Genomic DNA, 56892 nt, shown 5'->3' with positions numbered 1-56892 from the left:
GAACTCCCGCCAGAACGTGGCGTACCGCTCCGGCTCGGCGGTCATCATGTCCTTGACCGTCGACAGCACCTTCTTCGCCAGCCGCCGGTGCATCAGCTGGATCTGGCGGTCCTGCTGGAGGATCTCCCGCGACACGTTGAGCGACAGGTCCTGCGCGTCGACGACACCCTTGACGAAGCGCAGGTACGGCGGCATCAGCGCTTCGCAGTCGTCCATGATGAAGACGCGCTTCACATAGAGCTGGATGCCGCGCTGGTACCTCTGCATGAACAGGTCCTGGGGCGCGTGCGACGGGATGAAGAGCAGTGCCTGGTACTCGAAAGTGCCTTCCGCCTGAAGACGAATGGTCTCCAGAGGGGCACTCCAGTCATGGCTGATGTGCTTGTACAGCTCGTGGTACTCGTCGTCGGTGACCTCGTCGCGCGAACGCGCCCAGAGAGCCTTCATCGAGTTGAGCGTCTCGGGCTCGCGCGGGGCGTCGTCGGCCCCCTCCGCGCCGTCCGCACCCTCCGCGGCCTCGGGAGCCATCCGGACCGGCCAGGTGATGAAGTCCGAGTACCGCTTGACGATCTCCCTGATCTTCCACGGGGAGACGTAGTCGTGCAGCTGGTCGTCGGTGTCCTCCGGCTTGAGGTGGAGCGTGACGGAGGTTCCCTGGGGGGCGCTGTCGACGGTCTCGATCGTGTACGTGCCCTCGCCGGAAGACGTCCACCGGGTGCCCTGGCTCTCGCCCGCGCGCCGGGTCAGCAGCGTGACCTCGTCGGCCACCATGAAGCTGGAGTAGAACCCGACACCGAACTGACCGATCAGTCCGTCGGCCGCGGCGTTCTCCTCGGCCTCCTTGAGCTCCCGCAGGAACTTCGCGGTGCCCGAGTTCGCGATGGTCCCGATGAGCTGGACCACTTCATCGTGAGACATCCCGATGCCGTTGTCCCGCACGGTCAGCGTGCGGGCCTGCCGGTCGGTCTCGATGGCGATGTGGAGGTCGGACACATCGGCGCCGAGCGAGTCGTCGCGCAGCGCTTCGAGTCGCAACTTGTCGAGCGCGTCGGAGGCGTTGGAGACGAGTTCACGCAGGAACACGTCCTTGTTCGAGTAGATCGAGTGGATCATCATCTGCAGAAGCTGGCGCGCTTCCACCTGAAACTCGAACGTCTCAGTAGGCATAATCCGTGATTCCTTCTCAGGTCCGCGGTCTGGGATCCGGCCTGAGCACTTTAGATCAGCAGGTGATCACTCCGGGCCACTCCCCCGAAGCCCGCCAGTTCCGCGGCTCCTTGCGGGACCCGGTCAGGCCGGTGCCACCGCGTAGCCGTCGGCCGTCCAGCCTCCGTCGCTGACCATCACCTGGCCCGTGATGTTCGCGGACACCCCGGAGGACAGGAACAGCGCGAGGTGCGCGATGTCCTGCGGGCTGCCGAGGCGGCCGCGCGGGGTGCGGCGGCGCAGCGCCCCGGTGTCCAGCCGCCCGGCGTCGGAGAGTCGGGTCAGCAGCTCGGTCTCGACGTACCCCGGTGCGAGGGCGTTGACGCGGATGCCGTACGGGGCCCACTCGACGGCCAGGACCTTGGTGAGGGCGGCGACGGCCGCCTTGGTCGCGCAGTACGCCGCGCGCTCGGGTCCGGCGGTCACCCCGTACATCGACGAGGTGGTCAGGATGACACCGCCGTCGCCCTCGCGCATGATGCGGGCGGCGGCGCGTGCGCAGACGAAGACCCCGGTGAGGTTGACGTCCAACGCCGTGTTCCAGCGGTCCAGTTCGAGATCGAGGGACGGCGCGTTGGCGGACACTCCGGCGTTGGCGACCATGACGGACAGCTCTCCTGTCCGGGCGGTGAACCCGGTGAGTGCCGCCGTCACGGCGTCCTGGTCGCCGACCGGGGCCGCGGCCGTCGCGATCACCTGGCCGGGGTGGCGCGCCGACAGTGCGGGCCGCACCCGGTCCAGTTCGTCGCCGTCGATGTCGAGCAGCAGCACATGGCATCCGGCACGTGCGAAGGCGTCGGCCATCGCGAGTCCCAGGCCGCGGGCTGCGCCGGTGACGCATACGGAGCTGCCGCTCAGGTCGGGGTAGATCGCCGCTTCGGCAGTCATGTTCGGTTCCGTTCCGTTCTCACTTGCCGCGCCGTGCTCCGGGTCGTTCTCTGCTCCGGTGTGTCCGGGTGTGCTCAGATCATGTGCATGCCACCGTTCACATGGATGACCTCGCCCTGCACGAAGCTCGCCGCGGGTGAGCAGAGGAAGGCGACGACGGAGGCCACTTCCTCCGGCCTGCCCAGGCGGCCCAGGGGCGTGGTGGCGAGAGCGGTGTCGCCGCGGTCGGCGACGTAGTCGCGGGTCATGGGGGTCTCGATGATGCCGGGCGAGACCATGTTGATCCGTGCCCTGGAGCCGAGTTCCCAGGCGAGGCTGCGGGAGAAGGCGAGCAGCGCACCCTTGGTCGCCGCGTAGTGCGCGTGCCGGACGCTGCCGCGGTGACCGGCCATGGAGGTCAGATTGACGATGCTGCCGCCCTCGTTGAGGTGGGGCAGTACGGCACGGGTGAGGTAGAAGACACCGTTGAGGTTGACCGAGATGACGGTGTTCCACTGCTCGTCGGTCATGTCTGCGACGGCCTGCTCCGGATAGATCCCGGCGGCGGGTACGAGGAAGTCGACCGAGCCGAACGTCTCGACGGCGGCGGCGACGAAGGCGTTGTTGCTCTCCGGCGAGGCCGCGTCCAGGGTGCGGGTGATCACGGTGGCGCCCGTGGGGTCGAGCGTCGCTGCGAACTCCGCCAGCGCCCCGGCGTTCAGGTCACCGAGCACCAGGTTGGCGCCGGCCTCGTGGAACTGGCGGGCCACCTCTCGGGCGATGCCGCCGCCCGCGCCGGACAGGAGGAGTGTCCGGCCCTCGAAGGGGCGGGCGTCACTCCGCGGGCCCTGCTGCTTCTGTTGTGTGGTCGCTGTCATGGTCTTCCTCTGTGAACAGTTCGGGATGTTGGGCCAGTTCCAGCCGTGTGCGGCGGATGTGGCCGGTGAGAAAACGTTCGGCGTCGACGGTGTCGCCCCGCTTGATCGCATCGATGATCAGGCGGTGTTCGGCATGGATCAGTTCCCAGCCGGTGTCGCCGGCGAGCCGGGCGAAGGCTCGGCGGTAGTGCTGTGTGGTGTTCCAGAAGCGGTCGGCCATGGCGGTGATCTGGGCGACGCGGCATCCGGCGTAGGTGAGCAGGTGGAGACGGCCGTCGAGGGCCAGGAAGCGGTCCACGTCGGTGGTGAGCTCGATCTGCCGCGCGATCGTCTCCAGTTCGGCGACCTGCTCGGCGGACAGATGCGGGATGCTCTCGCTGAGGGCGAGCGGTTCCAGGCGCTCGCGGATCTTGTAGACGCCCTCGCACTCCGCCATGTCCATCCTGGAGACCCAGGCGCCGCTGTTGGACTTCACGACGGTCAGGCCCTCGGCCGCCAGTATCCGCAGGGCCTCGCGTACGGGCAGCCGGCTGGCGCCGAGCTGCGCGGCGACCTGCTCCTGCATGATCCGTGCGCCGGGGCGCAGTTCACCACTGAGGATGGCGGCACGCAGATGGTCCGCGACGCGTTGGCTGGCGACGGCGGCGCTGGGGCCGGGCGTGCCCGGTCCCGACGTGCTGGATCCGGACGGGCCCGATCCGGTGGCGGGCTTGCGCGACATGGTTCTCCCTGGTGCGGTGTGGCGGCGGCGTGTGCGGCGTGTTCAGACGGAAGGCTGCCACAGCAGTACCGGTGAGTCGGCCTCGTACCGCTTGCCGCCCGGGTAGGAGACCAGCTCCAGCTGCATCCCCCAGGGAGTGAGGAAGTAGACCCAGCGCTGCCCCTCGCTCGGGCCGGAGCTGGCAGTGGGTTCGCCCAGGATCCGTACGCCGTGCTGTCGCAGGTGTGCCACGGCGGCGTCGAGGTCGGTGACGTAGAAGGCGAGATGGTGGCCGCCGACGTCGCTGTTGCGCGGTGGTCGGGTCTGCTGTCCGGGGGCCTCGTACTCGAAGATCTCGAAGTTCGGACCGCCCGCGCAGCGGAAGAAGCGCAGCTCGCGCATCACGGCGCGCGGGTGGACGCCGAGGCGGTCGCTCATCCAGGTGCCGTCGGAGCGGAACGGGCCGAGCGAGTAGACGTGCTCGCAGCCGATCACCTCGACGAAGAACCGGGTCGCCTCTTCGAGGTCGGGAACGGTGAAGCCGATGTGCTCGACGCCGGCCAGTCCGGGAAGTCCCTGCCCCCGACCATCTGTGGAATGGATCCATCTATCCGCCATGCGTCTCACATTGCTCCGCCAAAGGCGCCGTAGTCAATGGACACTCTCGAAATCTGAACGTAACGTTCCAGTAACGAGGTATTGGCTATGGATCCATTCGCTGCGACAGTGCTCACCGAATCACACAGGAGAGTGCTCATGCCCACACACCGGAAACTGGCCCCCGCCTCACCCTGGACCGAGGTGACGGCGACCAAGAAGGACTGGCACGGCGCGGACCCCCGGCTGCTGACCTCGATGTTCACCCAGACCCTGCTGATCAGGACCTTCGAGGAGTACGTACTCGACCTCGCGGGCCAGGGACTGGTCCACGGCCCGGCGCACTCCAGCATCGGCCAGGAGGGCGGCGCCGTCGGCTCCGTGCTGCCGCTGACCGGCGCCGACTTCGTCGGCGGCTCGCACCGGGGGCACCACCAGTTCCTCGCCAAGGCACTGGGTTACGTCGCACCCGACGGCATCGACCTGCGCCGCCCCGTCGACGACGAGGTGCGCACCGTCCTGCAGCGCAGCCTGGCCGAGATCTGTGGCCTGGCCAGGGGCTTCTGCCGGGGGCGGGGCGGATCCATGCATCTGCAGTGGCGCGAGGCCGGGGCCATGGGCACCAACGCGATCGTCGGTGGCGGCGTGCCGCAGGCCGCCGGGTTCGCCTGGTCGGCGCGGCAGGCCGGCACCGATGCCGTCTCGGTGACCTACTTCGGGGACGGCGCGGTCAACATCGGCTCCGTGCTGGAGACGATGAACCTCGCCGCCGCCTGGAAGCTGCCGGTCTGCTTCTTCATCGAGAACAACAAGTACGCCGTCTCCACCCACGTGGACGAGGCGACGGCCGAGCCCCGGCTGTCGGCGCGCGGTCTGGGCTTCAACATCCCCAGCTGGCGCGTGGACGGCATGGACCCGCTGGCCACGTACCTCGCCATGAGCGAGGCAGTGGACCACATGCGCGCCGGTGGCGGGCCGACCGTCGTCGAGGCCGAGGTCTACCGCTTCTTCCATCAGAACGGCCCGTTCCCCGGCAGCGCGTTCGGCTATCGCACCAAGGACGAGGAGAAGGAGTGGCGGGCCCGCGACCCGCTGGCCCTCGTCTCGCGGCAGCTCGTCGAGAACGGCGTCCTGAGCGCCGACGAGATCGACGCATGCACGGCACGGGCCAAGGCGGTCATGGCGGCCATCGGCGACGAACTGCTGGAGCCCGACCCCGACGGCAAGCCGGGCACCCGCCGCATCAGGCCCGCCGAGTGGCCCGACCCGTCCTTCCGCGACGTCGGCGTGCGGGGCGACCTCAGCGAATTCGACGGCGTACGCCTCGCCGACACCGGGACCGGGCCGGAGGAGTTCCAAGGACGTCTGGAACAACGGAAGTTCATCGACGTGGTGGCCGAGGTGATGAGCCGGCGCATGGCCGAGGACCCGTCGGTCGTCGTCATGGGCGAGGACGTGCACCGGCTCAAGGGTGGCACCAACGGCGCCACCAAGGGCCTGGCCGAGGCCCACCCCGACCGCGTCCTGGGCACCCCGATCAGCGAGAACGCCTTCGCCGGACTCGCCGGCGGCATCGCGCTCGACGCCCGGTACAAGCCGGTGGTGGAATTCATGTACGCCGACTTCATGTGGGTCGCGGCGGACCAGATCTTCAACCAGATCGGCAAGGCCCGACACATGTTCGGCGGCGACGGACAGGGGTCCGGAGTGCCGCTCGTCCTGCGAAGCAAGGTCGCCATGGGCACCGGCTACGGCTCCCAGCACTCCATGGACCCGGCGGGGATCCTCGCCACGGCCCCCGGCTGGCGCATCGTCGCCCCGTCCACGCCCTTCGACTACGTGGGCCTGATGAACTCCGCGCTGACCTGCAAGGACCCGGTCGTCGTGCTGGAGCACACCGACCTGTACAACTCGGTCGGGCCCGGCCCGGTGGACGATTTCGACTACTGCCTGCCGGTGGGCAGGGCGGCCGTGCGCCGCACCGGGTCACGGATCACCGTCGTGTCGTACCTCGCGATGACCAACTACGTGCTGGAGGCCGTTGAGCAGCTGGGTCTGGACGCCGAGGTCATCGACCTGCGCTGGCTGGACCGCGCCAGCCTCGACTGGGACACCCTCGGCGAGAGCATCCGCAAGACCAACAACGTGCTCATCGCCGAACAGGGCCCCATCGGCACCTCCTACGGCGGCTGGCTGGCCGACGAGATCCAGCGCCGCTGGTTCGACTGGCTCGACAGGCCGGTCGAGCGCGTCGGGGCCGGCGAGTCCTCGCCCAGCATCAGCAAGGTGCTGGAGCGGGCGGCCATCGCGCGGACCGAAGAGGTCGTGGCCGCGCTCCAGCGGGTCACCGGGAACTGACCCTCCCCGTACGAGAGAACACCCAGGAGGGTTGATCATGGCAGAACTGTTCCGAATGCCCGCCGTGGCCGCCGATGCGGCAACGGCCGTGCTGTCCGCCTGGCAGGTGGCGGAGGGATCGTCGTTCACGAAGGACGACGCGCTGGTCTCCATCGAGACCGACAAGGCCGAGGTGGACGTCGCCGCCGAGCGGGACGGCGTGCTGCTCAAGGCGCTGTACGGGCCCGGCGTCGAGATCGAGGTCGGCGACCCGATCGCCGTGCTCGGCGCCGTCGGCGAGCAGACCGGTGACCTCGGCGCGCTGCTGGCCGAGCTCGGCGTCGGCGCGCCCGCCGCGGCCCCGCAGGCGGTGCGCCGGGACGTACCGGAGGAGCCGGTGGCACAGCCTGCGGCCGCCCCGGCGTCCGGTGGGCCGGATCGCGGCGGACGGGTCTTCAGCAGTCCGCTGGCCCGCAGACTGGCCCGGGAAGCGGGCCTCGGCATCGAGACCCTCACCGGAACCGGGCCCGGCGGACGCGTCGTCCGGCGTGACGTCGAGGCCGCGGTCGCGGCCCGGCGGACACAGGGGACGGAGCCGCCCGTGGCACCATCACCTGTGGCGGCCGCTCCCGTGCCGCGGGCCGACGCCGGCGATCACGACGACATCCCGCACACCCGGATGCGCCGGGCCATCGCCAGGCGCCTGACCGAGAGCAAGCAGCACACCCCGCACTTCTATCTGCGGGCGACCTGCGCCGTGGACGAGCTGCTCGCCCTGCGGCAGCGGATCAACGCCGTCAGCCCGGTCAGGATCTCGGTCAACGACCTGCTGATCAAGGCCGTCGCCACGGCGCACACCCAGGTGCCGGAGATGAACGCGGTGTGGCAGCCGGAATCCGTCCGCCGGTTCCGTTCCGTCGACGTCTCGGTCGCCATCGCCACTGACACGGGCCTGGTGACCCCGGTGCTGCGCGGGATCGAGAACCTGTCGGTGTCGGCGATCGCCACGCGGACCCGCGCGTTCGCGGAGCAGGCGCGCTCCGGTTCGCTGCGCCCCGCGGACCTCGAAGGCGGCTCGATCACCGTCTCGAACCTCGGCATGTACGGGGTCGAGGAGTTCGCCGCCATCATCAACCCGCCGCAGGCCGCGATCCTGGCCATCGGTGCCGCACGCGACGAGGCGGTGGTCCGCGACGGTGCGGTCACCGCGGCGAAGGTGCTCGGCGTGGTCCTGTCCGTGGACCACCGTCCGGTGGACGGTGCCGTGGCGGCGCGCTGGCTGGCGGCCTTCACCGAGGCCGTCCAGAACCCGGTCCGGCTCGTCGTCTGACCCCACCCCGGCGGCCGGGCGGCCCACGCACGCCGCCCGGCCCCGCCACTCCCAAGTCCTGTCGTCCGCATCCGACGGCTGCCAGAGCACCCCAAGAGGACACCGATGTCTTTGATCCGCGGTTCCCGCACGCCCAGTGCGGCCACACCACACGAAACCCCGCGCGATGCGCTCGGCGAGCTGGACCAGCGCAATCTGCGGCGGCTGATGCCGCTGCTGCTGGCCGCCTACATCATGTCGTTCCTGGACCGGACGAACATCGGTCTGGCCAAGGAACGCCTGGAGGTCGATCTCGGCATCTCCGCCGCGGCCTACGGGCTGGGCGCGGGACTGTTCTTCCTCACCTACGCGATCTCCGAAGTGCCCAGCAACCTGATCATGTACCGGGTCGGCGCCCGTTGGTGGATCACCCGGATCATGCTGACCTGGGGCGTCATCTCCGCCTGCATGGCCTTCGTGCAGGGCGAGAAGTCCTTCTACGCCATGCGACTGCTGCTCGGCGCCGCCGAGGCCGGGCTGCTGCCGGGCATCCTGCTCTACTTCACGTACTGGTTCCGCTCCGAGATCCGCGGCAGGGCCATCGGGCTGCTCCTGCTCGGCGCGTCCATCGCCAGCGTCGTCGGGAACCCGCTCGGCGGACTGCTCATGGAGATGGACGGGTTGGGCGGCTGGCACGGCTGGCAGTGGATGTTCGTCATCGAGGGGGTCCCCTGCCTCTTCCTGGCGTTCGCCATCTTCCGGTTCCTGCCCGACGGCCCGGCCGAGGCGCCCTGGCTGACGGCGGACGAGGCCAGGCTGGTCCAGGACGCGGTCACCCGCGAGCAGACCGAGGGTGCCGAGGCGGCCGGCAACGGCTCCGGTTCCGGTTCGCTGCTGACGGTGCTGCGGGACAAGCAGATGCTGCTGGCCATCTTCGCCAACTGGACGCACCAGGTCGCCCTGTACTCGGTCGTCTACTTCCTGCCCGGAATCATCGGCGGCTGGGGCGATCTCTCGCCGTTCACCATCGGTCTGCTGACCGGCCTGCCCTGGCTCACCGCGGCCGTCGGCGCCGTACTGGTCCCGCCCCGCGCGACCACACCCCGGCGCTCCCGCAACTTCGTGGTGGTCGGTCTGCTGATGATGTTCACCGGCCTCGTCGTCGCGGCCGTCGCCGGTCCCGTGATCGCCCTGCTCGGCTTCTGTTTCACCGGCCTGGCGTTCTTCGTCGTCCAGCCCCTGCTGTTCAACTTCCCCGCCACCCGGCTCTCGGGCAAGACCCTCGCCGGCGGTCTGGCACTGCTCAACACCATCGGCATCACCGGCGGCTTCGTCGGCCCCTACATCATGGGCTACGCCGAGGACGCCACCGGCAACCACCTGTCCGGCCTGTGGGTGTCCATCGTTCTGCTGGCCCTCGGAGCGCTGGCGGCCACGCGACTGCGTTTCTCCCCCAAGTCCAGGTCCTGACGCACGCCATGGCGTGGGCCCCACGGGGTCCACGCCATGGCGTGCGTCGTGGTACGAGGCCGGTCCGGACCGGTGCGCCTGAGCACCGCTGCCGACGCCGCGCCCCCGATTCGTTGGATACGGTATGTGTGACCGTTCACGCCGCACTTGCCTTCCAGAAGAGTTGCATCACAGCTTGAAACCCGATAGGCGGAGCATCAGCCGCGAGCCGCGAGCCGCGAGCCGCGAGCCGCGAGCCGCGAGCCGCGAGCCCGGGGGTAGCTTCTTGGGGTGGCCATGAGCTCTAGGCAGCCCCTCCGAGTTCCCGTCGGACCGGACGCTCTGCGATGGAGCACGTTTCGTCGGGAAAAGACTCTGGTCGTAGCCGCCCGCACCGTCACGTCGACCGCACGGGTCCTCGAATGTCTGCCCGCGCTGCTGCGCGGTGACAGCCGGGTGGCGGTCGTCTTCGCCCATGACCCCACGTCCGCCTTCAACGACGGGGTGCTCGACCTGCTCCACGATTCGGGGTGCCGGGTGATGGAGTGGGAGCAACTCGCCGATGCCGCCCCCGATCTCATCGTCTCCGCGAGCGAGAACATCGACGTACCGGAGGGGGACTGCCCCGTTCTGGTACTGCCCCATGGCATCGGTTTCCAGAAGCACGTGCCGGATTCGCGGGCACCGCGCAGCCGCCTGTCCGGTGTGGTGCCGGACCGGCTCCTGGAGTCCGGACGGGCCTGGCTCGCCATTTCGCACCCGGGCCAGGAAGATCAGTTGCTCGCCACACATCCGATGGCGACCGGCCGCACCCTGCTCGTCGGCGACCCCTGTTTCGACGAACTGCTCGTCAGCCTGGATCAGGCCGGAGCCTATCGGGCCGCCCTGGGCGTCCCGGACGGGCAACGACTCGTGGTGCTCAGTTCCACCTGGGGCCCCACGTCCCTGATCGGGCAGAACCCCGGCCTCCCGGCCCGGCTGCTCGCCGCGCTGCCGTACGACGAATTCCGGGTCGCCGCGATCATCCACCCCAACGTCTGGTCGGGGCACGGCGCGTGGCAGATCCGCACCACCCTGGCAGCCGCACTGGACGCGGGGCTGATCCTGATTCCCCCCGTCCACGCCTGGCGGCCGGCACTCGTGGCCGCGGACGCCGTCGTCGGTGACCACGGCTCGGTGACGCTGTACGGTGCGGCTCTGGGCAAGCCGGTGCTGCTCGCCTCGTTCGGGAGCGATGCCGTGCCGGGCACTGCCGCGGACAGTCTCGGACGGGCCGCGCCCCGGCTCGATCCGCTGGGCGACATGGTGCGGCAGATCAGGACCGCCGTCGGCGAGCACACCCCCGAGCGCTACCGAACGATCGGTGAGCAGGCCTTCGCCCGGCCGGGGCAGGCACTCGCCCAGCTGCGAACCGCGCTCTACCACCTGATGGGACTGCCCGAGCCGTCACCCGGTGTCCCACCCCGACTGATGCTGCCCGCACCGGAGGAGGCCGCGTCCGCGGTCTCCTCCTGGACCGTGGCGACCACGGCCTCCTTCGAGGACGAACGGCCGGTCGTCACCGTGCGGCGCCACCCCGCGGCGGTGTCCGGTGCGGAACACGAGACCCCGCAGGCTTTCACCCACCTGGCCTGTGACGACCACGAACGGGACCGCCGCCTGGTCGAGAGCGCGTCGGTACTGATCCGGCGACATGCCCTGCCGACGAGCGTCGCGGCGCTGCGCTGGATCGGGGAATCCCTGCGCCGCTGTCCCGGCTGCCGTCTCGCGGCTGTTGCCCTGGACGGGGGCGGCTGCTTGGTGGGGCTGCGCGACGGGCGGGTCGTCGAAGCGGCGGTCACCGGTCCCGCGGCCGATCCCGGTCTGCCGGCCGCGACCGTCTACACCCTCCTGCGCGCAGGAGCAGCGCTGGACGACGTCATGGTGACGCTGCGCACCGGTGAGCTGCGCGAGGAAGACGTCTCCCTCCGGCTGCGACCGCGGACCTCGGCCGACCCGTTCCGCTGAGGCGTTCCCGGCCCACGCTCCGGCCCTTACTCCGACCCGTGCTCCGGCCTGCCGATTCCTTCGATCCGGCGGCGAAGCGCCTCGGCCTGTGGGCTGCCGCCCGCCTCGTAGATTTCCAGGGCTCGCGTCAGATCGGCTCGTACCGCTTCCGGGCCGGCGGCCGAGCGCTCCTTGATCCCGGCCAGGGCCACCAGGGCCTGTGCCTCGTAGTGCGTCGCCCTCCGCTCCCGCAGGACCCGGGCGGCTTCATCCAGCTTGCGGATCGCCTCGTCGTGCTCGCCGAGGTGATCGTGGGCCAGACCCACGGCTGCCAGGACCCGCGCCGCCATCCGCAGATCATGTCGTGCGGTCAGCTCCGCATGCGCCCCTCGCAAAGTGATCAGAGCCTCGCCGTGGTCGCCTGCCGCGTCCTGGGCGCAGCCGAGGAAGTAGGCCGCGATGGCGGCGCCACGCCCCTCGTTCGCCGCGGTACTGAGCTCGAACGCACTCCGGTAGGCGTCCATGGCACGGGAGAGGTCGAAGTGTTCCCAGTACCGGCCCGAGAACTCCTGTACAGAGGCCCGCACCACGAGGTCTCCCGATACGGCGGCACAGGCCAGAGCGGTATCGAGCTCCCGACGCGCCGCCTCGTGCTCGCCCTGGTCCATCAGCGGACGTGACAGAAGGCTGCGCAGCCGGGCTTCGGCCGCCGGCTCCAGCGCCGCGGCGGCGGCCGCCGCGCCCAGTTCGAGCGACTCCCGCCAGTCACCGAGGTGCCGGTTGTGGAAGAACAGCGCTGTGAACGCCTCGGACAGCTGCCACACCTCGGTGCGCAGGGTCTCCTCGCGGGCGGCGACCCGCAGCACGTCGAGGATGTTTCGGTGTTCCGCTTCCAGCCAGTCCAGGGGTGCAGGCCCTGCCTCGGCCCCGAATGGGTCGGGTGCTGTGGCCAGCAGGGCCGTGAGATCCGCGATACGCAGCCGGTCCTGCCTGATCGACCGGTCCGCGAGCGCGGTGAGAGCCAGGTAGTGCGTCGTCACCCGCCCCGTCAGAGCGAGCCGTTCGCCTTCCGGCTCCTCGGCGGCGGCGCGCTCCAGGGCATGGAGGCGTACCAGATCGTGGAAGCGGTAGCGGCCGTCCCCGGCCGGTTCGAGAAGGCTCGCCCGTACGAGCGCCTTCAGCATGGTCCCGGTGCTCGACGTGTCGATGTCCGCCGCCACCGCGGCGACACCCACGTCGAACGTGGCACCCGGCAGCCAGCCCAGGAGCCGGTACAGCCGGGCCGTGTCCGGGGAGAAGTCCCGGTAGCCGAGATCGAGCACAGCGGACACCGACCGCTCCTCTCCGAGGGACATCCCCGCCAGTCGACCGGACTCGTCGGCCAGCTCTCCGGCCAGCCTCGACATCGTGAGCCCGGGGTCGGTCAGCAGTCGGGCCGCCACGATGTGCAGGGCCACCGGCAGACCACCGCACAGGTCCACCAGCCGGCTGGCCGACTCCCTGTCCGCCTCGATCACCGCTTCACCGCAGCGCTCGGTCAGCAACTCCAGCCCGCTGCGCCGGTCCAGCGGTCCCACCGGCATCATGCGCGCTCCGTCCAGTGCCAGTTCCCCGAGCGGGCCGCCGCTCGTGACCAGCAGGGCGCTGCCCTCGCCCTTGGGAATCAGGGAGGCCGCCTGGGCCGGCTGGCTCACGTTGTCGAGGACCACGAGCAGCTTGCGGCCCGAGGAACGCGACCGGAACAGCCTGGTGCGGTCGGCGAGCGAGGCGGGGATGGTCGACTCGTCGACTCCCAGGGACCTGAGGCACCGGCGAACGGCTTCGGAGACGTCCCCGCCCTCCGGTTCCTCCCGCAGCGCCGCGAAGTCGACGTAGAGCTGGCCATCGGGGAAGAGGTCCCGTTTCTCCTCCGCCCAGTGCGACACCAGCGCGGTCTTGCCCACGCCGGACATGCCGTACAGGGCTCCGAACCCGACCTTCACCGACCGTGAGCGACCCGTTCCCAGCCAGGCGTCGAGCTCCGCCAGGCGCTTGAAGCGATTGATGAACCGGAACGGGAGCGGCGGGACCTCGTCCGGCCTGATGTCCGGCCCGACCCCGGGCTGTGCCTGGACGTTGAAGGTGATTCCGCCATGGATCCGTTGTGCCTGGATGCTGTGGCCGTGGATCTCCCCGGACATGTCGTTGCTGACGTACGTGGATTCCGTGCGGGCAGCGGGTTCCTCGCTCTTCACACCGCCCCCTAACCGTTAAAGGTGAGGCCGCCGGAGTTGTTCTGCGCCTGGACGACCGAGCCCTTGTGGACAACCCCGCTGAGGCTGTTGTTGACCGTCACGGTCGACACACCTGGTGTCCGGGGGGCCAGTTCGTCCAGCAGCAGTCGCAGTTCCTGCGCGGCCGCCGGGTCCGCGCGCAGCGCTCGGCGCATCCTGAGCCGCCACTCGTCCTCGATGTCCGCCGCGACATCCGGCTCGTCGCCGTCGCGGGCCGCGATCAGCTCCTCCCGGGACGCCTCCAGTTCTTCGTCCACGCCACCGGTCTCCTCGCCCCGCGCGAGGAATCGCGCCACGCGCACCCTCGTCTGTGCCCAGGCGTCCGAGACCATGAGCCCGACCAAGCTCGTCGCACCCGACGCCGCCAGCGCCGCCAACTCCGCTTCCACGATGCCCCCGTTGTCTCGCCGTCGTACTGCGCGTGTGAAGTCACTTCTACCGTAGAGAGCGGACGCGCACTTCGGAAGCGGAACCAGGGGCGCGGCGCGACGAAGACAGGCCATCGCGCGACCGGCGCGGCCATCGAACGCGGGTGGCACAACGCGGATTCGGTCCTGCCACCGGCCGGGCCCCGCATGGTGGGCGCGCGCACTCCGGGCGGCAGAACTATGGTGTCCCGCCACATACGCCCCTGACCTGCCCCTTCCTACGGTATGGCGACGCACACACGTCCCCGCCAACCGTCCGGAAGTGGTACCCATGGCCGCCCCAGCAACCTCTCCGCCAGCCCCGTCGAACCTCAAGCGCATCGTGGCCGCAAGCCTCGTCGGGACCACCATCGAGTGGTACGACTTCTTCCTCTACGGGTCAGCCGCCGCGCTGGTCTTCAACAAGCTGTTCTTCCCCGAGTCCGACCCGCTCGTCGGAACGCTCCTGTCCTTCCTTACCTATGCGGTCGGCTTCGCCGCCCGGCCGCTCGGTGCCCTGGTGTTCGGGCACTACGGCGACCGGCTCGGCCGCAAGAAGCTGCTGGTGCTCAGTCTGCTGATGATGGGCGGGGCGACGTTCGCGATCGGGCTGCTGCCGACGCATGCCACGGTCGGGGCCGCCGCCCCCGTACTGCTCACCGTCCTGCGGCTGGTGCAGGGCTTCGCGCTCGGGGGCGAGTGGGGCGGGGCCGTGCTGCTGGTGTCGGAGCACGGGGACGCCGAGCGGCGCGGCTTCTGGGCCTCCTGGCCGCAGACGGGCGCACCGGCCGGGCAGTTGCTCGCCACCGGCGTGCTGTCCGCGCTCACCGCGCTGATGTCGGAATCCGCCTTCGGGGCGTGGGGCTGGCGCATTCCCTTCCTGCTCTCCGGTGTCCTGGTGATCCTCGGTCTGTGGATTCGTCTCTCCGTCGATGAATCGCCGGTCTTCAAGGCCGCGCTGGCGCAGGCCGAGGAGCGCAGGTCGAACAGCGGGACGGCCGAGAAGATGCCGCTCGTCGCCGTGCTGCGGCATCACTGGCGCGATGTGCTGATCGCCATGGGCGCCAGGATGGCGGAGAACATCAGCTACTACGTGATCACGGCGTTCGTGCTCGTCTACGCGACCACGGCGGCGGATCTGAGCAAGCAGACGGCGCTCAACGCGGTGCTCATCGCCTCGGCCGTGCACTTCGCGGTCATTCCGATGTGGGGTGCACTGTCGGACCGCATCGGACGCAAGCCGGTGTATCTGGCCGGCGCGGTCGGCGTCGGACTGTGGACGTTCCCGTTCTTCGCGCTGATCGACACCCGGAACTTCGGAAGTGTGCTGCTCGCCGTCACTGTCGGGCTCGTCTTCCACGGGGCGATGTACGCACCGCAGGCGGCCTTCTTCTCGGAGATGTTCGCGACCCGGATGCGGTACTCGGGCGCTTCGATCGGGGCACAGTTCTCGTCGGTCGCGGCCGGTGCTCCGGCGCCGCTCATCGCCACCGCGCTGCTCGCGGACTTCGACAGCTCGGTTCCCATCTCGCTGTACGTCATCGCCGCCGCGCTGATCACCCTGCTCGCGGTCGGGTGTGCCAAGGAGACCAGGCACCGGGATCTGACGGACATCGAGGGAGCCACGGCCGCGCCGGACGCCTCCGGGGCGCCGACGGCCGACGCCCGTACCGTCTGAGTCCGCGGCCCGGACGTTGTCCGCCGGGTGGCCCGGGGCCGGGCCACCCGGCGGACAACGGTGCTCACTGCGGGGCGGTGGGTTCGAACCAGGTGGGTTCGTCGGTCATGGACTGCTTGATCCGGAAGAGCCCGAACTCGTTCAGCGGCGGCAGCGCGTCCACCGGGAACCAGCCCACCTCCAGCGACTCGTCGTCGTTGACACGTGCCTCACCGCCGGTCGCCCGGCAGCGGAAGGTGACGTCGAGGTATTGGCAGCGGTCGCCGTTCGCGTACTGCACGGGCTCCAGGGCCTGGGTGAGCACCACCCGCTCCGCGACGCAGCGCACATTGGTCTCTTCGTACACCTCGCGCTCCGCTGTTGCCGCCGGCTGTTCGCCCGGCTCGCAGATGCCCCCGATGACCGACCATTTGCCGGTGTCGGAACGGCGTCCGAGCAGCACTCTTCCCTCGTCGTCGAAGACGACGGCGGTGACGCCGGGAAGCAGGAGCAGTTGCCGGCCCGCGGTGGCGCGGATCTCGCGGATGAAATCAGGAGTTGCCATGGTCCGACCCTACGTGGAGCGCCGGTGGGTCACCGGCTGCGCCGGCTCCGTACCGCACGGACGGTGACCAGGCCGAGCCCGGCCACGGCGATCAGTACCAGAACTCCTTCGGGGAGCGTGCCCATCCGGGTCGCGGGTGTCAGGGAGGACCTCAGCGGGACCTCGTCCACCAGGGCGTCCGGGGTGAACATCTTGGTCTTCCGGACGATCGTCCCGTCCGGGCGGATGACGGCGCTGACCCCGCTGGTGACGGGGACGACGACGGACCTGCTGTGCTCGACCGCCCGGACCCTGGACATGGCCAGCTGCTGATAGGTCATCTCGCTGCGGCCGAAGGTGGCGTTGTTGCTGGGTACGGCGATCAGCTGGCCGCCGTGCATGACGGTGTCCCGTACGGCGTCGTCGAACGCGGCCTCGTAGCAGGTCACGAGTCCCACGTTCGTCCCCGCGAGGTCGAAGACCCCGACCTTCTTCCCGGGGCCGAAGTCACGCTGCACGCGGTCCACGTCGGAGCTGAAGATCCGTGCGACGGAGCGCATCGGCATGTACTCGCCGAACGGCTGGATGTGGCGCTTGTCGTAGGTGTCGACGGGGCCCTTCTTCGGCTCCCACTGGATGAGGGTGTTGCGCAGGTTCCCGCTGTCGGGCTCGATCACCGCGCCGATCACGGTGGGCACGCCGATAGCCTTCACCGCGTCGTCGATCACGATCCGGGCGTCGGCGTTCCGGTACGGGTCGAGGTCGGAGGAGTTCTCCGGCCACAGGACGAAGTCGGGCTGCGGGATCTTGCCCTCCTTCACCTCCCGGGCGAGCTGTTCGGTGCGGCGCACATGGTTGTCCAGGACGGCACGGCGCTGGGCGTTGAAGTCGAGTCCGAGCCGGGGCACGTTGCCCTGGATCGCGGCGACGGTCGCGGTGCCGTCCTCGGCCGAGTCGTCGACGAGGGGCAGCGCGGCGATCGCGCCGGCGACGGGTACCAGGACGGTCGCGGCCGCGGCGGCGACGGCCGCCTTCGGCAGCGTGCCCGTATGGCGGAAGGCGCGGAACTGGCGTACCGCTTCGCAGAGTCCGAAGCCGCACAGCACCACCGCGAAGGAAAGCAGCGGTGTGCCCCCCACGGCCGCGAGCGGCAGGAACACACTGTCCGCCTGGCCGAAGGCGATCTTCCCCCAGGGGAAACCGCCGAACGGCACCCTGGCCCGGACCGCCTCGTCGAGCGCCCAGACCGCGGCGGCCCACACCGGCCAGCAGGCGAGGCGGCTGACGGCGGCGATCCCGATGCAGCCGACCGCGATGAACAGCGCCTCGGCGGCGGCGAGGGCCAGCCATGGCACCGGACCGACCTCCTCGCCGGTCCAGTGCAGCAGCGGCAGCATGAAGCCCAGTCCGGCGAGGAGGCCGAGTCCGAACCCGGCGCGGAGCCGTCGTCGGTGCAGCACCCAGCCGAGCAGGGCGAAACCGGGCAGTACCAGCCACCACAGGGGGCGCGGCGGGAAGCTCAGATACAGCAGTACACCCGCGATCACGGCGGCGGCGGGCCGTACGAGGCGTCGCTTCCGGGAAACGGGGGCTGGGGCCGGCTGCGCGGCTTCGACTTGGGTGATGGTGGCGCTCACCCGGCGGAGTCTACGGTGGCCGGCTGTGGGTCCGGCAGCCCCGCCCGGGTGCTGGAACCCTTCGTACCGGATCGTTCCGGCGCTTTCCCGCGCAGATCCGGCCGCTGCCCGCCCGGTGTCAGGCTCCGGCCGTCGCTCCGGTCGCCGGCAGGTGCAGGCGCTCGCGGATGAACCGGACGCCCGCCTCGGCGTCGTCGACCGTGATGGTGAACGTCCTGCCGTCACCGAGCCGGAGCACCAGGCCCTCGCCCCTGCGGACCACCACGGCCGTGCCCTGCTCGGGGCGCCAGCGGTAACCCCAGCCGCCCCATTGGCGCGGGGTGACCTCGGGGGCGAACTCGGCGCCCACCACATGGGTGAGCGGAATCCGGCGGCGCGGCACGCCCATGTGGCCGCAGCGCACCTCCAGGGCGTCTCCGTCGATCCGCACGGCCACGTTCACGAACGCGAGGGTGCCGAACAGCATGAGAAGTCCGGCGGCGACGCAGCCGACGACGGACATCAGCAGCGGGGCGATCCCGGAGGTCCAGTTGGAACTGACGGCCAGCTGGACGCCGAGTGCCAGGCAGGCGGCGCCCGCGGCCGCGAGTACCCACTGGGCACGGTTGGTGGCCCGGCCGGTCCAGACGGCGGAGCGGGCATCGGCTCCGTCGTGCCGGGGTTTTCGGGGGTGGTCCCTCATGTCAAGCAGCGTACTCAGAATTCCGCACGCCGGGGACGGTCCAAAAGGCCCCCGCCGGGTCAGCGGGCGGGGCTGACGGCTCCCAGCAGCCGCCCCTCGGCGTAGGCCAGAGCGGCTTCCGGCAGGCCGGCGGGGCGGCCGCTGAGAAGCACGGCGAGAGAGGTGGACGGTTCGGCCGACGGAGCGGGTTCGGCCCCGATCCGGCGCAATGCCTGGGCGGCGACGGCGCCCGCGGAACCGTGCAGCGCGACGGGCGGCAGACCGGGCTGCCGCACGGCGTCGCGAATGCGTTCGGCGACCAGTTCGTAGTGGGTGCAGCCCAGGACCACGGCCCGGACATCGCGCGGGGTGCGGGCGGCGGCGGCGGCGATCGCCAGGTCGATCGCGGTCTCGTCCGCGTTCTGCACGGCGTCGGCGAGACCCGGGCAGGGCACCTCGGTGACGTCGACGGAGCGCGCGAATTCGCCGATGAGTCCGCGCTGGTACGGGCTGCCGGTGGTGACTGGCGTGGCCCAGATGGCGACGGGGCCGCCGCCTGCCACGGAGGGCTTGATGGCGGGGACGGTGCCGATGACCGGCAGCGTGGGTTCGAGTGCGGCGCGGAGCGCCGGCAGTGCGTGCACGGAGGCCGTGTTGCAGGCGACGATCAGTGCGTCCGGCCGGTGGGCGGCGGCCGCGCGGGCCACGTCGAGCGCGTGGGCGTTCACGTACTCGGGCGTACGCGGCCCCCAGGGCATGCCGTCGGGGTCTGAGGAGAGCACCAGATCGGCGTCCGGCCTCAGCCGGCGTACCGCAGCGGCCGCCGCGAGCAGGCCGATTCCTGAGTCCATGAGCGCGATCTTCACCCGGTCACCATAGTCGACCGCCCTTGCGGTTCCGTCCCGGTGGGGCAGACTGCGGCGAATGAGCGCCGTTGCCTGGATCGCCGTGGGTTCGCTGGCCGCATGGGTGTGGCTGCTGCTGGGACAAGGGTTCTTCTGGCGGACCGACCAGCGGCTGCCCCGTCGCCAGGCCCCCGGCAGCTGGCCGTCCGTCGCGATCGTGGTACCCGCGCGTGACGAGGCCGACATGCTGCCGGTGAGCCTGCCGTCGCTGCTGGCGCAGGACTATCCGGGGCGGGCGGAGATCTTTCTCGTCGACGACTGCAGCGAGGACGGGACCGGGGACGTCGCCCGTGCGCTGTCCGTACGGTACGGCGGACTGCCGGTGACGGTCGTCTCGCCGGGTGAGCCCGAGCCGGGGTGGACGGGCAAACTCTGGGCGGTGCGGCACGGGATCTCGCTGGCCCGGACCAGGGAGCCGGAGTATCTGCTGCTCACCGACGCCGACATCGCGCACGAGCCGGACAGTCTGCGGGAGCTGGTCACCGCCGCCGGGTCGGGCGGCTTCGACCTGGTCTCGCAAATGGCCCGGCTGCGGGTTTCGAGCCTCTGGGAGCGACTGGTCGTGCCACCCTTCGTGTACTTCTTCTCGCAGCTCTATCCGTTCCGCTGGGTGAACCGGGCGGATACCCGGACGGCCGCGGCGGCCGGTGGCTGTGTGCTGCTGCGGACCGGGGCGGCGGAGCGTGCGGGGGTGCCCGATTCGATCCGGCAGGCGGTGATCGACGACGTTTCGCTGGCGCGGGCGGTGCAGCGCAGCGGAGGGCGGATCTGGCTGGGGCTCGCGGAGCGGGTGGACAGCGTGCGGCCGTACCCGCGGCTGGCGGATCTGTGGCGGATGGTGTCGCGGAGCGCGTACGCCCAGTTGCGGCACAGTCCGCCGCTGCTGCTGGGGACGGTGCTGGGGCTCGCGCTGGTCTATCTCGTCCCGCCGGCCGCGCTCGTCGCCGGGCTGCTGACCGGTGACCCGGTGGCGGCGTGGGCGGGCGGGCTGGCGTGGGCAGTGATGACCGCGACGTATCTGCCGATGCTGGGCTACTACCGGCTGTCGCTGTGGTCGGCGCCGTTGCTGCCGTTCACCGCCGTGCTCTACCTGCTGATGACGGTCGATTCGGCGGTGCAGCACTACCGGGGCCGCGGCGCGGCCTGGAAGGGGCGTACGTACGCCCGTCCCGAGGCCGCGCCGGACCGGTGAGCCGAGCCGGCGGTGGGCCGATGGCCGCAGGACCGACCGGACCGCCGGGGGGTTATTTGCGGCCGGGTGTCCAGTTCATGCCCCACCCGTAGGCGTAGTCGATGGTGCGCTGCGGGCTGACTCCGCGCTCGGGCACGAGATAGCGCGCCTCGCGCTGCACCGTGAGGTCTCCCCCGTTGTTGGTCAGGAGCGCCAGCGCGCAGACCGTGGACGGCACTGTGCATTCGTCGAGCGAGAAGTCGATCGGCGCACCGTGCTGGGGCTGGAGGGTGACGGTCGCGTGGAGGTCGGCGAAACTCCGGGCGCCCTCATAGATGGTGACGAAGATCAGGACGCGCCGGAGCTGATTCTTGTGGTCGAGGTTGACGGTGAGGTTCTCGCCAGTGGCGACGGCGCCGGTGCGGTCGTCCCCGTCGAGGTGGATGTAAGGAGGGTGCTGGAGAGCGCCGAACGCGTTTCCCAGCGCCTGCACGACACCCTTGCGGCCGTCGGTCAGTTCGTAGAGGGCGCAGAGATCGAGATCGAGGTCCGAGTGGTTGGCGACCGCTCTGCCGAGTTTGCTTCCCCAGCCCTTGAACTGTTTGCGCACTTCCCAGTTGAGATTGACGCGGAGCGCTCCCGAGGTGCCGCCCTGTTTGGCGAGGGAGACCGACGGCGCGTCCTTGGTGAGCGTCACCTTGGTCAGGCGGACGGGCGCGGGGGCAGGGGGTGCGGAGGGCGGCGGCATCGGCGGCGCGGGCGGAGCAGGCGGTCGGCGGTCGGCCCGCGTTGCACTCTGAGGCTGTTGAGGCGCTCGGGGTTGGTGATTCGGCTGGGGCTGCTGCGGTTCATCGACGGAAATCCCGAAGTCGGTCGCGAGCCCTTCGAGGCCGGTGCCGTATCCCTGGCCGACGGCGCGGAACTTCCAGGCGCCCTGGCGCCGGTAGAGCTCCCCGAGGATGAACGCGGTCTCGACCGTCGCGTCCGTACTGTCGAAGCGCGCGATCTCCCTGCCGCTCACCGCATCCATGATCCGTACGTGGAGCCCGGCCACCCGGCCGAACGTGCCGCCGTCCGCGGAGGCCGCCAGGACCACCCGGTCGATGGCCGGCTCGATGCGCGCCAGGTCGACCGCGAGGCAGTCCGTCATCCCGTCACCGGCGGTCCGCTTGCCCTCGTGGCGCACCGCGCCGGACGCGTGGGACGGCTGGTTGTAGAAGACGAAGTCGGCGTCGCTGCGCACCTTTCCCGAGGACACGAGGAGGAGCGCCGAGCCGTCCACATCCGGTGTCCCCGGGGAGGTACGCCATCCCAGCTCGACCCGCACGGCCTGAGCCGCCACCGGAACATTGGCCCCTTTTAGCATGGTCATGCTCGCCCCCATCGCGAGTCCGGCTGCCGAAAACCTTATCTACGACAACCTAATCCCCCGGACCGTCACCGGAGTCACGGACGTCGGGTCCGGTCGCCGCGATCCACCGGACCCGTACAGATTTCGATGGTCAGGCATGAATGGCTTCATCATCTTCCGTTCACCGGGGCGCGGCTGCCAGCATCGGCGCACCGCCACCCCTTGAGGGAGAATCCGATGAATCGTCCCCGTTCTCTGCGCTGTCTGGCAGCCCTGGCCGTGGTGGCTCTCGCGGCCACCGCCTGCGGGCGTTCCGGTCAGGGCGAAGCCCCGTCCGAAGCCGCGTCGAAGGCCGCCTCCGGCCGGACCGCGGCCGAGTTGCTGCCCGCCCAGTACCGGGAAAAGGGTGTGCTCCGGGTGGCCACCGCGGTCGGGTACCCGCCGATGGAGATGTACGAGCCCGGCACCACCCGGCTCACCGGCGTCGACCCCGATCTGGCCAAGGCCCTTGCCGAGCGGCTCAAGCTGAAGCTCGAACTCACCAATGCCGCCTTCGACGGACTGATCCCCGGCCTGGAGTCGGGACGGTTCGACCTGGTGATGTCGTCCATGACCGACAGTGCGCAGCGGCGCCGGGCAGTCGACTTCGTCGACTACTTCCGCACCGGCGGCGTCATCATGACGAAGCAGGGCAACCCGCAGGGCATCAAGTCCCTCGCGGACCTCTGCGGAAAGACCGTCGTCCTCGCCAAGGGCAGCTCCAACCTCCACATCGGCGAGGAACAGAACGCCAAGTGCCAGGAGAAGATGCGGATCTCCCAGAGCGAGGACGCACCGACCGGGCTGCTGCAACTGGACAGCGGACGCGCGGTCGCGACCATCGTCGACTATCCCGTCGCCAAGATGTTCACGAAGAAGAGCAGTTCGTACGAGGTCCTGCCGGAGCAGTACGGCACCGCTCCCTGGGGCATCGCGTCCGCGAAGAGCCAGGGCGGACTGCGCGACGCCGTCCACAGGGCCCTGCAGGAGCTCATCGACAACGGCGACTACAAGAAGATCCTCGACACCTGGGGAGTCGGCGACAGCGCCGTGCCCGAGGCCACCGTCAACGACGGGCAGTGAGAACGGACATGAACCCCCAGAAAACACCCGGGCCCGCCTGCGGCGGGGTGCCGGATGCCGGCCCCGCCGACCGGATGCCCCACGAGGACGACCTCTCCCTCCAGGTGACCGGACGCCCGCGTCCCGGGCGCTGGCTCGCGGTCCTCGCCGCCGCCCTGTTCGCGGTGTGGCTCGCCTACACCGTCATCGTCAATCCCAATCTGCACTGGGACATCGTCGCCGAGTACCAGTTCGACGGCGTGATCCTCAAGGGCCTCGGGGTGACCATTCAGCTCACCCTCGTCTCGATGGTGCTCGGCATCGCCATCGGCGTCGTCGTCGCGGTGATGCAGCTGTCCGACAGCCCCGTACTGCGTCTCACCGCCGGTGCCTACACCTGGTTCTTCCGGGGCACCCCGCTGCTGGTCCAGCTCATCTTCTGGTTCAACCTGGCCCTGCTGTTCCCGGTGATCAGCATCGGGATCCCGTTCGACGGCCCCAAACTCATCAGCTGGCAGTCCAACCAGGTGATCACCGGGTTCGTGGCCGCGCTCCTCGGGCTCTCCATCAACGAGGGCGCCTACATGGCCGAGATCGTGCGGGCCGGCATCCAGAGCGTGGATCCCGGCCAGCGCGAGGCGGGCGCCTCCATCGGAATGTCGAACCGCCGGATCCTGTCCCGGATCATCCTTCCGCAGGCGATGCGGGTCATCATCCCGCCGTTCGGCAACCAGTTCATTTCCATGCTCAAAACGACCTCGCTGGTCTCGGTCATCGCCGGTGCCGATCTGATGACCGTCTCCCAGCACCTCTACCTCGCCAACTTCGAAGTGGTCGCCCTGCTCCTGGTGGCCTCGATCTGGTACCTCGTGCTCACCACGATCGCCAGCATCGGTCAGCACGCCGTCGAGCGGCGCTACAGCCCCGGTGCCGCTCCCGTGCTGCGGAGCAGGATCCTGGCCAATCTCCTGCCCGGACGCGCCAAGAAGGGGGCAACGGCATGAACGACGTGATCCTCAAGGCCCGCGGGGTCCGCAAGAGGTTCGGTGACACCGAGGTGCTGAGGGGCATCGACCTCGATGTCCGCAGCGGTGAGGTGCTCTGTGTCATCGGCCCCTCCGGGTCCGGGAAGTCCACGCTGCTGCGCTGCTTCAACCACCTCGAGCGGATCGACGCGGGGCGGGTGTGGATGGACGGTGAGCTGGTCGGCTACGAACAGCACGGCCCGTCCGGCCGGGTGCTGCGCGAGCGGCGCGCCCGGGACGTGCGGCGCCAGCGCGAGCGGATCGGCATGGTGTTCCAGCGGTTCCACCTGTTCCCGCACCGCACCGCGGTGCAGAACGTGATGGAGGGTCCGGTCGCCGTCAAGGGCCGGCCCCGTGCGCAGGCCGAGGAGCAGGCCCGCAGGCTGCTGGCCGACGTCGGTCTCGCGGACCGGGCGGACCACTACCCGGGGCAGCTGTCCGGCGGGCAGCAGCAGCGCGTGGCGATCGCCCGCGCACTGGCCATGGAACCCGCCCTCATGCTCTTCGACGAGCCCACCTCCGCCCTCGACCCCGAGCTCGTCGGCGAAGTGCTCGGCGTCATGCGCGACCTGGCCCGCAGCGGTATGACGATGGTCGTGGTCACCCACGAGATGGGTTTCGCCCGCGAGGTGGCCGACCGGGTCCTGTTCATGGACCGGGGCGCCGTCGTCGAGGCCGGGAGCCCAGACCTGTTGTTCACCGACCCGCGGCACGACCGCACGCGGGCCTTCCTGTCGACGGTGCTGTGATGGGCCGCCCTCTCGATCTGCTGCTGCGCGGCGGCACCCTCGTGGACGGAACCGGCGCACCGGCCCGGGAAGCGGATGTCGCGGTGGTGGACGGGCGGATCGCCGTGCTCCCCGCCGGCGCCGACGCCACGGCCGCCGAGATCCTGGACGCGACCGGGCGGGTCGTCGCACCCGGCTTCATCGACGTGCACACGCACTCCGACGCCCTCGCGGCGCCCCACGGAGCCGGCGGCGCCGCGGAAGCGGCCGACACCCTCCGCCTCGCTCCGCTGCTCCAGGGCGTCACCACGGAGATCTGCGGCAACTGCGGGACCAGCCTGTTCCCCTCGCTCCCCGAGCGGTTGCCGGAACTCTCCGAGCATCTCAGGGTGACCTTCGGACTCGGACCGGTGCGGCCCGCCGTGGACTTCGACGCGTTCGCTGCCGGGCAGGACCCCGCCCTGCGCCACACCCACATCGCCTCGTTGGTCGGCCACGGCACGCTGCGTGCCGGAGTGATGGGCTTCGAGGCCCGGCCGCCCCGGCCCGACGAGCTGGATGCCATGTGCGCGCTGCTGGACCGGGCACTGACCCAGGGCGCGGCCGGCCTGTCCACCGGGCTGATCTACCCTCCCGGCACCTATGCCGACACCGAGGAGATCGTCGCGCTGGCCAAAGTCGCCGCCCGGCACGGCAAGCCCTATGTCACCCATCTGCGCGACGAGATGTCACAGGTGGAGTCCGCCCTGGAAGAGGCTCTGGAGATCGCGGTGCGCTCCGGCGCCCCGCTGCAGATCTCCCACCACAAGACCGCGGGCCGGCACGCCTGGGGCGCCACCCTGCGCACTCTGCCCCGGCTGGAGCGGGCCCGCGCCGAAGGCGTGGACGTGCTGTGCGACGTCTATCCGTACACGGCGGGAAGCACCGTCCTGCACGCCATGCTGCCCCCGTGGGCGAGTGAGGGCGGCGTCGGCGCCCTGCTGGAACGGCTGCGCAGCCCCGAGACGCGCGACCGGATCAGGACGGACATCGCCCGGGGCGTCGAGGGGTGGGAGAACACCGTGGGAAACGGTGGCTGGGACCTCATCTCGGTGGCCGCCGCCCAGACGCATCCCGAGGCCGAGGGCCGCACCATCGCCGAGCTCGCGGCCGAGCGCGGCGTCCATCCGGTCGACCAGGCGTGCGATCTCCTGCTGGCCGAGCAGGGCGAAGTGACCATCATCAGCCATTCCATGCGCGAGGACGACGTCCGCCGGGTCATCGCCAGCCCACTGTCGATGATCGGCTCGGACGGCGTGCCCAAACCCGGCCGTCCGCATCCGCGCTGGGCGGGAAGTTTCGCCCGGGTGCTCGGCCGCTACGCCCGCGACGAGCAACTGCTCCCGCTGGAGAGCGCGGTGCACAAGATGACCGGACTGCCCGCCGGGCGGTTCGGCCTCACCGGCCGCGGCGTGGTCCGCGACGGCGCCGTCGCCGATCTGGTCGTACTCGACCCGGCGTCGGTGCGCGACACCGCCGACTTCGACCGCCCTCTGCTGACCCCCGAAGGCATCGATACCGTCGTGGTGTCGGGGCGGGTCGCGGCGAGAGACGGCCGCCCGACCTCGGCGCGGGCGGGAGAAGTGGTGAGGATCCGATGAGTCTGGCCCAGGTGGCCGCGGCGGCGCGGCGCTCGGCCGCGCTGCCGCTCACCCTCGCCGTCGCCGCCGTCGACATCGACGGCGGCGGCACGGTGGGGGTGGACGAGCGCACCGTGCTGCCGGTGGCGTCCGCCTCGAAGCTGCTGCTGCTCGCCGAAGTCGCACACCGGCTGGACAGCGGGGAACTGCCCGCCGACCGTGTCGTGGAGGTCCTCGACGAGGACGTGGCGGAGGGCACCGGTCTGCTGCGACGGCTGAGCGGGCGCGGCTGGACCGTCGAGGATCTGGCCTGGCTGACGGCCTCGGTGAGCGACAACACCGCGACCAACGCACTGTTGCGCCTCGTGGGACGGGAGTCCACGGCCCGGCTCGCACGGGAGCTCGGGCTCGATCACCTCACGCTGCACGACAAGGTCCGCGACGTCCGGGGCCCGGAGGTGCCGCCCGTCTTCGCCACCGGCACCGCACTGGATCTGGCACGGCTGGTGACGCACGCGGTGCGCGGCACCATGGGCGGTCCGGCGGCCTCCGCCCGGGTGCTGCGCTGGATGCGTGCCAACACCGACCACGGGCTCGTTCCCGCGCTGATCGACCACGACCCGTACGCCCCCGGCTTTCCCGAGCGGCTGCGCGACGGGCTTCTGGTGGCCAACAAGACCGGCACCGACGCCGGGGTCCGTGCCGATGCCGGTGTCATCGTCGGCAGGCGCCGGCTGGCGTACGCGGTGGTGGCGCACTGGGACACGGCGCTGGGCCCGAGCACCGAGCGGGCCGCGGTGCATGCCATCCGGGACGTGGGGCGGACCCTCGCGGCCTGTGCCGGGCGCCCGACCGCCGGCTGAGAAGCCCCCGGGGACGCGGTGGGCGTGACCGGCGTACCGGTCACGCCCACTGCACCTCCAGCAGCGACCGGATCTCCTCGGCGGCCGACCGCAGGTCCGCGAGGAAGATCTTCAGCAGCGGGTTGCGGTTGGTGGGCCGGGTGGCGACGCCGATGCGCCGGTGCAGCCGGGGGTGGTCCAGTCGGCAGACATGCACACCTGCGGTGTCGCCGAGCCCGAGGGCCGGGACGAGTGCGATGCCCATGCCCGCGCGGGCCAGGTTGATCGTGACCTGGTAGTGATCGCTGCGGCAGCGCACCCGGGGCCGGAAACCCTCTGCCGCGCACGCCCGCTCCAGAACCGGTTCGCCGGTGTGGCCGCCGTGCGTACCGATCCAGCTCTCCCCCTCAAGGGCGGCGAGCCGGACCGCGGCGTGCCGCCCGAGGCGGTGCCGCAGGGGAAGGACCACCAGCTGCGGCTCGTCGAAGAACATCTCCACGTCCACGGTCGCCTGCCGGCACCAGGGGTCGAGCGGATGCTCGAAGACGACCGCGGCGTCGAGCCGGCCCGCCTCCAGGTCGGGCACCAGCTCGTGCGGCTGTCCCAGAATCAGCTCCAGCTCGACCTGGGGCCGGTTCGCCGAGAACGCCGACAGGGCCCGGGGCAGCAGCTCCAGGCCCGAGGAGGCGAAGAAGCCCAGCCGCAGGACCCCCGCCTCGCCCTCGGAGTGCGCCCGCAGGTCGTCCCGGGCCACGGCCATCAGGTCGGCGACCGCCTGCGCGTGCTCGGCCAGTCGCACCCCGGCCGCGGTCAGCCGCAGGCTCTGCGGCTGCCGTTCCACCAACGCCACTCCGAGCTCCTGCTCCAGCCGGGCCAGCTGGTGCGAGATCGCGGAGGGGCTCAGATGCAGCGCCTGGGCCGCGGCCACGATGGTGCCGGTACGGGCGATCTCCAGCAGGACGAGCAGTCGGGCACTGTTGAGCATCTGGTCAGGCTAGGCCGTGCCGACGCGCTGCGCCGCCCCGGCCCCCGGCCGTTGCGTCCCCGGCGGCTCCGGGAACCCGGCGGGCTCGTCCACGTCCAGGCGCAGCAGGTCCTCCTCGGTCTCCCGGCGCACCACGGTGCGGGCGTGGCCGTCGCGTACGAAGACGACGGCGGGACGCGGCAGTTTGTTGTAGTTGGAGGCCATGGCGTATCCGTAGGCGCCGGTGACCGGCGTGGCCAGGAGGTCGTCCACCGCGACGTCGGCGGGCAGGGCGGCGTCGTCGACGATCACGTCACCGCTCTCGCAGTGCTTGCCGACCAGCCGTGCCCGCATGGGCCTGGGGGCGCGCGGGCTGCGCGGCAGGAACACCTCGTAGCGGCTGCCGTACAGGGCGGGGCGCAGGTTGTCGCTCATCCCGCCGTCCACGCCGACGTACGTCCGCACGCCCTCGATGCGCTTGATCGTGCCCACCCGGTAGAGGGTCAGCCCGGCGCGGGCGGCGATGGAACGGCCGGGCTCCACGGTCACCGGGGAACCCCAGCCCGCGTCACGCACCGCGGTCCGTACCCGGGCCGCCCATTCGGCGAACGACGGTGCGGTCTGTCCCGCCTCGTACGCGACGCCGAGGCCGCCGCCGACCGTGAGCCGGTGCATCCCGGTGTCGGCGGCGAACCGCGCGACGGCGGCGGCGCCGGCCGCGAGTTCCGCGGTGTCCAGCACCTGCGAGCCCACATGCGCGTGGATGCCTTCCAGGGTCATCGCCGGGGAGCCGGCGGCTCGGCGCACGGCGGCCGCCGCGGTTCCGCCGGCGAGGCCGAAGCCGAACTTCGAGTCGTTGCCACCGGTGCGGATCGCCTCGTGCGCGCCGGCGGCCACTCCGGGCGCCACCCGCAGCTGGATCCGGGCGGGCGGCAGGTGTTCCTCGGCGTGCAGCCGCTCGATGCGGTCCATCTCGTCGAAGCTGTCGACCACCAGGTGCCGCACCCGGGCGGACATGGCGGTGCGCAGCTCCGTCGCGTCCTTGTTGTTGCCGTGCAGGACGATCCGGCCGGCGGGCACCCCGGCGTGCAGCGCGACCCGCAGCTCGCCGCCGGAGGCGACATCGAGCAGCAGCCCCTCTTCGTGGGCCAGCCTGGCCATGGCCGTGCACAGGAACGCCTTGGAGGCGTAGGCGACGTTGTCCCGGCCGAAGGCGGCGACCGCCTCCCGGCAGCGCCGGCGCAGATGCTCCTCGTCGTACACGAAGAGGGGCGTTCCGAAACGCCGTGCCAGTTCGGTGAGCAGGACGCCACCGACGGCCAGCCCTTCCGGATGTGTTTCGGACGTGCCGGGCAGCAGGCCCGATTCGATGGCTGACGTCATGTGTTCCTCCCCGGAAACCGACTCGAAGCCATCCTGCGGCCTGCGAAGGGGGCACAAAAGCGCATTCTTCTATGGCTGAGCCTCATGGTTTTCGATGCTCGCGCCGTGCTGCCGGTGCCGGTGCGCCGACCGGGGCACGACGCGGCCGGTGCGCGTCCGGGCGGCTCCGCCGGTTCCCGTGAGGAGCCCGGTGCCGCACCATGTTCCGGGCAAGTCCCGTATCCCTTCGTCGGACGAGGAAGGGGCCGTTGGACCACTCGGGCTGGTTCGCGGGCTACGCCCAGCGACGCTACGGCGGCGCCGACCCGCATGCGGCCAGAGCGTGGGAGCTCCTGCGCACCGGCCCGCACAGCACCCCGTCCGGCCCCTGGAGCGAGTCCCAGGACAGCCTCTTCACGGCGCGCCCCGGGCTGACCGTCGGCACGTCGGCCAACTGGAGCCCGTCCGCCATGCGGTACGACGCGTCGACGGTGCGGCAGGCCCTGCCGGAGCTCCTCCAGGTCGCCCCCGGGCTGAGGAAGTCGGATGCGTACCGCTTCGATGTGGTGGACGTGGCCCGACAGGCCCTGGCCAACCGCAGCCGCACTCTGCTGCCGCAGATCAAGGCCGCGTACGAGGGGAAGGATCTCGCGCTCTTCCGGCAGCGGGCCGGGGAGTGGAAGCGGGACCTCGCCCTGCTGGACCGGCTGCCGGCCACCGACCGGCGGTTCATGCCGGGGCCCTGGCTGGAGGACGTCAGGGCCTGGGGCAGCACCGATGCCGAGCGGTCCGCGGCCGAGTTCGACGCCCGTTCGATCCTCACCACCTGGGGGCATCGCTCCGGCAGCGAGTCCGGTGGGCTGCGCGACTACGCGAACCGTGAATGGCCGGGGCTGATCCGGGACTTCTGCGCCGCGATGCGCTGTACGTCTACCGGCTCGACCTGCGGGCGAAGGACGAACCGCTCCGCTACGGATACGACGGGGCCAGCCCCTGACGGGTCGCCGGACCACAGGAACAGGGGGCGGGTCCCGGCGAGTTCCTCCCGCCCCGGGGCCGGGCCGCGCCGGGCCGACGGCCCGTGCGCTGCGCGCGCACGCCGTGCCCGGGCGGCCCGGCTCGGCGTCCGTTGTCATACCCCCGTGTCAGGCTTCTTCATGAACGCCCGGGAGCACCCTCGCCTCGGCGACGGCCTCGGCCACAACCGCCCAAGGAGCACACCATGCCCGGCACCGACACTGTCCGTACGTCGCTGGAAGCCATGGCTTCGCTTCTCGCCCCGGCCCATCCGGACGTCGTCGAGCGGGTGTTGCACGCCCACGACGATCCCGAGAGCTATGTGCGCACGCATGCGGACCAGCTGGCCGAGCGCAGCATCCACGAGCCCATCGCGGAACTGGCGTGGATAGCGCTCGTGGACGCGCTCTGCGATCACCATCTGCTCGCGGAATTCGACTGGAAGGAGGATCCGCAGAAGATCCGGGCCTCGTTGCGGAGTCTCGGCTCCCGGCCGTCCGTGGACCCCTGGGTGCTGTTCGACGCCGCCGAGATGTCCCTGCCGACCCACGAGTTCCTGGTGGCCTGCGGTCGGCACTACCGCGAGGTCGGCGCGGCACTCGCCGTCCTCGACATCGAATCGGACTGCTACCCGGTGGTGTGTCTGCGCGCGGCGCGGGCCGAGGAGTTGACGGCGCTCGCCGGCCGTGCGGGATTCAAGGCTCTGGGCCTTGGGGGATGAGGGCGGTGCCGTGACCCGAGATGGACGAAGGGACGCCGCGCCGGGCAGGCACGGGCTATGGACCCCCCTCCCCGCCACGGTCCGATGGCAGCAGGACTTCCCGCGGGACGAGGGCGGTGGAACCCGGCGCGGTGCAGGCGTACGCCCCCGCAACGGCTCCCAGACGGGCGCATTCCACGGGATCGCGGCCGGCGAGTCTCCCGTACAGGAAGCCGCTGACGTACGCGTCGCCCGCACCGTTGGAGTCCACCACCGGTGCGGGCGGGACGGTCGCCGGGACATGGTGCGGGGTGGAGCCGCTGTCCCGGGTCACTACGTGGGAGCCGCCCGCGCCCGCCGTGGCGACCACGGTGTCGGCGCGGCCCTCGCGGAGGATCTCCCGCATCAGGGCGAAGGTGCCTTCGCCCGCGCCCGCCGCACTGAGGAAGACGAGGTCGGAGCGGAGCGCGAATTCCCGGTGGTGGTCGGCCAGTCCGTCCCAGTCGTGCAGGTCCGTGGAGACGGGGACACCGAGTTCCGCGATGTCGTCGTAGAGGAAGCGCGCGAAATTCATGATGGACAGGTGTACGTGGCGGGTACGCCGCAGCCTCGGCAGGTAGAAATCCCGGGGCATTCTCAGGTCGGCCGGGTCACGGGCGTCGTAGAACGACATCCGGCGTCCGGTCGCGTCGACCAGATTCACGGCGCGACGGGTGCCCGCTGCGGAAATCAGCGGGGCGAACTCCACGTCCCCCGCCGCCAGTCGCTCGCGCACCTGGGCGCCGGTCCAGTCGTCGCCGATGCAGTCGAGGAGTGCGACCTTCAGCCCGAGCGCCCGGGTACCGAGTGCCACGTTCCCTCCGGTGTGGCCTGGCCATTCCTCGATCGGCCCGACATGGACCGAGTCGGCGAGCGGGACGGGCAGGGCGTCGACCCGCACGATGGTGTCCACCCCGCTGCCTCCGACCACCAGGACGTCGTACTCCGTGTGCTGTCGGGTCACCGCCGAGCCTTTCTGTTCCCGTGGCGGCCCAGTATGCCGTGGGCAGGAGCAGCGCATGCGGCCGCATACCACCACGGCTGTGACCATCCGTCCGCCACTTCTCGTCAGTCATGGAGCCCACCATGGAAAAGCCCCCTTTCTTAACGGAGCCTTTATCGATGTTTTGGCAGGTCAGACGGACAGAACCGGCGTAAAACGGATGACCCCAAGATTAGGTCTCCCCAACCAGCACATCGTGGGCTTAACTTAGGTGTCATGACCTCCCCCCGCTCCACCTACGGCGGCGGCTACTACGCCGCACCGTCGTTCCCCGACACTCCGATCTACGACTCCCTGGTCGCGGAGCGGGGCACCCCTCAGATCGCTCCGATCCGAGTGCCTGCCGCCTATGACACCGGCAACAGCTATCTGCCGGCGCTCCCGGCGGCGCTGCCGGCTCTTCCCGCGGCACCTTCCCAGCCCGGTCCGTCGTACGGCTACCAGCAGCCGACGGCTCAGCAGGGTTACCCGCCGATGCAACCCGCGCAGCTGCAGCACGCGCCGGCGCCGTACATCCCGCAGCAGCCGACCGCGACCCGCGGCGGGTACCAGGCGCCCTACCCGCAGCAGCAACAGCAGCGGCCGGCCCCGGGCACCGGCTACGAGGCGATGCGTCCGGCGGCACCCCGCCCGGCACCGCCGCGGCCTGCCCCGGCCCCCTCGCCCTACGAGGACCCGTACAACCGCCCGTACCAGGGCCGGGGGTACTGAGCCGACATCACACGCGGTCGCACGGAGTCGCCGTCGAGCCATGGGGACTCGACGGCGACTTCGGCGTTCCCGCACCGGACGTTCCCGCACCGGACGTGCCGGCGGTCCGGCCGGGCCGGCGGGAACTCACGGGGGTGGTCCGCGCGTTGGCCGGGGTGAAGTTGCTCTCTCTTCGCTCCTTCAGCACGCGAAGCGTGCCGTATCAGGCTAAGACGGATACGGAAGGGAGTGCAGGACTGTGCGAGCGGTCACGGGTGTTTGGCGCTGGCGGCGCAATCCCCTGCGCCGCGCCACTGACCGGCGCGAGGCGTGGGTGGCTCTTGTCGCATTGCTCCTGATGGTGCTGGCGGCGCCGGCCCTGGGCTGGGTGTGCGGGTCGTACACCGACGACGCCCTGCAGGAATCGGTGCGGACCCAGCAGGCCGGGCGCCGTGCCACCACCGCGGTCGTACTGCGCCGGGCACCGCGGCCGCCGCGTTTCGTCACCGACCCCGAGGTCTCCTCGGAGCGCGGTTCACAGACCTCGGTGGTCGCGCGCTGGAAGGCACCGGACGGCACCGCCCGCCGCGGCACGGTGACGACCTCTTCCCGGAGGACCGCCCCCGGCACCAGGGTGGAGATCTGGACGGACCTCGACGGCCGCCCCGCCACGCGCCCGATGGACGCTCCGACGGCCCGTACCCACGCGGTGCTGGCAGGGCTCGGCGCGACGATGCTCGGCGCCGGACTGATCGAAGGCGTACGGCAGCTGATCGTCCGGCGCATGATGCGGGCACGTTACACCCGGATCGACCAGGACTGGGCCAAGACCGGTCCGGACTGGGGCAGGACCGGAACCGGCAGCTGATCAGCTGCTGATCGGGGCAACTCCCGCCCGCCGCGCGCGCTACGGTGGACCGGCCCGCCCGCTTTCCCGGTGGGCGGTCCCGGGATTCGCCGCTGCCGGAAGGCCGGCGACACGGGCATCACGCACGCACGAGGTGGGGGCACAACAGCGCCATGGCACAGGGCACGGTCCAGGTGACGCACACCGGCACATCGCGGTGGCGGCGCCGCACAGGCGAATACGCCTCCCTCACCGCAGCCCTGGAGGCCGCGGCCGACGGCGATGTCCTCACCATCGCGCCGGGCACCTACCGGGAGAATCTGGTCCTGCACCGCGCGGTGACCCTGCGGGGGCCCGAGGGGTCCGTCGGCTCCGTCCGGATCGCACCGGCCGACGGGGTCCCGCTGACCGTCCGCGCCTCCGCCGTCATCTCGGACCTGCATGTGGAGGGCCAGGACTCGACGGCCCCCGCACTGCTGGTCGAGGACGGCGCGGCGGAGATCTCGGACCTGCGGATCGTCACCCGCTCCGCAGCCGGGATCGAGGTGCGCGGTGCGGCCCGGCCGACCGTGCGCCGCTGCACGGTCGACAATCCCGCCGGGGTCGGCATCGCCGTACTCGACGGCGCGGGCGGGGTGTTCGAGGAGTGTGAGGTCGTCTCCGCCGGGCAGTCCGGGGTCTCGGTCCGCGACGGTGCGCATCCGCGACTGGAGCGCTGCCGGGTCCACCACGCGTCGGGCGCCGGCCTCAGCGTCACCGGCGAGGGCAGCGCCCTGGAGGGCGTCGGCTGCGAGGTGTACGAGATCAAGGGCAGCGGGATACAGGTGACCGCCCGTGCGGCCGCTCATCTCACCGACTGCACGGTGCACCGCACTTCGGCGGACGGCGTCACGCTCGACACCGACGCGGTGCTGACGCTCGCGGACTGCGACATCCACGACATCCCGGAGAACGCCGTGGACCTGCGTTCTCGTTCGGTCCTCACCCTGACCCGCTCCACGGTGCGCCGCTTCGGCCGCAACGGCCTCTCCGTCTGGGATCCCGGCACCCGGGTCGACGCCAACCAGTGCGAGATCCACGACAGTACGGGCGACTACCCGGCGGTCTGGGTGAGCGACGGGGCGACCGTGATACTGGACTCCTGCCGGGTCCACGACGTGCCGGACGCCATCTTCGTGCTCGACCGGGGCTCGCGCGCCGACGTCGTCGACAGCGATCTGTCCCAGGTCCGCAACACCGCGGTGTCGGTGAGCGACGGGGCGACCGCGCAGCTGGACGACTGCCGCATCCGCGAGGCGTCCACCGGCGCCTGGTTCCGCGACCACGGCAGCGGGGGCACGCTGAACAACTGCACCATCGACTCGGCGCAGACCGGAGTGATCGTCACCAAGGGCGCCGACCCGACGATCGAGCGCTGCACGGTCACCTCGCCCGCCGAGGCCGGTTTCTACGTCTCCGCCGAGGGCCGCGGCACATTCAACAGCTGCCGGGTCACCGGCAGCGACGGCTACGGCTTCCATGTGATGGACGGCTGCCGTACGACGCTGACCCGTTGCCGGACCGAGCGGTGCGCCCGCGGTGGTTACGAGTTCGCCGAGCCCGCCGTCGCGCACGGGGACGGCCGGGGAACCGGCCCCGTCGTGGAGGACTGCACGAGCGACGAGAGCGCGCTGCGCTCCCCCGCTCCCCCGGCGCCCACCGTGCTGACGGCGACCCAGTCGGCCCCCGGGCTGCTCGGCGGCGTCCCCGGACAGCGCGCCGTCGAGCCCGCCCCGGCCGAGGTGCCCGCCACCGCTCCGGCGCGCGCGTCGGACGCGGTGCTCGGCGAACTGGACGCGCTGGTGGGCCTGGACAGCGTCAAGCGGGAGGTGCGCGCGCTCACCGACATGATCGAGGTGGGCCGCCGGCGCCAGGAGGCCGGGCTCAAGGCGGCTTCGGTCCGGCGTCACCTCGTCTTCACCGGCTCCCCCGGCACCGGCAAGACCACCGTGGCCCGGCTGTACGGCGAGATCCTCGCCTCGCTCGGGGTGCTGGAGCGGGGCCATCTGATCGAGGTTTCCCGTGTCGATCTGGTCGGCGAACACATCGGCTCGACCGCCATCCGGACCCAGGAGGCCTTCGACCGGGCGCGCGGCGGGGTGCTGTTCGTCGACGAGGCGTACGCCCTTTCGCCCGAGGACTCCGGCCGGGACTTCGGCCGGGAGGCGATCGACACGCTGGTGAAGCTGATGGAGGACCACCGGGACGCGGTGGTCGTCATCGTCGCCGGCTACACCCACGAGATGGAGCGGTTCCTCACCGTCAACCCCGGGGTGGCGTCCCGTTTCTCCCGGACCATCACCTTCAGCGACTACGAGCCCGCCGAACTGCTGCGCATCGTGGAGCAGCAGGCCGACGAGCACGAGTACAGCCTGGCCTCCGGGACCGGTGAGGCGCTGCTGAAGTACTTCACCGAGCTGCCCAAGGGGCCGGCGTTCGGCAACGGCCGTACCGCGCGCCAGACCTTCGAGTCGATGGTGGAGCGGCACGCGGGCCGGGTCGCCCAGCTCGCCGAGCCGAGCACGGACGACCTCACCCTGCTCTACCGGGAGGATCTGCCGGAACTTCCCTGAGTTCGCGGGGCCTTGGTGGTGTCCTCCCCGTCGGACTGGCGGGGCAGGACCGGGTCCAGTCGCTCCAGCAGCGCGGCCCGTTCCTGGGCGAAGACCGGGTCGGCCTGGTAGTCGGAGTGCCCCAGAACGGCTTCGGGCAGCGGATGTTCGCGGGTCCGCCCGTAGACCAGGGGGTCCTTCAGCGGCCCGCGGTCCACCTCGGGCCCGGGGGCCTCGTCGAGCCGGACCCGGCCGCCGATCGGGTCGGTGGCCCGCCACAGATTGCGCCAGCAGTGCACGGAACGGTGCAGCGCGTGCAGGGGCCCGGGGCCGAAGTAGGCGGGGAACCAGCGCGCGTACAGTCGCTCGATCGGCGAGCCGTAGGTGAGCAGGGCGACCCGGCTGCGGGTCTCTGCGGGCAACTGCCAGACCGCGGACGCGGCGAGGACGCTGCCCTGGGAGTGCCCGGAGATGACGAGCCTGCCCCGGGTGAGCGCGGTCCAGCCGGACATCCGTGACGCCAGGTCGGGAACGGCCCGCTCGGCGTAGCAGGGCGGTGCGAAGGGGTGGGCGGCGCGCGGCCAGAACGTACCGACGTCCCAGAGGATGCCGATGGTGCGCCGGGCCGACGCGTCGCGGTAGGCGCGCCGTCCCCAGGTGACGAAGAGTATGAAGCCGAGTCCGACCATCCAGGAGCCGGTGGACTGCGCGGCCTGGGCGACGGACTCGACGAACGGCCCGCTGCCCTTCATCGCGATTCCGGGCACCTCCCCGCTCACCCAGGCCCCGCAGACCGCCGCCGCGCCGAGCAGCAAGGTGGCTGCGCCGACCGGGCCCAGGATCCAGGGCGCGGAGTCGGTGAGGGCCGCCGTGGCCTGGATGCGTGCGATCTGCCGGGTGCGGGCCGGGTCCGGCCGTTCGACCTCGTAGGCCCGGTCGATCTCGGGCGCCAGGGCGCGGGCGGCGAGCCAGGTCCGTACGAGCAGCAGCAGGGCGGGGACGGCCAGCAGTACCAGGAGCACGGGGATGACCGACGCCTGCCAGCTGAGCAGTACCGGCGGTCCCTCGATGACGGAGCTCCGGCCCATGCCGGGGGTGCCCGGTCCGTCGAGCCAGTCGGCGACGCGCTGGGAGACCCCGCCGCTCATGACGCCGCCGAGGGCGCAGGCGAGCATCGCGACCACGGGACCGCCGAGTCCGAACATGACGGTGCGGGGTTCGGGGGTCCGGCGGTACAGACTCAGTGACACCACCGCGAGCACGACGACGAGTGTGCCCTGGCCGAGGGTGATGACGCTGAAGGCGAGATCGCCGGGCAGCGCGCCGTCCGAGGTCCAGTCGGGGCGGGACCAGGCGGCGTACAACGCGGCGAGTACCAGCAGGGCCAGGGCCGCACCGGGCAGATAGGTGATGAGGGCACGGTCGAGCCGGTTGTCGAGGCGTCGTTCGCTGCGACCGCGGCGGCAGACCACCCAGAGCACGACGAGACCGCCCAGGAGCAGTGCCGCCTCGATCAGCCGGCCGATGATGCCGGGTACGGGTCCGGTGACGGCCCGGTCGTGGCGGGCCGCGGCGCCCGCGACGGAGGCGGCGACGGTCAGGAATCCGGCGGCGGTGTGGGCGGCGCGCAGCCGGGCGACCAGCCGGCGGCCGTACCAGAATCCGGGCCGGCCCAGGGCGGGACGGACGACGGGCGCGGTGCCGGTGGTGGCCGGGGCAGGTGTGGGGTCGAGGTCGTCGTCCGGTTCGGTTCCGGTGAGCGGGCGCTGTGATTCGTACGCGCTCCAGGTCCGGTTGGACAGGAACCAGAGCAGCGCCACCAGGGCGGTGGGCACCAGGGCGGCGAGGGCGAGCCTGCGGCCCGGCTGGGACCACCAGCCGCCCTGTGCCGTCGACAGGAACCCGAGCCAGGACCGCTGGTTCGAGCAGTCCGGCACACCCGCGCACTGCCAGGCCGCCAGGTCGAGCGCGACCTCGCAGGCCGCCGCGGTCAGCAGCACCGTGAGGCTGAGCGCGACGAGCCGGACGAGGACGCCGTACAGACGCACCGTGCGGGTACGGGAGCGGGCGGTGGGGCGCATCCAGTGGGCGAGGTTGACCACCATGAACGGGAGCAGCAGCAGCCACAGGGCCCGGGAGCCGTTGCCGGAGGTCAGGTTGGACCAGCAGTAGGCCTCGGGGATGGGGCGGTCGCGGTACCGCTCCGGGTGCTGTTCGGCGTCCGCGTCCTCGGTCCGCCGGTAGATGGCGGCGGTCGCGTCGCCGGTGATCCGGACGGTACGCGGGTCGTCGAGCATTTCCTGGGGGGTGGCGCCGCCCACGCCGTGGACCAGCAGTTCCAGCGCGGGCCCGGGACTCTGCGGAGTCTGGGTGGCAGGTGGCACGGGAGTGGCTCACTCTCTCGGTCGTGGGGGTCGATGCGCGGACACCAGAATCGCGGAAAGGGAGCGGTGGCCGCACCGCTCTCACCGAATCTCCCCAGTGCGGCGGCCGGCGACACCGCGTGGCAGGATGACCCCGTTCGAAGAGACTGCTGCACGGCCATGAGGAAGGTCCGGTCCCGGCGTTGAGCGACAATCAGAACCTGCTCGCGGAGCAGCGGCGTGCCCTGATCCTCGACGAGGTGCGCAGGCGCGGAGGGGTCCGGGTCAATGAGCTGACCCGCAAGCTGAACGTCTCCGACATGACGGTGCGCCGGGATCTGGACGCCTTGTCCCGCCAGGGAGTCATCGAGAAGGTGCACGGCGGGGCCGTGCCGGTGGTCGAGGCCAGTACGCACGAGCCGGGTTTCGAGGCCAAGTCGGCGCTGGAGCTGACCGCCAAGGAGGACATCGCGCGGGCGGCGGCAGCCATGGCGGTGCCCGGCAGCGCGATCGCGCTCTCCGGCGGCACGACGACGTACGCGCTCGCCCAGCAGCTGCTGGACGTACCGGATCTGACGGTGGTGACCAACTCGGTGCGGGTGGCCGACGTCTTCCACACCGCGCAGCGGTCGGGGGGCGTGGCAGGGACGCGGCCCGGGGCCGCCGCGGTGGTGCTCACCGGCGGGGTGCGGACCCCTTCGGACTCGCTGGTCGGTCCGGTCGCCGATCAGGCGATCGCCTCCCTCCACTTCGATGTGCTGTTCCTCGGGGTGCACGGGATCTCGGTGGAGGCCGGGCTCTCGACGCCGAATCTGGCGGAGGCCGAGACCAACCGCCGTTTCGTCCAGTCGGCGCGGCGGGTCGTGGTGGTCGCCGACCACACCAAGTGGGGCACGGTCGGTCTGAGTTCGTTCGCGTCGCTGGATCAGGTGGACACCTTCGTGACGGACGCGGGGCTGTCGGCCGGCGCCCGTGCGGAGATCGAGGAGCATCTGCCGGGGCTGGTGGTGGCCGGCCCGGTCGCGGAGTGCGACGCCTGAGCCCTCGGGCCCGGATTCCGCTCGGCTCGCGCCGGGCGGTGCCCGGGCCTCGACAGGGCCTAGGATCGTGCTGTGGCCGTCTTCCGGATCGAGCGCTTCACCTCCTTGCCCGCCGCCGAGTCCTGGCGCCGGGTGACGGACTGGGAACGGCACGCCGCGCACGTACCGCTGACCACGATCACCGTCCCCACGGGGCTGCCGACCGGCGTAGGGACCGTTTTCGTGGCGCGCACGGGCATGGGGCCACTGGCGTTCGACGACCCGATGGAAGTGGTGCGGTGGACGCCGCCCGCAGCCGGGCGCGCGGGGCTGTGCCGGCTGGAGAAGCGCGGTTCGCCGGTGCGGGGCCGGGCGTCGATCGATGTGTATCCGACGGATTCCGGTTCCCATGTGGTGTGGGTGGAGGAGCTGGGCATGCGGTTGCTGCCGCGGTGGTGCGATCCGTTGATCGCCGGGGCGGGCCGCCGGGTCTTCGGCCGGGTACTCGACAGCATGCTGGACCTTCCGGCGCGACACCGTCCCTAGCGTGCGGCGGGTCCGGCTCCGGGCGCACCGGCGTATGCGGGGCCGCGCGGACCACGACATCTGATGGATCGTCAGCTATGGTGTGGCGCGACTCCGCTCGCCGCCGACCGCACGGGAGGTGCGTTCCATGCCACGCCGACTCCGTTCCGTGGAGCTTGAGTTCGTCGAATCCGCTCCGCTGCGACTGGTCTTCGCCGCCGAGGTGTCCGCGGCCCCCGAGGAGGTCTACCGGGCGCTCGCCGACGATGTGCCGGGCTGGCCGGACTGGTTCACGGCGGTGACGGCCGCCCGGCCCACCGAGGACGGCGCGGGCCGCGAGGTCCGGCTCAAGGGCGGGTTCGTGATCCACGAGACGATCATGGCGGCGGAACCCGGCGAGCGGTACGCCTACCGGGCCGACCTGACCAGCGCCCCCGGCATGCGGGCCCTGCTGGAGGAGTGGCGGCTCACCCCGGCCGGGACCGGGACGCGGGTGCGGTGGACGTTCGCCGCCGACGGCTCCGCCCCCTTCCGCCTCACCATGCGGCTGGCCCGGTCGGGGATGGGCCGGGCCTTCCGGGACGCGGTCCGCAGTCTCGACCAGCGGCTGACCGGATCCGCGGCCTGAGGACCCCGCGCCGCGCACCCGGTTCCGCGCCGGTCGCCGGCGGTCAGGGCCAGTTGCCGTCGGCCAGGAAGGAGTCGATGGTCGCCGTGTACGGGGCGATGTCCAGGCCCTGCGCGGCGAGCCAGCTGTCGGAGTAGTACTTGTCGAGGTAGCGGTCGCCCGGGTCACAGATCAGGGTGACGATGCTGCCCGTGCTGCCCTGCTCGACCATTTCCGCGACCAGCTTGAACGCGCTCCACAGCCCGGTGCCGGTGGAGCCGCCGGCCTTGCGGCCGATGGCCTGCTCCAGTGCGCGCACGGCGGCGACACTGGCCGCGTCCGGCACCTTCATCATCCGGTCGATGGCCCCGGGCACGAAGCTCGGCTCCATCCGGGGCCTGCCGATGCCCTCGATCCGGGAGCCGCAGTCACTGGTGGCCAGGGGATTGTGCTGGGTCCAGCCGTCGAAGAAGCAGGAGTTCTCCGGGTCGGGCACGCAGATCCGGGTATCGAACTGCATGTAGTGCACATAGCGGGCGATGGTCGCCGAGGTGCCGCCGGTGCCCGCCGTGGCGACGATCCACGTCGGCTCCGGATAGCGCTCCAGCCTCAACTGCTGGTAGATCGACTCGGCGATGTTGTTGTTGCCGCGCCAGTCGGTGGCCCGCTCGGCGTAGGTGAACTGGTCCATGTAGTGGCCGCCGGTCTCGGCGGCCAGCGTGGCGGACTCCTCGTACAGCTTCCGCGAGTCGTCGACGAAATGACATCGGCCACCGTGGAATTCGATCAGCCGGCACTTCTCGGGGCTGGTGGTGCGGGGCATCACCGCGATGAACGGCACACCGATCAGCTTGGCGAAGTACGCCTCCGAGACGGCCGTCGAGCCGCTGGACGCCTCGATCACCGGCTTGCCCGGCCGGATCCAGCCGTTGCAGAGCCCGTAGAGGAAGAGCGAGCGGGCCAGCCGGTGCTTGAGACTGCCGGTGGGATGCGTCGACTCGTCCTTGAGGTAGAGATCGATGCCCCACGCCTCGGGCAGCGGGAAGCGCAGCAGATGGGTGTCGGCGGAACGGTTGGCGTCGGCCTGGACCTTGCGGACCGCCTCCTTCAGCCAGGCCCGGTATCCGGAGTCGGAGCGGTCGATGTCGATCGTCGCCGCGGCCCGGCCCTCGCCGCCGTGCTTCTCGGTGCCCATCAGCGCGTTCCTCCTCGTGTCACCATCACTCCACCGACACGGTATTCCCCCTACCTGCACAAACGTTCACTTTGATGCTCCATAGCCCTGCCTTGGCGCCGCCGGGCCCGGCCGTCTCGGCACCGGACCGTACGCGGCCTGGCGTACCGGTCCAGGTTTGTGCAGACTTCCCATCAGAAGCGTCATGAAGGGGGCGAAACAGCCATGCCGGAAACGGAGTTCAGTGCGACGGGGGTACGGATCGAGCGGTGGGCCCGCTCGCTCACGAGGGCCGGGCAGGTGATCGTCAAGGACGGCAGACTGGCCCTGCTGACCAGCAACGGACGGGAGATCGACAGCGCCCCGGTGGTGACGGTGAGCGCGGGCAGGCCGTGGTTCGCCGGAGCCGGCGCGACCGTGGCCCGCCTCAACGGGACGCGGTACCGGCTGACGATGGGGCAGCGCAACCGCGGGCCGGACCGGTCCGGCCCGGCCCACCGGTTCCTCGAAACGCTGCGCAGCGCGGGCGGACGGATGACCTGACACCGACGGCTGCGCCGGGACACCGCGAGTTGCGGAGCCATGACCCCTGGGCGACATTGGACACGTCACTCATGGTTCACCGGCGGTGACACTGTGATTCACGCCGCCGGGTCCGGATCAGCGGCCGGTCGGCCGCAGGATCCGTTCCTCCGTCTTCTTCCGGACCTATTTCGGGGAGTCGCAGCCGTGATCAGCGAGCCAAGCAGGCACTGCACGGTGGAGCTCCAGGCCCTGCCGTCGCGGATCGGTCAGGTCCGCAGAATCATCTCGGCGCAGTTGCGCTACTGGCATCTCGATCCCTTGATCGACCAGGCCGCGCTCGGCGTCACCGAACTGCTGACCAATGTCCACCGGCATGCCCAGCCGGACAAATCATGCACCGTCGAGATCGAGCTGCTGCTCGAACGGCTGACGGTGTCCGTCCACGACCACGACCCACGGCTGCCGACCGTGCGTGAGCCCAGTGCGTCCAGTACGTCGGGACGCGGGCTCGCGCTGATCGCCGCGGTCAGCGAGAGCTGGGGGGTCCGTCCGAGGGGCGGGGCCGGGAAAGTCGTCTGGTTCACCCTTCCGGCGCCTCCCAGAAGCGCCGCGCTCGCACCGCACCCGGTGTACGGGGCCACCACCGACGGGCCGTTCGAGCTGGACTCCGTCATATACCTGGAGAGCGGCACGCCGTCCGCCGCGCGGTCCGCGGTGGTCGGCTGACACGCCGGGCCCGGCGGGGAGACCGTGACACGACGGGGAGGGGCGAGGTGCCGGACGGCGCCTCGCCCCTTGGGTCTTTCGTTTGGATCAGGCCGGATCAGGGAGCGGGGTCTGGTGCGTGCGATCGCAAGGCGGAGGAGGGAGCCGGATGGGGTCTCCCCTGCTCGAGCGGAGCCGAGAGCTTGGGGAAGGAGTCCTGGCGACCGACGACAACGCGGCGAGTGTGCGTGCCAGACCCCGCGAGCCCGGCGTGATCCGAACGAGAGGCCCTAGCCGTCGTGCGCTACTGGGCGGCGATCGCGCGGAGCACGTTCAGCCGCGCGGCCCGGCGGGCCGGGCGCAGGCCCGCCAGCGCTCCGGCGGCGATCCCCACCAGGGCGACCACCAGGAGCCGCAGCGGCGGCAGGTCGAAGGCGACAGCGGTGTCGCCCGCGGACGCCTCGACCAGCACCCAGCCGAGGAAGCCGCCGAGCAGCAGTCCGCCCACCGTGCCGAACGCGGCCACCAGTACGGACTCCCAGCGGACCATCGAGCGCAGCTGGCCCCTGGTCTGTCCCACGGCTCGCAGCAGGCCCATCTCCCTGGTGCGTTCGTGAAGGGCCAGGGTGAGGGTGTTGGCGATGCCCAGCAGCGCGATCAGTACGGCGAGTGCCAGCAGGGCGTAGACCAGGGTGAGCATCATGTCGATGCCGCCGGCCGAGGACTGCGCGTACTCGCCGCGGGTCTGTACGTCCGGGTTGCCGTACGCCGCCGCGGTCTTCGCGACCGCCGCCTTTCCGTCGGCGGTGGACACGCCGGGGGCGAAGGAGACGGCGATCAGCGAGTCGGAGTCCTGTGCGCGGTGCGGGGCCCAGGCCTGGCGGGTGATGACGTAGTCGCCCGCCAGTTCCGGCCGGTCGTAGACGGCGCGGACGGTGAAGTCGTGCCGTGTGCCGTCGGTGAAGGTGAGCCGGACCGGGGATCCGGGGCGCAGATCGCGCTTCGCGGCCTCGGTGCCGGAGACGGCGATCCCGTTCGTGCCCAGCCCCGTGAGCGAACCGTCGACCCGGCCGAGGTCGAAGACCCTGCCGAGCGCGGCCGGGTCGGTGACGGTCAGAGCGCGTCCCGCTCCGTCGACCTCCGCGACCCCCTTGCCGAGGCCGACGGCGGTCGCGACCTGCGGCAGCCGGTCGACGGCCGGGGCGAGCCCGGGGCTCAGGCCGCTGCCGCCCGCGCCGAAGGAGGGCGCGCTGATGGCGACGTCGCCCGCGAAGGAGCGGTCGACGGTCTGGTTCATGGTCGCCTTCAGCGATGCGCCGAAGACGGTGAAGAGCGAGACCACGGCGACGCCGATCATCAGCGCGGTCGCGGTGGACGCGGTCCGCCGGGGGCTGCGCAGGGCGTTGCGCCGGGCCAGCCCGCCGGTGACGCCGCGCAGCCGGCCGAGCGGGGCGCCGAGGACCCGTACCGCGTATGTGGCGGCGACCGGTCCGAGGACCACGAACGCGGCGAGCGCCGCCACCGCACCGGCGGCCGACAGCTGGACCGACGAGGTGGCCAGGGTGCCGGTCAGGATGGCGCCGACGGAGGCCACCAGCAGCACGAGTCCGGTGAGCGCCCGTGACCGGGACGCCCCGGAGTCGTCGACGGCGCTCTCGCGCAGTGCGGCGAGCGGCGCGGTGCGGCCGGCCCGGACGGCGGGCAGCAGGGCGGAGCCGACGCAGACCAGGACGCCCACAGCGAGCGGCAGCAGCAGGGAGACGGCGCCGATCACCAACGCGCCGTCGGGGAACGGGAAGCCTACGGCGGGGAAGAGGGCCTGCAGTCCGGCGGCGACGCCGATGCCGCCGGCCAGGCCGGCGACGGAGGCGGCCACGGCGACCGCGGTCGCCTCGACGAGGGTCGCGGTGACGACCTGGCGGCGTGCGGCGCCCAGCGCGCGCAGCAGCGCGTTCTCCCGGGTCCGCTGGGCGACGACGATGGCGAAGGTGTTGTGGATGGAGAAGGTGGCGACGAGCAGCACGATCCCGGAGAACACCAGGAGCAGCGTGGTGAACAGACCGAGGAAGGCACCGGAGATCATGTCCCGGTTCTCGGCCGCCGCCGCCTGTCCGGTGACGGCCTCGACGCCCTTGGGCAGCACGGGCCGCAGCGCGTCGACGAGTTCCGGCTGGCTGGTGCCGGGGGCGGCGCGGACCTGGATGGCCGATGCCTCGCCGGGCTTCGGCGTCAGGTACTTCTCGGCGTCGGCCCGGGTCATGGCCGTGTAGGTGACCTGCCCCATGCCGTCCTGGCCGCCGAAGGTGGCCAGTCCGACGATCCTGACGTGTACGGGGTCGGGGGTGCGCAGCACGGTCGTGTCGCCGATCCTGAGCCCGCCCCGGTCGGCGGTACCGCGGTTGACGACGACCTCACCGGGGGCGGAGGGGGCTCGTCCGGCGGCGAGCCGGTACGGGTTGAGTTCCGGATCGTCGATCCAGTTGCCGGCGAGGGTGGGCGGGCCCTGGCCGCCGATGGGCTTGCCGTCGGCACCGATGAGCTGGCCGGCGCCCTGGATGTCGGGGGCCACCGCGGCGACGCCGGGGGTCCGTTCGATCCGCTTCAGCAGTGCGGTGCTCACCGGCTGCCGGGTGCCCTGTGCCTCACCGGCGACGGTGACCACGTTGGCGCCGCGCACGACGGCGTCGGTCCCGGCGCCTGCGTTGCCGAACATGGTGTCGAAGCCGGCGCGCAGGGTGTCGCCCATGACGAGCGTCCCGGTGAGGAACGCCACGCCGAGCAGGACGGCGACGAACGTACCGGCGAAGCGGCGCCTGTGGGCGCGAAGCGAGGAGATGCTCAGGCGTACCGATGCCCGGGTGCTGTTCATGCCGTCACCGCCTGCGCGAGGGGTGGGGGGCGAAGGACTTGAAGCGGTCGAGCACACGCTCCGCCGTGGGCTCGGGCATCCGGTCGACGAGCCGGCCGTCGGCGAGGAAGACGACTTCGTCGGCGTGGGCGGCGGCGACCGGGTCGTGGGTGACCATCACGACCGTACGGGCGGTCTGCCGGACGGTGCTGCCGAGCAACCGGAGCACTTCCTGGCCGGATCGGGAGTCGAGGTTGCCGGTCGGTTCGTCGGCGAAGACGACGTCGGGGCCGCCCGCGAAGGCCCGCGCCACCGCCACCCGCTGCTGCTGGCCGCCGGACAGTTCGCCGGGCCGGTGGTGCAGCCGGTCCCGGAGCCCGACGGTGTCGATGAGGGTGTCGAGCCACTCGGGGTCGGGCCGCTCCCCCGCGAGGTCCAGGGGGAGGGTGATGTTCTCGGCGACGGTGAGTGTCGGCAACAGGTTGAAGGACTGGAAGACGAAGCCGATCCGGCTCCGGCGGAGCAGGGTCAGCCTGCGGTCGTCGAGCGTGCTGATGTCGGTGTCGCCGATGAAGGCCGAGCCCGAGGTGAGCGTGTCGAGTCCGGCGGCGCAGTGCATCAGGGTGGATTTGCCGGATCCGGAGGGCCCCATGATCGCGGTGAAGCGCCCGGACGGGAAGTCGACGCTCACCCCGTCCAGGGCCCTGACCCGGGTGTCGCCCGCGCCGTAGAGCTTCACCGCGTCGACGACCCGGGCGGCGGGGGCGGGCGCGGAGGTGGGGGTGGGTTCGGAGGTGGGCACGGTGGTGGTCATGCCATGCCTCCCTTGCTGCCGCTGCCGAACTGTTCGTCCAGTACGGAGAGCCGGCGCCAGTACTCGTCCTCGTCGATCTCGCCATTGGCGAAGCGCCGGCCGAGCAGGGTGATCGGCGACGGTTCGGCAGGTGCTTCCGGGGTAGTGCGGGACTGCCAGGGTCCTCTCCGGCTGCGCCACGCGGTACGGCGCAGCAGGGCGACGCCGCCGATGACGACGGCCGCCCAGAAGAGCGGGAAGAGGAGGATCCAGGGCCCGGGTCCACCGCTGTACGCCAGGGTGTTCATCTCGGTCGGCTCCCTCGGTTCAGGGGTTCGTGCTCAGGTTTTCCTGACGCTCTGGAGCCTCGCCGAAAGAGACGTCCGAGTCGTCGTACGGCCAGCGGCCGTGCGCGTACCCCCACGGGAGTACATGGCGCCGCCGCGGCTGCTCCCGCCGGCGAGCGGGCCGGCGTACGGCCGCCCATCTGCGCGAGACGGCCGGCCGGCTCCTGGACGGCCCGGGATCGGCCCACGACCGGATCTCCGCGTACCTGCTCCGCGAGCGCGATGTGCTGCGCGGCTGCCCGGTCGGCCGGCTGACGATGGACCCCGAGGTCATCGCCGACGACGAGCTGCGCGCACCGCTCGACGAGACGATCGGCTGGCTGCGCGGCCGCCTCGCCGAGATCGTCCAGGAGGGCCTGGACCAGGGCGAGTTCGTCGGCCGCCTGGTCGCCGACGAGGTGGCGGCGACGATCGTCGCGACAGTGCAGGGCGGCTATGTGCTGGCCCGGGCCTCCGGTTCGCCGGACGCCTTCGACGCGAGCGTCCGCGGTCTGCTCTCGCTGCTCGCCCCAGCCGACGGGCAACCGCGGGCCGATGCCGACGGACGCCCGGCCTGAAATCGACGAACGCACCCGGTCCCAGGGGTACGCGATGCATGCCATGCAGTACGAGATCACCCTGCCCGCCGACTACGACATGGCGGTCATCCGCCACCGCGTCGCGACGAAGGGCCACCTCCTGGACGCCTTCCCGGGGCTCGGCGTCAAGGCGTACCTGGTCCGTGAACAGGGCGAGGACTCCCCGGTCAACCAGTACGCGCCCTTCTACCTCTGGTCGTCCCCGCAGGGCATGAACTCCTTCCTGTGGGGCCCCGGATTCCAGGGCATCGTCCAGGACTTCGGCCGCCCCGAGGTGCAGCACTGGTCCGGACTGGCGTACGCGGAGGGGCCCGCGGCGGCCGCCCTCCCCCGTACCGCGACCCGGCACCGCACGGCCGTCCCGCCCGCCGACGCGGTCGGGGCCGCGCTCGACCGGAGCCGACGACTGGCGGGGACACCCGGAGCGGTCGCCACGGCCCTGGCCATCGACCCCCGCGACTGGGAACTCCTCCATTTCACCCTCTGGGACCTCGACGCCCCCCGAGGCGCCCGGCGACCGCTACCGGGTGCTGCATCTGAGCGCACCGGAGCGGCACCTGCTCGGGAAGGGGCGGCAGTGGTAGGCACCGTCCGCACGGCCCTGGGCGACGTCCAGCCCGCCGAGTTGGGCGTCCTCGACGCCGCTCGCCGGGCATCGTCGTGCCGAGAGAAGCGGCAGGAGGGGGTGCGTTCCTGGCGTTCGCCGGTCCGTCACGGGCCGACCACGCGACGGACCGGCTGCTTCCCGAGCAGCTGACCGCGCTCCACGGAGCCTGATTCGGCGGACAACTGCTGCTGGGCGGCGACACGACCGTGCCCGGGGCCCCGGCCATGCCCTCTCCGCTGCGAAGACTGCGTACCCACCTCGAGCGGGCCCTGGGCAAGCGGTCGTTGAACGCCGTCCTGGTGGCGACCCGGCGCGGGCCTTCGCCCGGAGGAGGTCTTCGGACCCGGCCGGCGGCAGGGGCCCGTACGGCCCGGCCTCCGTCAGGACAGCGCGGCCAGCGGGTCGTCCAGCACCGGCTGCCAGGCCAGTTCGGCCGCGCCGACCAGGCTGTTGTGGTCCAGCGTGCACGGCAGGATCGGGACGCTGCCGCTCCGTCCCCACAGGCTGCGGTCGGCGACCACCGCACGCAGCCGCTCCGGGTCCGCGTCGAGCAGGGCTCGGTGGAGTCCGCCGAGGATGATGCGGTCCGGGTTGAGGATGTTGACCAGGCCGGCGAGCCCGAGACCGAGCCGGTCGATCAGCTCCTCGGCCGCGCGGCGTACCGCCACGTCCTCGTACTCCGTGCGCAGCAGATTCCCGGCCTGCTTGAGCAGCGACTCCTCGGGGCCGGGTTCGCGGCGGGCGGCGACGAGGAAGGCCATTGGGTCGGTCTCGACGTCCAGGCAGCCGCGCCCGCCGCAGTGACAGGGGCGCCCTTCGGGGTTCACCGTGAGATGCCCCACCTCCAGCGCCAGGCCCGAACTCCCGGTGTGCAGGCGGCCGTCGAGGACCAGAGCGCCGCCCACCCCCCGGTGACCGGTGGCAACGCAGAGCAGATGCTGGGCACCGCGGCCCGCGCCGTGCCGGTGTTCGGCGAGCGCGGCGAGATTGACGTCGTTCCCGGTGAACGCCGGTCCGGGGATGCCCGCTTCACGTACGCAGTCGGCGAAGATCTCGCTCACCGGGGCGCCGGCCGGCCAGGCGATGTGCAGTGGGTTGAGCGCGGTGCCCTCCGGTTCGGCGACCGCCGAAGGCACCGCGAGGCCGGCCCCGACGCAGCGCAGCCCGCTGTCCCGCAGCAACCGGGCACAGTCGTCGACCACTTCGCCGATGACCTGGGCCGGGTCCGCCGTGACGGTGACACAGCCGGGAGCAGTGGCCACCAGCCGCCCGCCCAGCCCGACGAGCGCGGCACGGAATCCGTCGGCGTGCACCTGGGCGGCGATGGCGACGGGGCCGGACTCCCGGACGGACAGCCGGTGCGAGGGGCGGCCCTGCGAGCCGGCGGCGGAGCCGGGCCGGGAGTCGACCCGGATCAGACCGAGCGCCTCCAGCTCCGCGGCGACCGCACCGGCCGTCGCCCGGGTGACTCCGAGCTCGGAGGTGAGGACGGCGCGGGTGGGCGCGCGTCCGGTGTGGACCAGTTCCAGCGCGGGTCCGAGGGCGCTGCGGCCTCTCTCCAACTTTGTCCGGGTGGTGGACACCTTGCCGTTCATGGGGGCGAGTCTCCCACGGTCCGGAGGTACGGCCGACGCCCCGGTGGCACGGACGTGCGCCGGGGTACGTCCGGAGAATCCCCACCCGGCCCGCAAGCCGCGACGCCCGCCCCGCGCGGCGCACCGGGCGTTGCGGGACTTCGCGGACACGCCGTGGGGGCCGCTCGTCCGCACCGGGCCGGATCCGGACGAAAGGCCCTCGCGGCAGCGGGCGCCGGGCGCCTTGCGTCCGTCGTCCCGGCGCCCCTATGCTGAGTTTGTGCCGCAACTAAACAAACTGCGGACGGCCCTACTGGGGGAACCGGGCGGAAACACCGCCGCACCTCCGTCGGCCCGCCTCCGTACCGCCCTGACCGTGTTCTTCGCCCTCGACGGCTTCCTCTTCGCCGGCTGGGTGGTCCGCATCCCGGCCATCAAGCACCAGACCGGTGCCTCCGCCGCCACCCTGGGCCTCGCACTGCTCGGAGTCTCCGCCGGGGCCGTGGTGACCATGGTGTTCACCGGCCGGCTGTGCCGGCGCTTCGGCAGCCATCCGGTGACCGTGGTCTGCGGCATCCTCCTCTCCCTCGCCATCGCCCTGCCCGCGCAGACACATTCGGCAACGGCGCTCGGCATGGTGCTGCTGGTCTTCGGTGCCGCGTACGGCGGGATGAACGTGGCGATGAACAGCGCCGCGGTCGATCTGGTCGCCGCCCTGCGGCGCCCCGTGATGCCCGGCTTCCACGCCGCCTTCAGCCTCGGCGGCATGGTCGGCGCCGGGCTCGGCGGGCTGGTCGCGGGCGGTCTCTCCCCCGCCACCCATCTCCTCGTCCTCACCGGAGTCGGGCTCCTGGTCACCGCGGCGGCGGGACCGGTGCTGCTGAGCCACCCGGCTCCCCGGTCCGCGGCCGAGGCGCCGGGTGGCGGGTCACCGCGGCGGCCGAGCGGGAGGGCCCGCCGGCTGGTGCTCCTGTTCGGCCTGATCGCGCTCTGCACCGCTTACGGCGAAGGCGCACTGGCCGACTGGGGCGCACTCCACCTGGAGCAGGACCTGCACGCCCACCCCGGCGTCGCGGCCGCCGGCTACTCCCTGTTCGCGCTGGCCATGACGGCCGGCCGGCTCAGTGGCACGGCACTGCTCGAGCGGCTCGGCCAGACCCGCACCCTCGTCGTGGGCGGTGCGACGGCCGCCGTCGGGATGCTGCTCGGCTCGCTCGCCCCCACCACGTGGCCGGCCCTCCTGGGCTTCGCCGTCACCGGCCTCGGCCTTGCCAACATCTTCCCCGTCGCGGTCGGCCGGGCCGGTGAGCTGGCCGGGCCCGGCGGGGTGGCCGCCGCGTCGACGCTCGGCTACGGCGGGATGCTGCTCGGGCCGCCCGCGATCGGCTTCCTGACCGACTGGTTCTCGCTCCCGGTGGCCCTCACCACGGTGGCACTGCTGGCCACCGCGGCCGCGGCGCTGGGGTACGGAGCACGCAACGCGACCCATGTCCCGGCGGCCTGACCCGACAGGGCGGCGGGCCCGGACCGCTGGCACAATCGGAGCCATGGAGACCACGGACCACATCAAGTCCCTCGCCGCCGAAGGGCAGTTGCTGGCGTCCGCCGCGCAGGAGGCGGGGACCGGTGCACCGGTGCCGACGTGTCCGGACTGGCGGGTGCACGATCTGCTGCGGCATACCGGGATGGTGCACCGCTGGGCGACCGCGTTCGTCGCCGAGGGCCACACCTCGTACCACCCCGCCGACGGGGAACCCGATCTGGACGGGCCGGAACTGATCGGCTGGTTCCGCGAGGGCCACGACCTCCTGGTGGATGCCCTGGGCACCGCACCGGCGGGGCTGGAGTGCTGGAGCTTCCTGCCCGCGCCGTCACCTCTGGCCTTCTGGGCCCGGCGGCAGGCGCACGAGACCACGATCCACCGGGTGGACGCGGAGTCGGCCCGGGGCGGGCGGCCGTCGCCGGTCCCCGCCGCCCTCGCGGTGGACGGGATCGACGAGCTGCTGCTCGGGCTCCACGCCCGCCCGGAGAGCCGGGTCCGCACCTCGGCGCCGCGCACCCTCCGGGTGCGTGCCACGGACTTCGACGCCTGCTGGACCGTACACCTCTCGCCTCAGCCGCCACGGGCCGTACGGGCCGACGAAGCGCCCGAAGAGGGGCCTGTGGACTGCGAGTTGACCGCTTCGGCCGAGGATCTCTACCTGACGCTCTGGAACCGGCTGCCGCTCGCCGCGGTCACCATGACGGGCGACTCGGAGCCCGCCCGGATCTGGCGCGAGAATTCCGGAATCACCTGGTCCTGACCGCCGGGGCCGGCCGGACCGCACCGGCGCCCGTACCGGCGGCCCGTGTCGCACCCGGCGCACCGGTTCGTTCCGACGCCGTATTCACTTCCCCGGCCCGCCCCGACGCCGTGACCACTTCCCCGGCCCGTTCCGGCGCCGCGTTCACCCCTCCGCACCGTCGAGCATCCGGGCCAGCACCGACCTCTGCAGGGGCTTGACCTCTGCGTGGCGTGCCCGGCCCTTCGCCGTCAGCTCCACCTGGACGCCCCGCCGGTCCTCGCTGCACATCCCCCGGCGCACCAGGCCGTCCCTCTCCAGCCGCGCCACCAGGCGGGACAGCGCGCTCTGACTGAGATGGACCCGGGAGGCCAGCTCCTGCATGCGGTAGGCGCAGCCACCATCCTCGGACGCGCCCTCCGCCAGCACGTCGAGCACCTCGAAATCGCTGGCGCCGAGGCCGTGCCGGTGCAGCTCGCGGTCGAGCTCACAGAGGGTCCTGGCGTGCAGCGCGAGTATGTCCCGCCACTCGTCGACGAGCACCCGCTCGGACTTGTTCGCTGCCATGACCGCACGTTAGCAGAGACGGCCCCGATTGTTGCACAAACATTAAATGCACTTGCATTCAATGCACGTGCATGTACTGTGCTGCGCATGACCACTCCGCTCAACGTCCCCGATTCCCATGCGCGTTGGAGCCCGCGCCTGTGGGGCACACTCCTCGTGCTCTGCGCCGCGATGTTCCTGGACGCCCTCGACGTCTCCATGGTCGGCGTCGCGCTGCCGTCCATCGCCGACGATCTCGGACTGACCACTTCGACCCTCCAGTGGATCGTCAGCGGCTACATCCTCGGCTACGGCGGGCTGTTGCTCCTCGGCGGCCGGGCGGCCGATCTGCTGGGCAGGCGGCGGGTCTTCCTCGTGGCGCTCGGCGTCTTCGCCCTCGCCTCGCTGCTCGGCGGATTCGTCGACTCCGGACCGCTGCTGATCGCCAGTCGTTTCATCAAGGGGCTGAGCGCCGCCTTCACCGCGCCGGCCGGGCTCTCGATCATCACCACCACGTTCAAGGAGGGCCCGCAGCGCAATCGCGCCCTGTCCATCTACACCACCTGCGCGGCCACCGGTTTCTCCATGGGCCTGGTCCTCTCGGGTCTGCTCACCCAGCTGTCCTGGCGGTGGACGATGCTGCTGCCCGCCCCGATCGCCCTGATCGCCCTGATCGCGGGTCTCAGGCTGATCCCGCACAGCGAGCGCGAGAACACCCACCGCGGCTACGACCTGCCGGGCGCCGTCACCGGCACGGGCGCCATGCTGCTGCTGGTGTTCACGGTCGTGCAGGCGCCCGAGGCCGGCTGGACCTCCGCCCGCACACTGCTGTCGTTCCTGGCCGTCGCCGTACTGCTCACCGTCTTCGTCACCGTCGAGCGACGCACCGCGAATCCGCTGATCCGGCTCGGGGTGCTGCGCTCCGGGAGCCAGGTCAGGGCGCAGCTGGGCGCGGCGGCGTTCTTCGGCAGTTACGTGGGCTTCCAGTTCCTGGTCACCCAGTACATGCAGTCGCTGCTCGGCTGGTCCGCGCTGGAGACCGCACTGGCCTTCCTGCCCGCGGGGGTACTGGTCGCCCTCTCCTCCACGAAGATCGGTGATGTGGTGGACCGGTTCGGGACACCGCGCGTCATCGCGGCCGGATTCACGTTCCTCGTCATCGGCTACGCGCTCTTCCTGCGGATCACCCTCACCCCGTCGTACGCCGTGGTGATCCTTCCTTCCATGCTGTTGCTCGGCGCAGCCTGCGCCCTGACCTTCCCCTCGCTCAACATCCAGGCCACCAACGGGGTTGGCGACGACGAGCAGGGCATGGTGTCGGGCCTGCTGAACACCTCGATCCAGGTCGGCGGGGCGATCTTCCTGGCGGTCGTGACCGCGGTGATCACGGCGCACGGCAGCGGCGACGGATCGCGCCAGGCGGTCCTGGACAGTTACCGGCCCGGCCTGGCCGTGGTGACCGCGGTCGCGTTCGCCGGGCTGCTGATCACGCTCACCGGCCTGCGGCGCCGCCGGCCCGTCCAGCACACCGTGCTGGTCGCGTCGTCCGAGATGGACCGCGCGGCGGAGGCCAGCACGACCGCGACCGCACGGAAGGTGTCCGTGCGGGACTGACCACCGGGCGAGGCCCTGTCGTCGAACTGCCGCCGCGCGGCAGACGGCAGTTCGACGACAGGGTCTGGGGGGCGGTGCGGTGTCCGGCCGAGGAGCTCGTCCATGGCCGGACACCGCACCTGCGCACCGCCGCGAGCTCCGTCCGTGCCCGGTCAGCCGAGCCAGCCCGGCCGCACCAGCCCCGACTCGTAGGCGAGCACGACGAGCTGGGCCCGGTCACGGGCGCCCAGCTTCACCATGGTGCGGCTGACATGGGTCTTGGCGGTGAGGGGGCTGACGACGAGGCGCCTGGCGATCTCCTCATTGGAGAGCCCTATACCGACGAGCGCCATCACCTCCCGCTCCCGTTCGGTGAGTTCACGCAGTCCGGTCGATGCCGCGGGCTCCTTGGAACGGGCCGCGAACTCGGCGATCAGGCGCCGGGTGACCCCTGGCGAGAGGAGGGCGTCGCCGCCCACCACCGCCCGTACGGCGCGCAGCAGTTCATCCGGTTCGGTGTCCTTGACGAGAAAGCCGGAGGCCCCGGACCGGATCGCCTCGAAGACGTACTCGTCGAGCTCGAAGGTGGTGAGCATGACCACCCGGACGTCGTCCAGCCGGGCGTCCTCGGTGATGGCGCGGGTCGCGGCGAGGCCGTCGAGATGCGGCATCCGGATGTCCATCAGCACGACGTCGGGCCGCAGTTCACCCACCAGACGCACGGCTTCCGCGCCGTCGGCGGCCTCCCCGGCCACTTCGATGCCGGGCTGGGCGTCCAGCAGGGCCCGAAAACCCGCCCGGACCAGCGACTGGTCGTCTGCGAGCAGTACGCGGATCACGGTGTCTCCTCCTCGTGTGCCGCCGCGCCGGACGAACCGGACGGCAGCGGAAGCTCGGCACACACCCGGAAGCCGCCGTCGGCCCGGGGCCCCGCCTCGATCGTGCCACCCAGCGCGGCGGCCCGCTCCCGCATCCCCGCCAGACCGTTGCCACTGCCCCCGGCGTCGCTGCCGGTGGCGGGACCTTCGTCGTCGATGCGGAGCCGGATGCGGCCGGGCCCGTAGGTGATCGTGACCTGTGCGGTACGCGATCCGGAGTGCCGGACCACGTTGGTCAGGGCCTCCTGCACGATACGGAAGGCGGCGAGGTCCGCGCCGGGCGGCACCGACGGCCGTTCGCCCTCGGTCTCGACGGTGACGGTCAGTCCGGTACTCGCCGCCTGCTCGACGAGCTCGGGGAGCCGGTCGAGTCCGGGGGCCGGGGCCCTGGGGGCGTCTCCGGGGGTGCGCAGGGTGTCGAGGACCTGACGCACCTCGCCCAGCGCTTCCTTGCTGGCGGCCTTGATGGTGGTCAGCGCCGCACGCGCCTGCTCGGGATCGGAATCCAGCAGCGCGAGTCCCACGCTCGACTGGACGTTGATGACGGAGATGCTGTGCGCCAGGACGTCATGGAGTTCGCGCGCCATCCGCAGCCGTTCCTCGTCGGCCCGGCGCTGCTCCGCCGCCTCCCGTTCCGCCCGTCGGTCCGCCCACTGCTCACGGCGTACGCGTACGAATTCGGCGGCCGCGACGATGGCCACCACCCAGGCGGCGATGCCCAGTTCCTGCCCCCAGGCGGCGGGATGATCACCCGAGGGCGGGAGCCACCGGTAGAGCCAGTGCGCCACCAGGACGTGCCCCAGCCACACCATGCCGACGGCCGACCAGGCGGCCCGCCTGTGCCCGGCGACGACGGCGCTGAAGCAGCCCACGGCGACGGCCAGGAAGACCGGCCCGTACGGATAGCCGGCCGCCAGATAGATCATCGCCGCGGTCGAGCTGCCGAAGACGGCCACCACGGGGTGCCGGTGGCGCACCAGGAGCACGGCCACGGCCAGGAAGAGCAGCAGCCGCGCGAAGAGGTCCAGCGGGGCCCGCTCGTCCATCTGCCCCCGGGCCGCGATGGTCGAGCCGATCATGACTACGGCACCGATCAGGATCGTCGACGGCCAGGGCAGCCGGGTGGCGGCCCGCCCCGGCGCACCGGTCAGCCACCACGGCGGCTCGCCGTGCGCCCAGGGGGGACCGCCGCCGCTTCCGTGTGAGCGCTGCTCTTCCATGCCGGCCACGCTAGACCGCGGGCCTCGCCCCGGGCGTCAGCCGGGCGTGGTGCTCACCCGTACTCCCCGGGGAGTACGTCGTACGGGAGAGCCCTCAGCCGTTCCCGCCGGCGGGCAGGCCGACCGTGCGGGCCATCTCGGTGACGGCTTCCCGGAAGAAGATGTCCCGGGCCTCCACCACCCGGTGGAACTGTCCGAAGATCTCGAAGGAGATCAGCCCGAACAGCTGCGCCCAGGCGGCGATC

The 56892-nt window shown here is 71.6% G+C and carries 48 protein-coding genes and 3 pseudogenes (2 of these 51 running past the window's edge); 26 read left to right on the top strand and 25 right to left on the bottom strand.

The annotated features are described in order from the left end of the window. From htpG to OHA19_RS36360, 5 genes are all read right to left on the bottom strand, one after another. Positions 1–1167: the 5' portion of a molecular chaperone HtpG gene (htpG, locus tag OHA19_RS36380; RefSeq protein WP_405752995.1), read on the bottom strand. Its footprint begins 765 nt before the window's first position; only the first 1167 of its 1932 coding nucleotides appear in the window; it begins with the start codon at positions 1165–1167; the stop codon falls past the left edge of the window. A 123-nt stretch (positions 1168–1290) separates the two neighbouring features. Then, positions 1291–2094: an SDR family NAD(P)-dependent oxidoreductase gene (locus OHA19_RS36375; protein WP_405709190.1), complete on the bottom strand. Its 804-nt coding sequence runs from the start codon at positions 2092–2094 to the stop codon at positions 1291–1293. A 74-nt stretch (positions 2095–2168) separates the two neighbouring features. After that, positions 2169–2951: an SDR family NAD(P)-dependent oxidoreductase gene (locus OHA19_RS36370; RefSeq protein ID WP_405709193.1), complete on the bottom strand. Its 783-nt coding sequence runs from the start codon at positions 2949–2951 to the stop codon at positions 2169–2171. After that, positions 2908–3672, bottom strand: a complete 765-nt coding sequence (locus OHA19_RS36365) for a GntR family transcriptional regulator (RefSeq protein ID WP_405709195.1) — start codon at positions 3670–3672, stop codon at positions 2908–2910. Before OHA19_RS36365 ends, OHA19_RS36370 begins: the two co-directional genes overlap by 44 nt. 42 nt (positions 3673–3714) lie before the next feature. Continuing rightward, entirely contained in the window at positions 3715–4269 is a 555-nt protein-coding gene (locus OHA19_RS36360; protein ID WP_405709198.1) for a VOC family protein, read from the bottom strand. Between the two features lie 138 nt (positions 4270–4407). Between OHA19_RS36360 and OHA19_RS36355 the strand changes: the two genes are divergently transcribed. The 4 genes from OHA19_RS36355 to OHA19_RS36340 all read left to right on the top strand — a co-directional run bounded on the left by OHA19_RS36355 (position 4408) and on the right by OHA19_RS36340 (position 11350). Beyond that, a complete protein-coding gene (locus OHA19_RS36355; RefSeq protein ID WP_405709201.1) occupies positions 4408–6606 on the top strand; it encodes a thiamine pyrophosphate-dependent enzyme in 2199 nt (732 codons plus the stop codon). A gap of 37 nt (positions 6607–6643) precedes the next feature. Continuing rightward, positions 6644–7915 carry a dihydrolipoamide acetyltransferase family protein gene (locus tag OHA19_RS36350; protein ID WP_405709204.1) on the top strand — a complete coding sequence of 424 codons (1272 nt, stop codon included), beginning with the start codon at positions 6644–6646 and terminating at the stop codon, positions 7913–7915. 105 nt (positions 7916–8020) lie between these two features. Then, complete coding sequence (locus tag OHA19_RS36345; protein ID WP_405709206.1) at positions 8021–9364, top strand: MFS transporter; 1344 nt, start codon at positions 8021–8023, stop codon at positions 9362–9364. A gap of 276 nt (positions 9365–9640) precedes the next feature. Then, positions 9641–11350, top strand: coding sequence for a hypothetical protein (locus OHA19_RS36340; RefSeq protein ID WP_405752992.1), 1710 nt, complete (start codon positions 9641–9643; stop codon positions 11348–11350). 26 nt (positions 11351–11376) lie between these two features. Here the strand turns inward: OHA19_RS36340 and OHA19_RS36335 are convergent, their stop codons facing one another. Both OHA19_RS36335 and OHA19_RS36330 read right to left on the bottom strand, forming a co-directional pair. Then, on the bottom strand, positions 11377–13563 hold the full coding sequence (locus OHA19_RS36335; protein WP_405752989.1) for an NB-ARC domain-containing protein: 2187 nt from the start codon (positions 13561–13563) through the stop codon (positions 11377–11379). A gap of 8 nt (positions 13564–13571) precedes the next feature. Continuing rightward, positions 13572–13991: a hypothetical protein gene (locus tag OHA19_RS36330; RefSeq protein ID WP_405709214.1), complete on the bottom strand. Its 420-nt coding sequence runs from the start codon at positions 13989–13991 to the stop codon at positions 13572–13574. A 310-nt stretch (positions 13992–14301) separates the two neighbouring features. On the opposite strand from OHA19_RS36330, the gene OHA19_RS36325 reads away from it, so the two are divergent. After that, positions 14302–15687, top strand: coding sequence for an MFS transporter (locus OHA19_RS36325; RefSeq protein ID WP_405709217.1), 1386 nt, complete (start codon positions 14302–14304; stop codon positions 15685–15687). A gap of 64 nt (positions 15688–15751) precedes the next feature. Here the strand turns inward: OHA19_RS36325 and OHA19_RS36320 are convergent, their stop codons facing one another. The 4 genes from OHA19_RS36320 to OHA19_RS36305 all read right to left on the bottom strand — a co-directional run bounded on the left by OHA19_RS36320 (position 15752) and on the right by OHA19_RS36305 (position 19374). Continuing rightward, on the bottom strand, positions 15752–16231 hold the full coding sequence (locus OHA19_RS36320; protein ID WP_405709220.1) for an NUDIX hydrolase: 480 nt from the start codon (positions 16229–16231) through the stop codon (positions 15752–15754). Between the two features lie 29 nt (positions 16232–16260). After that, complete coding sequence (gene lnt, locus OHA19_RS36315) at positions 16261–17847, bottom strand: apolipoprotein N-acyltransferase (RefSeq protein ID WP_405752987.1); 1587 nt, start codon at positions 17845–17847, stop codon at positions 16261–16263. A 118-nt stretch (positions 17848–17965) separates the two neighbouring features. Further along, a complete protein-coding gene (locus OHA19_RS36310; protein ID WP_405752985.1) occupies positions 17966–18529 on the bottom strand; it encodes a hypothetical protein in 564 nt (187 codons plus the stop codon). A gap of 59 nt (positions 18530–18588) precedes the next feature. Then, on the bottom strand, positions 18589–19374 hold the full coding sequence (locus OHA19_RS36305) for a glutamate racemase (RefSeq protein WP_405709228.1): 786 nt from the start codon (positions 19372–19374) through the stop codon (positions 18589–18591). A gap of 58 nt (positions 19375–19432) precedes the next feature. On the opposite strand from OHA19_RS36305, the gene OHA19_RS36300 reads away from it, so the two are divergent. Further along, complete coding sequence (locus OHA19_RS36300; RefSeq protein ID WP_405709231.1) at positions 19433–20605, top strand: glycosyltransferase; 1173 nt, start codon at positions 19433–19435, stop codon at positions 20603–20605. 52 nt (positions 20606–20657) lie between these two features. Here OHA19_RS36300 and OHA19_RS36295 read toward each other — a convergent pair whose 3' ends face one another. Further along, positions 20658–21968: a TerD family protein gene (locus OHA19_RS36295; protein ID WP_405709233.1), complete on the bottom strand. Its 1311-nt coding sequence runs from the start codon at positions 21966–21968 to the stop codon at positions 20658–20660. A gap of 204 nt (positions 21969–22172) precedes the next feature. On the opposite strand from OHA19_RS36295, the gene OHA19_RS36290 reads away from it, so the two are divergent. The 5 genes from OHA19_RS36290 to OHA19_RS36270 are packed head-to-tail and all read left to right on the top strand — an operon-like array spanning position 22173 to position 27271. After that, entirely contained in the window at positions 22173–23057 is an 885-nt protein-coding gene (locus tag OHA19_RS36290) for an ABC transporter substrate-binding protein (protein WP_266734983.1), read from the top strand. An 8-nt stretch (positions 23058–23065) separates the two neighbouring features. After that, entirely contained in the window at positions 23066–24040 is a 975-nt protein-coding gene (locus tag OHA19_RS36285; RefSeq protein ID WP_405709236.1) for an amino acid ABC transporter permease, read from the top strand. Continuing rightward, positions 24037–24810 carry an amino acid ABC transporter ATP-binding protein gene (locus OHA19_RS36280; RefSeq protein ID WP_405709238.1) on the top strand — a complete coding sequence of 258 codons (774 nt, stop codon included), beginning with the start codon at positions 24037–24039 and terminating at the stop codon, positions 24808–24810. Before OHA19_RS36285 ends, OHA19_RS36280 begins: the two co-directional genes overlap by 4 nt. Beyond that, positions 24810–26429: an amidohydrolase family protein gene (locus OHA19_RS36275; protein WP_405752982.1), complete on the top strand. Its 1620-nt coding sequence runs from the start codon at positions 24810–24812 to the stop codon at positions 26427–26429. Before OHA19_RS36280 ends, OHA19_RS36275 begins: the two co-directional genes overlap by 1 nt. After that, complete coding sequence (locus OHA19_RS36270) at positions 26426–27271, top strand: serine hydrolase (protein WP_405709244.1); 846 nt, start codon at positions 26426–26428, stop codon at positions 27269–27271. Before OHA19_RS36275 ends, OHA19_RS36270 begins: the two co-directional genes overlap by 4 nt. Positions 27272–27311: 40 nt before the next feature. Here the strand turns inward: OHA19_RS36270 and OHA19_RS36265 are convergent, their stop codons facing one another. Then, entirely contained in the window at positions 27312–28235 is a 924-nt protein-coding gene (locus OHA19_RS36265) for a LysR family transcriptional regulator (RefSeq protein WP_266734991.1), read from the bottom strand. 9 nt (positions 28236–28244) lie between these two features. Then, complete coding sequence (gene lysA / locus OHA19_RS36260; protein ID WP_405752978.1) at positions 28245–29597, bottom strand: diaminopimelate decarboxylase; 1353 nt, start codon at positions 29595–29597, stop codon at positions 28245–28247. 200 nt (positions 29598–29797) lie between these two features. Here lysA and OHA19_RS36255 point away from each other — a divergent pair. Both OHA19_RS36255 and OHA19_RS36250 read left to right on the top strand, forming a co-directional pair. Next, positions 29798–30424, top strand: a pseudogene (locus OHA19_RS36255) (alpha-N-acetylglucosaminidase C-terminal domain-containing protein); the annotation flags it as partial. A gap of 374 nt (positions 30425–30798) precedes the next feature. Beyond that, positions 30799–31314 carry a DUF6630 family protein gene (locus OHA19_RS36250; protein ID WP_405752976.1) on the top strand — a complete coding sequence of 172 codons (516 nt, stop codon included), beginning with the start codon at positions 30799–30801 and terminating at the stop codon, positions 31312–31314. A 55-nt stretch (positions 31315–31369) separates the two neighbouring features. Here the strand turns inward: OHA19_RS36250 and OHA19_RS36245 are convergent, their stop codons facing one another. Then, positions 31370–32266: a carbohydrate kinase family protein gene (locus tag OHA19_RS36245; RefSeq protein WP_405753368.1), complete on the bottom strand. Its 897-nt coding sequence runs from the start codon at positions 32264–32266 to the stop codon at positions 31370–31372. 285 nt (positions 32267–32551) lie between these two features. Here OHA19_RS36245 and OHA19_RS36240 point away from each other — a divergent pair, with 285 nt between their 5' ends. The 3 genes from OHA19_RS36240 to OHA19_RS36230 all read left to right on the top strand — a co-directional run bounded on the left by OHA19_RS36240 (position 32552) and on the right by OHA19_RS36230 (position 36484). Then, positions 32552–33046, top strand: a complete 495-nt coding sequence (locus OHA19_RS36240; protein ID WP_405709261.1) for a DUF6643 family protein — start codon at positions 32552–32554, stop codon at positions 33044–33046. Between the two features lie 313 nt (positions 33047–33359). After that, positions 33360–33893, top strand: coding sequence for a hypothetical protein (locus tag OHA19_RS36235; RefSeq protein WP_405709264.1), 534 nt, complete (start codon positions 33360–33362; stop codon positions 33891–33893). Positions 33894–34045: 152 nt separating this feature from the next. Next, a complete protein-coding gene (locus OHA19_RS36230; protein ID WP_405709267.1) occupies positions 34046–36484 on the top strand; it encodes a right-handed parallel beta-helix repeat-containing protein in 2439 nt (812 codons plus the stop codon). Here the strand turns inward: OHA19_RS36230 and OHA19_RS36225 are convergent. Further along, positions 36454–38847: a hypothetical protein gene (locus OHA19_RS36225; protein WP_405709270.1), complete on the bottom strand. Its 2394-nt coding sequence runs from the start codon at positions 38845–38847 to the stop codon at positions 36454–36456. The genes OHA19_RS36230 and OHA19_RS36225 overlap by 31 nt on opposite strands. Positions 38848–39029: 182 nt before the next feature. Here OHA19_RS36225 and OHA19_RS36220 point away from each other — a divergent pair, with 182 nt between their 5' ends. From OHA19_RS36220 to OHA19_RS36210, 3 genes are all read left to right on the top strand, one after another. After that, complete coding sequence (locus OHA19_RS36220) at positions 39030–39866, top strand: DeoR/GlpR family DNA-binding transcription regulator (RefSeq protein ID WP_405709273.1); 837 nt, start codon at positions 39030–39032, stop codon at positions 39864–39866. A gap of 72 nt (positions 39867–39938) precedes the next feature. Continuing rightward, a complete protein-coding gene (locus tag OHA19_RS36215; RefSeq protein WP_405752974.1) occupies positions 39939–40391 on the top strand; it encodes an SRPBCC family protein in 453 nt (150 codons plus the stop codon). 127 nt (positions 40392–40518) lie between these two features. Beyond that, positions 40519–40998, top strand: a complete 480-nt coding sequence (locus OHA19_RS36210; RefSeq protein ID WP_405709278.1) for an SRPBCC family protein — start codon at positions 40519–40521, stop codon at positions 40996–40998. 43 nt (positions 40999–41041) lie between these two features. Here the strand turns inward: OHA19_RS36210 and OHA19_RS36205 are convergent, their stop codons facing one another. Further along, positions 41042–42172, bottom strand: a complete 1131-nt coding sequence (locus OHA19_RS36205) for a PLP-dependent cysteine synthase family protein (protein WP_405752971.1) — start codon at positions 42170–42172, stop codon at positions 41042–41044. Positions 42173–42376: 204 nt separating this feature from the next. Between OHA19_RS36205 and OHA19_RS36200 the strand changes: the two genes are divergently transcribed. Together OHA19_RS36200 and OHA19_RS36195 are read left to right on the top strand one after the other, a co-directional pair. Next, complete coding sequence (locus OHA19_RS36200; protein ID WP_405709284.1) at positions 42377–42694, top strand: hypothetical protein; 318 nt, start codon at positions 42377–42379, stop codon at positions 42692–42694. A gap of 186 nt (positions 42695–42880) precedes the next feature. Next, positions 42881–43402 carry an ATP-binding protein gene (locus OHA19_RS36195; RefSeq protein WP_405709287.1) on the top strand — a complete coding sequence of 174 codons (522 nt, stop codon included), beginning with the start codon at positions 42881–42883 and terminating at the stop codon, positions 43400–43402. 283 nt (positions 43403–43685) lie between these two features. On the opposite strand, the gene OHA19_RS36190 is transcribed toward OHA19_RS36195, so the two are convergent. The 3 genes from OHA19_RS36190 to OHA19_RS36180 are packed head-to-tail and all read right to left on the bottom strand — an operon-like array spanning position 43686 to position 47330. Next, positions 43686–46250 (bottom strand): FtsX-like permease family protein, encoded by a 2565-nt coding sequence (locus OHA19_RS36190; RefSeq protein WP_405709290.1) that lies wholly within the window; start codon positions 46248–46250, stop codon positions 43686–43688. Between the two features lie 4 nt (positions 46251–46254). Further along, a complete protein-coding gene (locus OHA19_RS36185; RefSeq protein ID WP_405709292.1) occupies positions 46255–47043 on the bottom strand; it encodes an ABC transporter ATP-binding protein in 789 nt (262 codons plus the stop codon). Then, a complete protein-coding gene (locus OHA19_RS36180) occupies positions 47040–47330 on the bottom strand; it encodes an SHOCT domain-containing protein (protein ID WP_405709295.1) in 291 nt (96 codons plus the stop codon). Before OHA19_RS36180 ends, OHA19_RS36185 begins: the two co-directional genes overlap by 4 nt. 161 nt (positions 47331–47491) lie before the next feature. Between OHA19_RS36180 and OHA19_RS36175 the strand changes: the two are divergent. After that, positions 47492–47926 (top strand): annotated as a pseudogene (locus OHA19_RS36175) (TetR family transcriptional regulator C-terminal domain-containing protein); the annotation flags it as partial. Positions 47927–47960: 34 nt separating this feature from the next. Beyond that, positions 47961–48531: pseudogene (locus OHA19_RS36170) on the top strand (DUF4865 family protein). 403 nt (positions 48532–48934) lie between these two features. Here the strand turns inward: OHA19_RS36170 and OHA19_RS36165 are convergent. After that, the gene (locus OHA19_RS36165) at positions 48935–50149 is read right to left on the bottom strand and encodes an ROK family protein (protein WP_405709298.1); all 1215 of its coding nucleotides are present in this window, start codon (positions 50147–50149) and stop codon (positions 48935–48937) included. A 259-nt stretch (positions 50150–50408) separates the two neighbouring features. Here OHA19_RS36165 and OHA19_RS36160 point away from each other — a divergent pair, with 259 nt between their 5' ends. Together OHA19_RS36160 and OHA19_RS36155 are read left to right on the top strand one after the other, a co-directional pair. Beyond that, positions 50409–51632 (top strand): MFS transporter, encoded by a 1224-nt coding sequence (locus OHA19_RS36160; protein ID WP_405709300.1) that lies wholly within the window; start codon positions 50409–50411, stop codon positions 51630–51632. A gap of 43 nt (positions 51633–51675) precedes the next feature. Next, positions 51676–52431: a maleylpyruvate isomerase family mycothiol-dependent enzyme gene (locus OHA19_RS36155; RefSeq protein ID WP_405752969.1), complete on the top strand. Its 756-nt coding sequence runs from the start codon at positions 51676–51678 to the stop codon at positions 52429–52431. A 144-nt stretch (positions 52432–52575) separates the two neighbouring features. Here the strand turns inward: OHA19_RS36155 and OHA19_RS36150 are convergent, their stop codons facing one another. Then, on the bottom strand, positions 52576–52977 hold the full coding sequence (locus tag OHA19_RS36150) for a MarR family winged helix-turn-helix transcriptional regulator (RefSeq protein WP_405709305.1): 402 nt from the start codon (positions 52975–52977) through the stop codon (positions 52576–52578). 87 nt (positions 52978–53064) lie between these two features. Here OHA19_RS36150 and OHA19_RS36145 point away from each other — a divergent pair, with 87 nt between their 5' ends. Then, positions 53065–54570 carry an MFS transporter gene (locus tag OHA19_RS36145; protein WP_405709307.1) on the top strand — a complete coding sequence of 502 codons (1506 nt, stop codon included), beginning with the start codon at positions 53065–53067 and terminating at the stop codon, positions 54568–54570. 152 nt (positions 54571–54722) lie between these two features. Here the strand turns inward: OHA19_RS36145 and OHA19_RS36140 are convergent, their stop codons facing one another. The 3 genes from OHA19_RS36140 to OHA19_RS36130 all read right to left on the bottom strand — a co-directional run. Continuing rightward, entirely contained in the window at positions 54723–55388 is a 666-nt protein-coding gene (locus OHA19_RS36140; protein ID WP_405709310.1) for a response regulator, read from the bottom strand. After that, complete coding sequence (locus OHA19_RS36135; protein WP_405709313.1) at positions 55385–56647, bottom strand: sensor histidine kinase; 1263 nt, start codon at positions 56645–56647, stop codon at positions 55385–55387. Before OHA19_RS36135 ends, OHA19_RS36140 begins: the two co-directional genes overlap by 4 nt. 94 nt (positions 56648–56741) lie before the next feature. Continuing rightward, positions 56742–56892 carry the 3' portion of a TetR/AcrR family transcriptional regulator gene (locus tag OHA19_RS36130; protein ID WP_405709316.1) on the bottom strand. Its footprint extends 557 nt past the window's final position, so 151 of the gene's 708 nt are visible here — the last part of the coding sequence; the start codon falls outside the window, past its right edge; its stop codon occupies positions 56742–56744.

It is taken from the genome of Streptomyces sp. NBC_00012 (assembly GCF_045040875.1).
Lineage (GTDB): Bacteria > Actinomycetota > Actinomycetes > Streptomycetales > Streptomycetaceae > Streptomyces.
The sequence above is the reverse complement of the archived record's forward strand: the minus strand, read 5'-3'. Positions and strand labels throughout refer to the sequence as shown.

Bases quoted from the DNA above. Each gene is read 5' to 3' on its own strand.
- OHA19_RS36350 (WP_405709204.1), top strand. From the start codon at position 6,644: ATGGCAGAACTGTTCCGAATGCCCGCCGTGGCCGCCGATGCGGCAACG.
- OHA19_RS36210 (WP_405709278.1), top strand. From the start codon at position 40,519: ATGCCACGCCGACTCCGTTCCGTGGAGCTTGAGTTCGTCGAATCCGCT.
- lysA (WP_405752978.1), bottom strand. From the start codon at position 29,597: ATGACGTCAGCCATCGAATCGGGCCTGCTGCCCGGCACGTCCGAAACA.
- OHA19_RS36285 (WP_405709236.1), top strand. From the start codon at position 23,066: ATGAACCCCCAGAAAACACCCGGGCCCGCCTGCGGCGGGGTGCCGGAT.
- OHA19_RS36365 (WP_405709195.1), bottom strand. From the start codon at position 3,672: ATGTCGCGCAAGCCCGCCACCGGATCGGGCCCGTCCGGATCCAGCACG.
- OHA19_RS36165 (WP_405709298.1), bottom strand. From the start codon at position 50,149: ATGAACGGCAAGGTGTCCACCACCCGGACAAAGTTGGAGAGAGGCCGC.
- OHA19_RS36370 (WP_405709193.1), bottom strand. From the start codon at position 2,951: ATGACAGCGACCACACAACAGAAGCAGCAGGGCCCGCGGAGTGACGCC.
- OHA19_RS36345 (WP_405709206.1), top strand. From the start codon at position 8,021: ATGTCTTTGATCCGCGGTTCCCGCACGCCCAGTGCGGCCACACCACAC.
- OHA19_RS36180 (WP_405709295.1), bottom strand. From the start codon at position 47,330: ATGAACACCCTGGCGTACAGCGGTGGACCCGGGCCCTGGATCCTCCTC.
- OHA19_RS36205 (WP_405752971.1), bottom strand. From the start codon at position 42,172: ATGGGCACCGAGAAGCACGGCGGCGAGGGCCGGGCCGCGGCGACGATC.
- OHA19_RS36185 (WP_405709292.1), bottom strand. From the start codon at position 47,043: ATGACCACCACCGTGCCCACCTCCGAACCCACCCCCACCTCCGCGCCC.
- OHA19_RS36155 (WP_405752969.1), top strand. From the start codon at position 51,676: ATGGAGACCACGGACCACATCAAGTCCCTCGCCGCCGAAGGGCAGTTG.
- OHA19_RS36325 (WP_405709217.1), top strand. From the start codon at position 14,302: ATGGCCGCCCCAGCAACCTCTCCGCCAGCCCCGTCGAACCTCAAGCGC.
- OHA19_RS36145 (WP_405709307.1), top strand. From the start codon at position 53,065: ATGACCACTCCGCTCAACGTCCCCGATTCCCATGCGCGTTGGAGCCCG.
- OHA19_RS36135 (WP_405709313.1), bottom strand. From the start codon at position 56,647: ATGGAAGAGCAGCGCTCACACGGAAGCGGCGGCGGTCCCCCCTGGGCG.
- OHA19_RS36190 (WP_405709290.1), bottom strand. From the start codon at position 46,250: ATGAACAGCACCCGGGCATCGGTACGCCTGAGCATCTCCTCGCTTCGC.
- OHA19_RS36230 (WP_405709267.1), top strand. From the start codon at position 34,046: ATGGCACAGGGCACGGTCCAGGTGACGCACACCGGCACATCGCGGTGG.
- OHA19_RS36310 (WP_405752985.1), bottom strand. From the start codon at position 18,529: ATGAGGGACCACCCCCGAAAACCCCGGCACGACGGAGCCGATGCCCGC.
- OHA19_RS36290 (WP_266734983.1), top strand. From the start codon at position 22,173: ATGAATCGTCCCCGTTCTCTGCGCTGTCTGGCAGCCCTGGCCGTGGTG.
- OHA19_RS36270 (WP_405709244.1), top strand. From the start codon at position 26,426: ATGAGTCTGGCCCAGGTGGCCGCGGCGGCGCGGCGCTCGGCCGCGCTG.
- OHA19_RS36375 (WP_405709190.1), bottom strand. From the start codon at position 2,094: ATGACTGCCGAAGCGGCGATCTACCCCGACCTGAGCGGCAGCTCCGTA.
- OHA19_RS36280 (WP_405709238.1), top strand. From the start codon at position 24,037: ATGAACGACGTGATCCTCAAGGCCCGCGGGGTCCGCAAGAGGTTCGGT.
- OHA19_RS36240 (WP_405709261.1), top strand. From the start codon at position 32,552: ATGACCTCCCCCCGCTCCACCTACGGCGGCGGCTACTACGCCGCACCG.
- OHA19_RS36300 (WP_405709231.1), top strand. From the start codon at position 19,433: ATGAGCGCCGTTGCCTGGATCGCCGTGGGTTCGCTGGCCGCATGGGTG.
- OHA19_RS36150 (WP_405709305.1), bottom strand. From the start codon at position 52,977: ATGGCAGCGAACAAGTCCGAGCGGGTGCTCGTCGACGAGTGGCGGGAC.
- OHA19_RS36275 (WP_405752982.1), top strand. From the start codon at position 24,810: ATGGGCCGCCCTCTCGATCTGCTGCTGCGCGGCGGCACCCTCGTGGAC.
- OHA19_RS36340 (WP_405752992.1), top strand. From the start codon at position 9,641: ATGAGCTCTAGGCAGCCCCTCCGAGTTCCCGTCGGACCGGACGCTCTG.
- OHA19_RS36360 (WP_405709198.1), bottom strand. From the start codon at position 4,269: ATGGCGGATAGATGGATCCATTCCACAGATGGTCGGGGGCAGGGACTT.
- OHA19_RS36250 (WP_405752976.1), top strand. From the start codon at position 30,799: ATGCCCGGCACCGACACTGTCCGTACGTCGCTGGAAGCCATGGCTTCG.
- OHA19_RS36265 (WP_266734991.1), bottom strand. From the start codon at position 28,235: ATGCTCAACAGTGCCCGACTGCTCGTCCTGCTGGAGATCGCCCGTACC.
- OHA19_RS36200 (WP_405709284.1), top strand. From the start codon at position 42,377: ATGCCGGAAACGGAGTTCAGTGCGACGGGGGTACGGATCGAGCGGTGG.
- OHA19_RS36295 (WP_405709233.1), bottom strand. From the start codon at position 21,968: ATGGGGGCGAGCATGACCATGCTAAAAGGGGCCAATGTTCCGGTGGCG.
- OHA19_RS36355 (WP_405709201.1), top strand. From the start codon at position 4,408: ATGCCCACACACCGGAAACTGGCCCCCGCCTCACCCTGGACCGAGGTG.
- OHA19_RS36320 (WP_405709220.1), bottom strand. From the start codon at position 16,231: ATGGCAACTCCTGATTTCATCCGCGAGATCCGCGCCACCGCGGGCCGG.